Source organism: Streptomyces sp. NPDC001137 (genome assembly GCF_040298885.1).
Classification (GTDB): domain Bacteria; phylum Actinomycetota; class Actinomycetes; order Streptomycetales; family Streptomycetaceae; genus Streptomyces.
The window spans coordinates 1-55,160 of record NZ_JBEPBA010000026.1; the positions used below are offsets into that span (position 1 = coordinate 1).

Genomic DNA, 55,160 nt, shown 5'->3' on the forward strand with positions numbered 1-55,160 from the left:
ACGCCCGGTTACATTCCGAACCCGGAAGCTAAGCCTTACAGCGCCGATGGTACTGCAGGGGGGACCCTGTGGGAGAGTAGGACGCCGCCGAACAAATCTTGAGAAAACCCCGTACCGGTTATCCGGTACGGGGTTTTCTGCGTTTCGGCTACCGTGGCCTCCATGAACTACAAGATCCGTTCCATACGCGCCGACGAGTGGCCCCGGGCGAAGGCGTTGCGGCTCGTCGCGCTCCAAGATCCCGTAGCGCATCTCGCTTTTCTGGAAACCTATGAGCAAGCGATCGCGCGCCCGGATTCCTTCTGGCAGGAGCGGGCGGCCGGCGCCGCCGAGGGCGCGACCGGGGCGCAGCAGATCATTGCTGAGGGGCCCGACGGAGAGTGGGTCGGGACCTTGGTCGTGCTGGTCGAGGAGGCCGGGTCGACCGACTGGGCGGGGTTTCCGGTGGAGCGGAAGCAGGGGCATGTCGTAGGCGTGTTCGTGCGGCCGGAGTGCCGGGGCATCGGGCTCACCGAGGTGCTCTTCGATGCCGGCCTGGAGTGGGCCTGGGCGCAGGGCGTGGAGCGGGTGCGGCTCATCGTGCACGAGGAGAACGGGCGGGCTCAGCGGTTTTACCGGAAGATCGGGTTCACGCCGACCGGGGTGACCGTGCCGTTGCAGGAGAGGCCGGGGGAGTCCGAGTTGGAGTTCGCCTTGGTGCGCGAGAAGGTCGGCTGACGGCCTACACCGGCAGTTCGTCGTGCGGCCAGCGGGCTCGGCCCTGTTCGCGGGAGCGGAGCAGGGCCAGGGTCGGCAGGCCCCGGTCCGCTCCTGTGGCCAGTAGCTCCGGCAACTGGGGAAGCGGAGCCACCGCTGCGACGTCGTCCAGGACGAGCGTGAGTGGTGGGTCGAGGCGACCGGAGGATGACCGTTCGGCCATGCGCCGGCCACGCTCGACCACGCTTGAGACGAGGGCCGTCAGAAGGGGCATCGCGCCCGGGTTGCTTCTGGGGTCCTCGATGGATTCCCCCACCACATAAAGCGTGCCCCCTTCATGGACGAAGGAATCCAAGGTGAGGGCATCTGTTCGGTTTGGAGTGCAGGCCTCGCGGATGTTGACCGTGAAGAGGGCGGAGAGGGCTCTGCTGGTCAACTCCTGGGCCATGTCCCGGCGTTCGGGGTGCGCGGTGAGGGCGGCCTCGAGTTCGCCCGCTGAGCCGGGGGCCGCCTTGGGGTTCGTACGGAGGATGCGGACCGCGTCCTGGACCTGGGCGCCCTGGGACCAGCGGTGGACGTGGCGGATGGTGCGGCCGTCCACGGCTGCGGCGTGCACATAGCTGCGCAGGAGCGTTTCGGCTGTTGCTGCCAGGGCCTGGTCGAGTTTGGCGGTGGGGCGGATCGGGGCGAGGAGGGCGGCCGCTCGGGCCGTTGCCGTCTGCTTGTCCTCGCAGCCCGTGGTGGGGGACCAGTGCAGGCGGGCCGGGGTGTCGCAGAGGTGAGCGGGGTCGTACAGGAGGACGGGGCCCAGTTTTGACCGGGCGTCCTTGGTGTCCGACCAGATCGCCGGGTTCGAGGTGATGACGAGGGCCGGGCCTTCCGCGTCGCGTACGGCCTGGGTCGCGGTCGTGTGGCGGCTTTCTCTGGGGGCTACGACGAGTTTCTCCCGACCCCCAATCACTCCGCCCGCTCCTGCCGTCCCGCCCGCCGTCGTCCGGTCGTCGGCGAGCAGGGAGGGGGCGGGCTCGGGGGTGGGTGCCGGTTCCTGGAGGAGCTCCGTCGGCTGCGGTTCGGGCGGTGCCGTCCTCGGTGTCGGGACCTCGTAGTGCGTCGGCGTCGGCTCGGGCGCGGGTCCCTCGACTGCGCTCGGCTGTTGCGTGCGTCGCCTCAGGCGGCCCGCGCGCCAGCGGGCGAACGTGCCCATCGCGAACACCGTCAGTACGAACAGCACCATCAACTGGCCGATGAACAGGCCCCAGAACAGGCCGTATCCGGAAAGCTGGGTGGCCGGGGTCTCGGGCCAGGCGCCCGGGATGTCGTGCGGTTGGCCGATGAGGTGGCGCATGGCGAGGGGGGTGCGGGTGAAGGTGACGCCGTGCGGCCAGCTGCCCTTGGCGAACAGGCCCGCGAGACCGGTGGCCGTCCACACCAGCAGGGTCATGCCGAGGAGGAAGGCGAGTATGCCGAGCAGGAGCCCGTCCGGGATGCCGCCCTGCCCGTCCCGGGGGTCTCTTCGCCGGTCGTCCGGTCTCACCACGTCCCGCCTCCCCTGCTACGCCACCGTCGACTCGGACGGCCCCTCGAAGTCGCTCAGGTGCTGTTCCACGAAGGCCGCCGCGCGCTCCTCGGCCTCCAGTTCGGCGGCGCGCAGGGCGTCGTCGTTCAGGGCGCGCTCGGCGGAGGACTCCGTCATGGCGCGGTCGGTGAAGACGAGCGGGCGTTCCGTCTCGGTGACCAGGTGTTTGACGACCTGGACATTGCCGTTGACGTCCCAGACGGCGATGCCGGGGGTGAGGGTGGGGATGATCTCCACAGCCCAGCGGGGGAGGCCGAGGACGCGGCCCGTCGCCCGCGCCTCGTCGGCCTTCTGGGCGTAGATCGTCCTGGTGGACGCCATCTTCAGGATGGCCGCGGCTTCCTTGGCCGCCGCGCCGTCGACGACGTCCGACAGGTGGTGGACCACGGCCACGAAGGACAGACCGAGCCGGCGGCCGAACTTCAGCAGCCGCTGGAAGAGCTGGGCGACGAAGGGGCTGTTGATGATGTGCCAGGCCTCCTCGACCAGGAAGATGCGCTTCTTCCGGTCGGGGCGGATCCAGGTGTGTTCCAGCCAGACGCCGACGATCGCCATCAGGATCGGCATGGCGATGGAGTTGCGGTCGATGTGGGACAAATCGAACACGATGAGGGGCGCGTCGAGGTCGATGCCGACCGTGGTCGGGCCGTCGAACATGCCGCGGAGGTCACCGTCGACCAGACGGTCCAGGACCAGCGCCACGTCCAGGCCCCAGGCCCGTACGTCCTCTATGGCGACGTTCATCGCCTCGGCCGACTCGGGTTCGGGGTGCCGTAGCTGCTCGACGATGTCGGTGAGGACCGGCTGGCGTTCGACGATCGTCTCGTTGACGTAGGCGTGCGCGACCTTCAGGGCGAAGCCGGAGCGTTCGTCCAGGCCGTGGCCCATGGCGACCTCGATGATCGTCCGGAGCAGGGCGAGCTGGCCGGTGGTCGTGATCGCCGGGTCGAGGGGGTTGAGGCGGATCCCGTGGTCAAGGGCCGCCGCCGGGTCCAGACGGATGGGAGTTATCCCCAGCTCTTCCGCGATCAGGTTCCATTCGCCGACGCCGTCCTCGCCCTGGGCGTCGAGGACGACGACCTGGCGGTCGCGGAAGCGCAGCTGCCGTAGGACGTAGGTCTTCTCCAGGGCCGACTTGCCGTTGCCGGACTCGCCGAGGACCAGCCAGTGCGGGGCCGGGAGCTGCTGGCCGTAGAGCTGGAAGGGGTCGTAGATGTAGCCCTTGCCGGAGTAGACCTCGCGGCCGATGATCACGCCCGAGTCGCCGAGGCCGGGCGCGGCGGTCGGCAGGTAGACCGCCTGGGCCTGGCCTGTCGACGTGCGCACCGGCAGGCGGGTCGTCTCGACCTTCCCGAAGAGGAAGGACGTGAAGGCGTCGGTCAGGACGGACAGCGGATCCCGCATCAGAGCTCAGCCCCTACCTTCGGATGCCGGTGGCGAACGGGAGCGTGTTCACGAAGGCGCGGTGGTGTTCCCGGTCGCACCACTCCAGCTTCAGGTACGACTTTCCGGCCGAGGCGCGGATGGTCCGCTTGTCGCGGGCGAGGGCCTCGGGGGAGCGGGAGGAGACGGTGATGTAGCCGACCAGGTTCACGCCTGCCGCGCCGCTCGCCAGGTCCTCGCCGCGCTGGTCCAGGCGGTTGTGGGCGGCGACGTCACGGGGGTCGACGGTGCGGTTCATCTTGGCGGCCCGGGAGGCCTCGGCCTCGTCGTTGGTCTTCTCGGTCAGCATGCGTTCGATGGCCACCTCGGTGGGTTCGAGGTCCATCGTGACGGCGACCGTCCGGATGACGTCCGGGGTGTGGACGAGCAGCGGGGCCAGGAAGTTGACGCCCACCGGGGTCATCGGCCACTCCTTCACCCAGGCCGTGGCGTGGCACCAGGGCGCGCGGGTGGAGGACTCCCGGGTCTTGGCCTGGAGGTACGTCGGCTCCATGGCGTCCAGTTCGGCCGGCCAGGCGTTGCGCTTGGTCATCGCCTGGATGTGGTCGATCGGGTGGTCGGGGTCGTACATGGAGTGGATGAGGGAGGCGAGACGGCCCTGCCCGAGGGGCTGGCGCACGCGGATGTCGGCCTCCTGGAGGCGCGAGCAGATGTCGGTGAGTTCGCGGGCCATGACGACCGCGAGACCGGCGTCCCGGTCCACCTTGCGGCCGTTCTGGGGGCGGGCCGCGCGTGCCATCGCGTGTGCCTCGGCCGCGAGCTCGCGGGTGAAGTGCATGCAGGCGACGAGGTAGGCGCGATGCTGCTCGCTGCTCGTCGAGACCATCGACTGAAGTTGGTCGTACGACTGCTGGAGCCAGCCCAGCGCCTTCTCGTCCCCGCGGATGGCGACGTCCTTGGCGTGGGCGTCCGGGTCGGCGGGGAGGGTGCGGGCGAGCATCTGGAGGCGGGTGACGAAGCCGTCCCCGTTGGCGACGTGCTTGAGGAGCGTGCCGAAGCGGTCGACGAGGGCTTCCTGGTCCTCCGAGTCGCGCAGGCCGACGCCGGGGCCCTCGATCTCGATGGCGGCGGTGACGGTGCGGCGGTCGGCGTGCAGGAGCACGGCGATCTCGTCGGGCCCGAAGGGGGCGGCCAGCCAGGTGATGCGGCCGATCCCGGGGGGCGGGCCGACCTCGACCTCGCGTCCGTCGAGCCGGGTACCGGCCTCGATGACGCCGCTGCGGTAGACGGTGCCCTGCTTCAGGGTGCGCTTGTAGCTGCGGTTGATCTCGAACCACTTGTAGAACGTGCGGTGCTTGTAGGGCACGTAGACCGCCGCCAGGGCGAGCAGCGGGAAGCCCATCAGCAGCACGATGCGCAGGGAGAGGACGGGGACCAGGAGCCCGCACATCATGCCGAGGAACGCGCCCGCGATGATCAGCGCGATCTCGCCGGATTCACGATTCCGGCCGACGATCGCGTTCGGCCGGGCGCGGCCGATGAGATATGTGCGGCGGGGCGTGACCGGATGGGACAGGTGGGACTCGGTCGTCAACGCCCTTCACCTCCCGTGCGGTTGGTACTGCTGTTGCGGGTGTTGCTGGCGTGCGGGGTGTTCACCGGGCTCGACGAACGGGGTGCGGGTGCGGCGGAGGGGACGGAGCCGCCGCCACCTCCGTTCGAGGGGCGGGTGCTGTGGGCGGCTACTCCGCCGCTGGCCGGGTTGGCCGGGCGGGCGCCGCCGCCGGAGGACGACTGGCCGCCGCCCCCGTTGTCGTTGGCGCGGGCGCTGTGCGTCTTGATGCCCTGCGCGACCATGGTCGCCGGGGAGCTGATGACCGCGGCGGCCTTGCCCTCGGCTCCGGCCATGATGCGGTTGTTGCGGCCGCTGGCGATCTCGTCGCCGAAGCCGGGGACGAATCTGTAGATCATCGCGCTGGCGAAGATGGCGAGCAGGATGATCGCGAGGCCGGAGACGACCGCGGAGAACGAGTCCGGGCCGTTCGCGGAGGACAGCGCGCCGGCGAGGCCCAGCACGATCACGATGATCGGCTTGACGAGGATGACCGCGATCATGATGCCCGCCCAGCGGCGGACGTGGCCCCACAGGTTCTTGTCGACCAGGCCCGCGTAGACGACGGTGCCGAGGAGGGCGCCGACGTAGAGGAGGGCGGCGCGGATGACGAGCTCCAGCCAGAGCACGCCGGCGGCGAGGATGCTGACCAGGGACACCACGATCAGCATGATGGGGCCGCCGCCGATGTTCTCGCCCTTGTTGAGGGCGCCGGAGAACGTGCCGAAGAAGGTGTCCGTCTGGTCGCCGGTGGTCTTGGCGAGGACGTCTGTGACGCCGTCCGTCGCCGATACGACGGTGTAGAGGATCAGGGGCGTGAAGGCCGAGGCGAGGACCGTCAGCCAGAGGAAGCCGATCGCCTCCGAGATCGCCGTGGTGAGGGGGACACCTCGGACGGCGCGCTTGGCCACGGCCAGCAGCCAGAGCAGGAGCGTGAGGATCGTGGAGGCGGCGAAGACGACTGCGTACTGCTGAAGGAACTTCTGGTTGGTGAAGTCGACGTTCGCGGTTTCTTTTACGGCCTCGCTGAGCTTGTTGATGGTCCAGGAGGCGGCGTCCGCGCAGCCCTTGGCGAGGGAGGAGAGGGGGTCGAGGGAGGAGGTGGGGTCGAGACCGCCACCGGTGCCGGTGAGGCCTTTTGCGCCGTTGCCGCGTTCGCAGTAGTCCTTGGCGGGGCCGCGGATGAGGTCGCAGGGGTCGTTGCTCGTCGTCGGTTTGGGCGTTGGTGCGGCGAAGGCGCGGGTGGCCAGCAGCACCGTGGTGGCCTGGACGGCGGCGACAGCGGCCGTGACCTTGAGGAAGCGGTGGTTAGCGCGCATAGGTGAAACCTCCGAACTCCTCGACAGCCTTCGTCATGTCGTCGGCGGTGGAAGCCTTCTGATCGCGCCCGACCGGCACGGGTCCGTCCTTCTGCTGGAAGTCGGTGACCTTCCAGTCGTTGTCGACCCACTTCAGCTGGTACGTCGTGGTGTACCAGCTCTCGGACACCGGGTTCGTCGAGCTCTCACCGGACAGGCCGAAGAGCGACGTGTACCAGACCTCGACGGTGGCAGTGCTGGCGGTGGAGGAGGTGACCTTGGTGCCTACCGGAATGACACGGGAGACGAAGGTCTGTCCGCTCGGCGCCCTGCCGTCCTTGTCGAGGCCGATGTTGGCCAGGAACTTCTCGCTGGAGTACGCGCTGTCCAGGGCGGACTGCCGAGCGGCGGCGACATCCGGGGCGTACACGGTATTGACGATCGCGTGCCGACCGGCGGTGTTGAACATGTCCGTCGAGCCCAGCGCGACCGAGTAGTTCGCCGCCGCGCTCTGTGCCCCCTGCTGGTCATGGGCGAAGCCTGCCTGCACCGGCTTTGTCCCGCTCGCAGCCGTGGACGCAGCGTCCGGCTTGCTCCCGCTCCCGCTGTCCGAAGAGGAATCGCCCCCTCCACGGTTCGCGAAGGCGATTGCGGCGATGAGGAGGACCACCACGCCGACCACCGTGATCAGGCTGCGGGACGACGAGCGGCCGCCGCGGCGGGCGCCGCCGTAGACGTCGCCGCCCCCGTCGGGCAGCCGGGTCCGGGTCTGGCCCGTGCCGCCGTAACCGCCGGAGGCCTCGTGCTCGTCTCCGAGACTCATGCCGTGTACGCCCTCTCCAGCTCGTAGACATACGACGGTAGCCGTGCTGGTTCCCGCGCGGGCGCGGTGTGGTGACTCGACATCAGGGAAACGCAACCTCAGCCGGTGGGCACGACGGGCGGGTGGGGGTAGAGGGGACCGGGCGCGCCCGGGAGGGACTGGCGGACGCCTGCCGCAAACGGCCTGCTAGACGGCCATGCCGTACACGATGGTGAACAGCGTGCCCAGCGAACCGATGATGAATACCCCGGTGAGACCGGCGATGATGAGGCCTTTGCCTTGTTCCGCGCTGAAGGTGTCGCGCAGCGCGGTCGCGCCGATGCGCTGCTTGGCGGCGCCCCAGACGGCGATGCCGAGGCAGAGGAGAATGGCGACGGCCATCACCACCTCGATCATGACCTTCGCCTCGTTGCCCAGGCTGCCGAAGGGGCCCCAGTCCGGAGCGATCCCGCCGATGATGGTGTTGATGTCTCCCTTGTCGGCCGCAAAGAGCATGTAAGTCACCGCCCCTGGTGGGTAGTTCCGCGGCCCCTGCGGGATGCAGAGGTCAGGCTCATTCTCGCCGACAATGCTGCCTTCGTATGTCGACTTGGCGTCATTGCATGGCGGGTTTCGTACGAATAGCTGTTAGGTCACTCTGTGTATCACGGCAGGTCACGCCGGGCAATGAGGCCTGAGCGGAACCTGTGGTGGGGTTCCGTCGTTGACCCCTCTTACGACCTGAATCGTTCCTGACGGTGGGTCGGGTGAGGGGTCGAGCCGATGTTCTCCGGGTGACGGACGAACGGATGAAGAGTATCCGGTACGGCGAACGGGCCGCGGCCGGTGGCCGCGGCCCGCTCGGTGACGGAGGGTCAGTCGTCAGCCGGTGAAGGCGGAGGTGGCTGTACCGCTAGCGCGTGGTGCACTTGGGGTAGCGCGAACCCTCGACGCAGTTGCTGTAGGCGCTGTAGCTGACGTCGACCTCTTCCTCGTCGCCGCCTTTCGTGCGGACCGTCAGCTCGTACTCGGTGTGGCAGCTGCGGGTCCGCTTCGTGCCCTTCTTCTTCGTCTTGCACTCGTGGTCCGTGTCCTTGCTGACGACGGTGCCGGTGACGTTCTTCGACGAGCTGCTGCAACCGGCCAGTGGCGCGGTGAGCGCGACGACGGTGAGCAGGACTGCGAGCGTGCGCTTCATTCGGTTTTCCCCCGGGGCGTCGTGGATCGGACGTCGACGTTCTCCGCAAGATGGTGCCCGATGCGCCGTCACGTCCGAACGTCGGGGCGTACGGGAAAACGGGCCGCGGCCGGCTGCCGTGACCCGTTTTCCTTTCCGTGCCGCCGAGGAGGCCCCACGTACTCCCTCAGTCCGGCGGCTCCCCGTGACCCGACGGGGTGGTCCTGCCGCGTACTGCTGTCAGCTCGCCGTGAAGGCGTCGAGGCCCTCGGGGGTGCCCCAGCCGGTCGGTCCGTCGTAGCCCGACTTCGCGGTGCAGAAGTAGCTGGTGGAGCAGGTGCCGTTGCTGCCGCTGGTGACGTCGTTGAGGGCGGAGGTGCCGGCGGCGTTGTAGGGGTACTGCGCCGGGTAGTCGCTGCTGCCCGGGGTGCCCGCGAGGGCGTAGACCGAGGCGATGAGCGGGGAAGAGGCGCTGGTGCCGCCGTAGGTGTTCCAGCCGGTGCCGTCGGAGCCGTAGGTGTCGTAGACGGAGACGCCGGTGGCGGGGTCGGCGACCGCGGAGACGTCGGCGATCATGCGCTTGGTGCAGCCGGTGTCGGTCTGCCAGGAGGGCTTCGCATCGTACGAGGAGCAGCCGGAGCCGGTGCCCTCGGTGCTGCTGGTGTTCCAGACGCTCTCGGTCCAGCCACGGCTGTTGGACGACGTGGAGAGCTTGGTGCCGCCGACTGCGGTGACGTACTTCGAGGCGGCGGGGTATTCGGCGCCGTAGCCGCTGTCGCCGGCGCTCGCGGTGATGGCGACGCCCGGGTGCTTGTAGTACGAGGAGTCGTACGTCGTGTCCGAGGAGGACTCGGAGCCGCCGTAGCTGTTGGAGACGAACTTGGCGCCCAGCTTGACGGCCTCGTTCACCGCGGTGCCCAGGTTGGCGTCGGACGCCGACTTGGCCTCGACGAGGAGGATGTTGCAGTTCGGGCAGGTCGCGCTGACCATGTCGAGGTCGAGGGAGATCTCACCGGCCCAGCCGCTGTCGGCCTTGGGGAGGGAGGTCGTGGAGCCGGTCTGGCTGACCTTGGAGAAGCAGCCGTTGTCCGTGGTGCAGGAGCTCAGGCCGTAGTAGTCGCGGTAGGTGGCCAGGTCGGCCTCGGCGTTCGGGTCGTCGTAGGCGTCGACGATGGCGACGGTCTCGCCGGAGCCGTTCGAGGAGGCGGCGGAGGTGAGGCCGTACGCCGACTGGATGTCGCTCGGGCCGTAGCCGGTCGGGTCGTCCTGAGCGGCGTTCGGCCTGATGGTCTTGGGGGCGACGCCCTTGAGCGCGGCCTGCTTCTCCATGAAGGCGGTGGTGCCGCCGGTGACGCGCAGGGCGTTGCACGCGGCGTAGCCCTTCTTCGGGGTGGCGCCACAGGCCTTCGTGTACCGCACGTGCGCCTTGGCGACCTGCGCGGCGATCGCCTTGGTGCTGACCTTGTGGGCGGCCGGGGCGGTGGTGGCGGCGTCCGCCTGGACCGCGGTGCCGAATCCGGCGAGGACCAGCGCCGCGGTGGCCGCGGCGGCGGAGCCGATCCGGCGCCATCTGCCGGATATGTGGGGGGAGTTGGGGGTGGTCGTACGCAACGTACAGCCTCCAGGGAGTGGTGGGCAGAGGACTGCGGTGGGGGGACTGCCGGGGGGTTCCGGCAGGGGCGGCGACCCGCGTAGACCATCGCTTGTTGAGTACGCGACAAACAAGCCAGTTTCGGAATTCTGACTTCCGCATTACTGAAGGGGGTTGGCGGATTGCTGCTCAATGGCGGTGCGATGGAGGGGGGTTGGGGGTGGCTTGACTTCGCGCACAGCATCCGGACAGGTGGGAGACAGGTTTACACGCGTCATGTCCTGTGCGCGGCCGGCCCTGTCCGGGCGGGGCGGGGGTCAAGTCTGCGTCATGTGGCATCGGCGGCTGAGAGGGCGGGAGCTGTCCGACGTATGGAGAGGGCATGTGGATGGCGACCCCGAAGAAGAGCAGTCCTGTGATCCCGCACCGCATCGTCCTGGCTTCGGCCGCAGGCCTCGTCTGCGCCTTTCTCCTGGCGGCGTGCGACTCCTCGAACAGCGGCGCCTCCGGTACGAGCGCCACCGGCGTCGCGCCGGTCGCATCGGCTCCGGCGGCCTCGGCACCGGCCGGCGGCGGGGGGACCGGGAGCGGGCGGACGGCCTCGACCGCTCTGGTGAAGGCCGAGGCCGTACAGGGCGGGGGCAGCGTGGTCACCGACGGGCAGGGGGTGACCCTCTACCGCTACGACAAGGACCGGCCGAATCCGTCCAGGTGGACCTGTGCCGGCGCGTGCGTGAAGACATGGATCCCGGTCATCGTGCCGGACTCCGTGCAGACGGTGGGCGTCGACAAACGGCTTCTCGGCACGGTCCATCGCGACGGCAGGAAACAACTCACCCTCGCCGGGTGGCCGTTGTACCGGTACGCGGGCGACACGGGGGCCGGGCAGGTGAACGGTCAGGGGAAGGACGGGCAGTGGTACGCGGTCACTCCGGGCGGGGGCAAGGCGGATGTGACCGGCTGAGCGTCATTTCGCTGCGGCGGGCTGGACGCCCGCGAGCGCCTCCGCCTTGGTCTCGCGTACGCCGCGCAGCGCGCCGGACCAGGCGATGACCTGGTCGAGCATGCCGCGGACCGCGGCGTCGAGGCCCTCCGCCGGGACGAAGGCACCTGTCGCGAACGCGGGAATCAGGGGGATGGCGGGTTGTGTGCGGACCGTGGCCACCTGGAGCTCGGCGAGCACGAGCCGCAGCGCCTCGGCGGCTCGAACGCCCGCGGCCCAACCGCCGTAGCTGACGATGCCGGCGGCCTTGTCGTTCCACTCCCGGTAGACGTAGTCCAGCGCGTTCTTGAGCGCGCCGGGGAAGGAGTGGTTGTACTCCGGGACGAGGAACACGAATCCGTCGAAGTCGTCGATCAGCGCGGACCAGGCGCGGGTGTGCGGGTGCTCGTACTGCTGGTGGGTCGGATTTCCGCCCTCGTCGAGGTTGCCGAGGCGGTGCTGGGCGAGGTCGACGAGCTCGTAGTCGGCGCCACCGTGGGCGCGCGCCGTGTCGAGCAGCCAGGAGGCGATCGTCTCGCCCCGGCGTCCGGGGCGGGTGCTGCCGAGGATGATGCCGATGCGGAGTGCCATGGGTGTCCTTTCCCGAAAGAGTTGACGCGTCAACTCTAGGGAGAGTGAGTTGACGCGTCAACACCCTGCCTCGGTATGCTGCGCGCCATGGCCGGGACGCGAACGCTGGAACCCGACGAGTGGGAGTTCTGGGACACCTGGATGCGCGCGCAGCGCCTGCTCGTCCGGGAGCTCGACCGCGGTCTGCAGCGTGACTGCGGCATCTCGAAGGCCGAGTTCAGCGTGCTGGTGACGCTGTGGCAGGCCCCCGGCCGCGAGATGCGCGTCGGCGAACTGTCCGAGTCGCTCGACTGGGAGAAGAGCCGCGTCTCGCACCAGCTGACGCGCATGGAGAACCGCGGCTTCGTGGAGCGGACCGAGCACGGCGCCGGTGGCCGCCGTACCGGGATCGGGCTGACCGACAAGGGACGCGCCGTCGTGCAGAACGCCGTCCTCGTGCATGCCGGGAACATCCGCCACTACTTCCTCGACACGCTCACGCCTCAGCAGGCAGCGGCTTTGCGGGCCTGGAGCGGGCAGCTGATCGACCGCGTCGAGCCACGCGACAGCGGGAGCGCCGACGACGCCCGGTAGGACTCCGCCCGGACTGGGTGGTGGACCGAATGTCAGTCCGGTGGCCTAACGTGATGGTGTGGGTTCGGAGCGTGAAGGGAGGATGGTGTGACGAGGGAGGAGTCGCGGCAGAGGAAGCGGGCGCCGGCGTGCGCGGAGCGTGACGCGGAGGCGGGGTCGGCGGGGGCACCGTACGGTGGTAGCGACGCCGAGGCGGTGGAGAGACGGAGGCAGCGAGCCATGTCCGTGTCGCAGGGACCGCAGCCGCAGGGAGGACCGTTCACGGAGAGATCCAAGTGAACGCCAGACCTTTTTCTCACCTTCGTGGGTCACAGTGGGCGCCGATGAAGCGCATTCCACGCATCAGCAGGCGTGTCACCAGTCCCCTGTGCGCGGCCGTCGTGCTCCTCGTGCCGGCGCTCACCTCCGCTTCGCTCGCCAACGCGGACGACGGGCCGGGTCCCCTCGGTGTGACCGTGGTCGCGGGGGACAACGCGCAGTCCAGGAAGGTCGGAGCCCTCTTCGACGCCGGCCGGAGATCCTCGCTCGCGGGCGGGCACTTCTGCACCGCCTCCGTCGTGTACAGCCCGCACCGCAATCTCATCGTCACCGCGGCCCACTGCCTGGGCGGGAGCAAGGACGGGAACCTCGTCTTCGTGCCGGGCTACCGGGGCGGGCGGGCGCCGTACGGGGTGTGGACGGTGCGCAAGGTGTTCCTGCCCGACGGGTGGGCCAGGGGGCAGCGCGAGGACAGTGACGTCGCCTTCGCCGTCGTCGAGAACAAGGGTGGCAAAGGGGTCGAGGACGCCGTCGGCGGCAACCCCTTCGTGGCCGGTATGGCGACCGGCGCCACCGCCGTCACCATCACCGGGTATCCCAACACCCGGGAAGTGCCGGTCAGCTGCACCAACAGGCCGACCGCGCACAGCCGTACCCAGCAGCGGATCTACTGCCCCCGCCTTTCCGGAGGAACCAGCGGGAGTCCCTGGGTCAACGGGGACAAGGCGGTCGTCGGAATCCTGGGAGGGCACGAGAAGGGCGGGTTCACGGACGACATCTCGTACAGCGTCGTGTTCGGAGCGGAAGCGGCCGAGTTGTATCGGGATGCGACCGGCTGATCTCTGTCCTCCCGGAACACGGGACGCGCCCCTAGACTGACCTGGGCTATCGGACTCCCGGGCGGTGAGGGGCGGTTGACGGTGCGTAAGGCGTGGGTCGTGGCCGGCGTTGCCGTCGGTTCTGCTCTGTCCTTCGTGATGCTGCTCGTCGTCGGGGTGTACGTCGTCGCCGGGAACCTCATCAACGGGGTGGGCGGCGGCACCAAGGCGTTGGCCAAGGGGGCCGTGCCCGCCGCGTACTCGGCCATCGTGCAGAAGTGGGGCAACCTCTGCCCCGCCCTCAACCCCGCACTGCTCGCCGCCCAGCTCTACCAGGAGAGCGGGTTCAACCCGAACGCCAGGAGTGCGGCGGCCGCGGAGGGGATAGCGCAGTTCATCCCCGGCACCTGGGCCACGCACGGCGTCGACGGCAACGGGGACGGGGTCAAGAACGTCTGGGATCCGGCGGATGCCATTCCGTCCGCCGCCTCCTACGACTGCCAGCTCGCCTCGTACGTCAAGGACGTGCCCGGGAATCTGACCGAAAACATGCTCGCCTCGTACAACGCCGGGGCCTACGCGGTGATCAAGTACGGGGGCGTGCCGCCGTACAAGGAGACCCGGAACTACGTCAGGACGATCACGACGCTCGAGGAGAGCTTCGCCGCGCCGGTCAGCCGGGTCGATCCCAGCAAGCAGGCCGCGGGGGCCATCTACTACGCGCAGAAGAAGCTGGGGACGCCCTATCTGTGGGGCGGCAACGGGACCGCCGCGGACAACGGGCGTTTTGACTGCTCGGGGCTGACCAAGGCCGCGTACGAGAGTGTCGGGATCACGCTGCCGCGGGTCGCCAACGACCAGTACAACGCCGGGCCGCACCCGAAGCGGGACGAGCTTCTGCCCGGCGATCTCGTGTTCTTCTCCAAGGACCCCACCGACTCCCGGGCCATCCACCATGTGGGGATCTATGTGGGCGGCGGATACATGATCGACGCGCCGCGGACGGGCGCGGTGATCCGGTTCGACCCCATCGACACCTCCGAGTACTTCGGAGCCACGCGAGTCACCGAAGATGGCGCGAAAGCACTGCCCACCACGGTGTGAACCGAGCGTGAACCCACCCCCTGAGCTGCGGCGATGAGTCTCTCTTCGATAACGTCTGCGTGATCATTCGGTGGAGTGTGGAACGTAGTAACTGGGACCGTGCGTTCCTGTTCTCGTAGTCATCCGACAGTCATCCCGGTGGCTGTCCGCGACGTGACCTACAACCACGGGGGTGGGTAAGCGGGCGTGCGCGAGTACGTCCGGCAGCAGACGACGAAGGGGCCGCAGCACCATGGCTGGACTCGCCGAATCCGGGTCGAACCCCGACGTCGACCTGCTCTACGACATCAATGGCCTGGCCAAGGACGCGCCGCACTGGTTCGACCGGATCGTCTCCTTCGTCGGGGAGTACGGGCTGCTGCTGGCCATGGTGCTGCTGGTGGTGTGGTGCTGGTGGTCCGTGCGGCGGCGGGGGGACGAGGACGCTGCCTCGTCCGTGGCCGCGTTGGTGTGGGCGCCGGTTGCCGCGGCGCTGGCGGTGCTGGTGAATGTGCCGATACGGGGGTTCGTGGAGCGGCCTCGGCCGTTTCGGACGCACGACGGGCTCGATGTGCTGGTGTCCGGGAAGACCGACTTCTCGTTTGTGAGCGATCACGCGACGATCACCATGGCCATGGCGGTGGGGGTGTTTGTCGCCAACCGGAAGTTCGGGGTGGTCGGGATCGGGTTGGCGTTGCTTGAGGGGTTCTGCCGGGTTTATATGGGCGTGCACTATCCGACTGATGTGGTCGGGGGGTTTGCGCTCGGGACGGCTGTGGCGTTGTTGCTTTCGCCGGTTGCCATGCTGCTGCTCACGCCTGTGATGAAGGCTGTTGAGGGGTCGGCTTGGGGTGGGTGGATGGTTCGGGCCCGGGCGGATGTAGGGCAGGGTGCGTTGATCCCGGGGGCTCGGAAGGAAGCGGCGGGGGCGGAGGAGCGGGACCTGGCTGCATAGGTGACCCGGGGTGCGGCCGGCGTACGGGAGTTTCGCTTGCCCGCGCGTGCGGGGTGCCGCCTGCGCCCACCCGTGCCGCCCCAGCGGCACGACTGCCCGCAGGCTGGGCGGGGCTGCTACAGGGCCTGGGGATATGTGAAGAAGCGGTTCGGGTCGTACTGGTTCTTCAGGGTTGTCAGGCGGGACGCCGCATCCCCGTAGTACGCCTGGCGCCAGTTCGTCAGGGTCGGGTCCGTGTAGTTCTGGTAGGCCGCTCCCGAGGCGTACGGGCGCATGGCGTTGTGGGTGTTGGTGAGCCAGGTCTGGGCGGCTGAGCCGGTGGTGCCGGCTCGCCAGGACGCGAGGTACTGGGCCAGCATCCGGGAGCGGCGGTGGACGAAGGCCGTCGCGGTGGGGGAGACGCGGTTGACCGCGCCGCCCAGGGCCGTCAAGGCGATGCTGCCCGCGCCGCCCGGGACCGCATTGATGTTCCTCAGCAGGGTCTGGATGCCCGCCGAGGAGATCGAGCGGTCGAAGAAGTCCGAGCGGGCCGTGTAGGTCTCCCGGCCCAGGGCGCCCTGCGGGTTGCGGTTCGGGGTGGAGCCGGGGAGGTGGCACCGGGCCTCGGTGCGGAACGACGAGCAGCCCGCGTACGCCTCCATCGCGCCCTCGTAGGTGTGCCGCTTGAGCGTTTCGCTGCGGGTCGGCGAGCCGACCGCCGAGACCAGGCGGTCGAGGGCGTTCTGCAGTTCGCCGTAGGTGCCGATGGAGAAGGCCGCGACCGACACGGTGGGCGAGCCGCCGTTCTCCAGGTGGCAGGAGGACCAGATCTCGTCCGGCTGGTCGGGACCCCACTCCTGCCAGGCCTTCACCACGGCGGCGGCCTTCGACCAGGGCCAGGTCAGGTACGCGGAGACGGCCTGCGGCGCCGGATGGGTCTTGAAGTGCAGTTCCGTCACGACGCCGAAGTTGCCGTTGCCCGCGCCGCGCAGCGCCCAGAACAGGTCCTTGTTCTCGGTCGCGTCAGCGGTGAGCTGCTTGCCGTCCGCTGTGATCAGGGTGGCCTGGGTGAGGCTGTCGCAGGTCAGGCCGTACGCCCGGGAGACCACGCCGTGGCCGCCGCCCAGGACCAGGCCCGAGACGCCGACCGAGGGGCAGGAGCCCGCGGGTATCGTCACGCCCTTCGCGGCCAGCGCCCGGTAGACGTCGATCAGCTTGGAGCCGGCGCCGACGACGGCCTGGCCGCCGCTCACCCGGATCTGCTTCAGCTTCGAGACGTCGACGATCAGCTTGCCGTTGCCGGAGGACCAGCCCGCGTAGGAGTGGCCGCCGTTGCGGATCGCGACCCGGATGTTGTGGGCGCGGGCATAGGCGAGGGTCGTCCGTATGTCGTCGGCGTGGGCGACATAGGCGACGGCCGCCGGCTTCAGGCCGTCGAAGCGGGTGTTGTACAGCTGGTGGGCCGTCGTCCAGGTCGCCTCGCCCGGGCGTATCAGGGCGCCGTCGAGGTCGCGGGCGAGCGCTGTCCAGTTCGCGGGGGCGGCCTGGGCGGACGTCGACCTGATCGCCGTACCGGAGGAAGCGGACGACGCGGAGGTGCTGGTGTCCGCGTCGGCGGACCCGCCCCTGCACGCGGCCGTGGCGACGGCCGCGAGCGCGGCCGCGCCGCCTCCTATGAACGTACGACGTTCCATGTTGCGCCCTCCCGGATTGCTCTCGGGGAACGAGACGGCTCGCCGACCCCACGGGTTCCGGCGGAAGTGTCACTCCTGTGTCACCGTGGAGTGAGACGTGAAGAGAGCCGGGACCTTTGTGTGCCCTCCCCGTAAGCGTTCCGTGACCTAACCACGCCGTCGGCAGGGGTTCACCTGCCGTTCATTTCCGGCCGTAGGCGCCTTCACCTGGTCTGCCTAATTTCGGCCTTACGCGATGCGGGCCGTACCTCGGGGAAGGCGCGTCCTGTCGTCGCCAGGACTTCAACCTCGCACGCCGCCGAATTCAGGACGGCGGCTCCTGGAAGGAACTCTTTCAAGTGAAGCTTCAGCGCATGAATCGGCGGGCCATCGCCCTCGGTGCTCTCGCCGCGTCGGGCGCCCTGGTCCTCACGGCGTGCGGCTCGGACGACACCAGTGGCGGCACCGGCGGCGCCAGCGCGTCCTCGACGGGCAACGCCAGCTCGATCAAGTGCGACGACGCCAAGGGCCAGCTGCTCTCCGACGGCTCCTCCGCGCAGAAGAACGCGATCGACGCGTGGGTGGCGCAGTTCTCCAAGGCCTGCGGTGTGCAGATCAACTACAAGGCCGGCGGTTCCGGTGCGGGTGTCACCTCCTTCACCCAGGGCCAGCTCGCCTTCGCCGGTTCCGACTCCGCGCTGAAGCCCGAGGACGTCGCCGCCTCCAAGAAGGTCTGCACCGGCGGCCAGGGCATCGACCTTCCGATGGTCGGCGGCCCGATCGCGCTCGGCTACAACCTCTCCGGCGTGGACAACCTGGTCCTGGACGCTCCGACCATTGCGAAGATCTTCGACAGCAAGATCACCAAGTGGAACGACCCGGCGATCGCCGCGCTGAACAAGGGCGTGAAGCTGCCCGACCTCAAGATCCAGGCGTTCCACCGCTCGGACGAGTCCGGCTCCACGGACAACTTCACCAAGTACCTCAAGGCCGCGACGCCCGACAACTGGAAGTACTCCGGCGGCAAGGCCTGGCAGGCCAAGGGCGGCCAGTCCGCCGCGCAGTCCTCCGGTGTGGCCGCCCAGGTCAAGCAGACCAACGGCGCCATCGGCTACTTCGAGCTGTCCTACGTCACCGACGGCGTGAAGGCCGTCAGCATCAACACCGGCGCCAGCGCCCCGGTCGCGCCCAGCAGTGACAGCGCCACCAAGGCCATCGCCGACGCCAAGGTCGTGGGCACGGGCAAGGACCTGTCGCTCCAGCTGAACTACAACACCAAGGCCGACGGCGCCTACCCGATCACCCTGGTCACGTACGAGATCGTGTGCGACAAGGGCAACAAGGCGGACACCCTGCCCGCCACCAAGGCGTTCCTGCGCTACATCGCCTCCGAGGACGGTCAGGCCCTGCTGCCCAACCTGAAGTACGCGCCCGTCCCCGCCGACATCATCGCCAAGGTCCGCACCACCATCGAGGGCCTGAGCTGATCCGAGTGCGGTCCGGTCCCGGGCCTGAAAAACCCGGGACCGGACCGCACCGTCCGGTGCACCGCCGCCACGAGCCGTACACCCCGTACGGCTTCGCAGAGCCGCACCCCGTGTGAGGCTCCGCAGACCGGAGAACCCGATGGACACTTCCACACAGATAACCGACGCTCCCCCACCCGCGCCCACCGCCGAACAGAAGCGCGCGGCTCGCGGCGCCACCCGACCCGGTGACCGGATCTTCCTCGGTCTCTCCCGTGGGTCGGGCATCTTCCTGTTGGTGGTCATGGCCGCGATCGCGGTCTTCCTGACCTACCGCGCCTCCCTCGCGATCAGCAAGGACCACGGCAACTTCCTCACGACCTTCGAGTGGAACGCCACGGCCGTCCCGCCGGTCTTCGGCATCGCGGTCCTGGCCTTCGGCACGGTGGTCTCCTCGATCATCGCCATGGTCCTCGCCGTTCCGATCGCCGTGGCGATCGCGCTGTTCCTCACGCACTACGCCCCGCGCCGGCTGAGCGGTCCCATCGCCTACGTGATCGACCTGCTCGCCGCCGTACCGTCCATCGTGTACGGCCTGTGGGGCGCCCTGATCCTCGTACCGCACATGAACGGTCTCTACGGCTGGCTGGACAGCTACTTCGGCTGGACCGGCATCTTCTCGTGGGACGGCGGTGCGCCGCGCTCGATGCTGACCGTCGGCATCCTGCTCGCGATCATGATCCTGCCGATCATCACCAACGTGAGCCGCGAGGTCTTCCGCCAGGTCCCGCAGATGCACGAGGAGGCGGCTCTCGCCCTCGGTGCCACGCGCTGGGAGGTCATCCGCATGGCGGTGATCCCCTTCGGCCGCTCCGGTGTGATCTCCGCCTCGATGCTCGGCCTCGGCCGTGCGCTCGGCGAGACGATGGCCGTCGCCACCGTGCTCTCCCCGGACTTCCTCATCCACGGCAGCCTGCTCAACCCGGGCGGCGGCACCTTCGCCCAGAACATCGCCTCCAAGTTCGGTGAGGCAACGGAGCAGGGCCGGGACGCGCTCATCGCCTCCGGTCTGGTCCTGTTCGTCATCACCCTGCTGGTCAACGGCGCGGCTCGCATGATCATCGCCCGCCGCAAGGAGTACTCGGGGGCCAACGCATGAGCCACAGCGCCAACGCCGCCATCGCCGAAAAGCCCGCCAGCACGCTGCGCGGTGCCAGCCTGCCGAAGTGGTCGCCCTGGGCGATCGCCGCCGGCTCGCTCGCCGTGGCGGTCGCCATCGGTCTGGGCGCCGGCCTCGACAGCAAGGTCCAGTGGGGCCTGATCGCCGGGCTGGTCTTCCTCGTCGCCACGTACGTCATCGCCGCGAGCGTCGAGGGCCGCCGTCAGGCCAAGGACCGCATCGCGACCGGACTGGTCTGGGTGGCCTTCCTGCTCGCCGTCGTCCCGCTGGTCTCCCTGGTGTGGGTGACCATCTCGCGCGGTGTGAAGGTCCTCAGCGTCTACTTCCTGACCCACTCGATGGGCATCGTCGCCGACTCCCAGCCGGGTGGTGGCATCTACCACGCCATCATCGGCAGCCTGGAGCAGGTCGCCCTCGCCACGCTGATCGCCGCGCCGATCGGCATCCTCACCGCGATCTACCTGGTCGAGTACGGCCGGGGCAAGCTGGCCCGGGCCGTCACCTTCTTCGTCGACGTGATGACGGGTGTCCCGTCCATCGTCGCGGGTCTGTTCATCCTCAGCCTCATGCTGATCTTCGAGCTGGAGCCCTTCGGCTTCGCCGGTTCGCTGGCCCTGGCCATCCTGATGATGCCGGTGGTCGTGCGCTCCACGGAGGAGATGCTCAAGCTGGTCCCGAACGAGCTGCGCGAAGCCTCCCTGGCGCTCGGTGTCCCGAAGTGGCGCACCATCCTGAAGGTGGTCCTGCCGACCTCCATCGGCGGCATCACGACGGGCATCATGCTGGCGATCGCCCGTATCACCGGTGAGACGGCTCCCGTGCTGCTGCTGGTGTTCGGCAACCGGTTCATCAACAACAACCCCTTCGAGGGTGCGCAGCAGTCGCTGCCGTTGTACATCTATCAGCAGTACGCGGCAGGCGCGGACGCGTCGTACGACAGGGCCTGGGCGGCCTCGCTCACGCTGATCGCCTTCGTGATGATCCTGAACCTGGTGGCCCGCGGCATCGCCCGCTGGAAGGCCCCGAAGACCGGTCGCTGACGCGGCCATATGCGACCGAGAATTCTGGAAGTGACGTAATCATGGCCAAGCGAATCGACGTAAGCGGGCTCACCGCCTACTACGGCGCCCACAAGGCGATCGAAGACATCTCGATGACGGTCGAGCCGCGTTCGGTGACGGCGTTCATCGGCCCCTCCGGCTGCGGCAAGTCGACGTTCCTGCGCACGCTCAACCGGATGCACGAGGTCACGGCCGGGGGCCGGGTCGAGGGCAAGGTGCTGCTCGACGACGAGGACCTGTACGGGCAGGGCATCGACCCGGTGTCCGTGCGCCGCGAGGTCGGCATGGTGTTCCAGCGGCCGAACCCGTTCCCGACGATGTCGATCTTCGACAACGTGGCGGCGGGGCTGCGGCTGAACGGCTCGTACAAGAAGTCCGAGCTCGCGGAGGTCGTGGAGAAGTCCCTGAAGGGCGCGAACCTCTGGAACGAGGTCAAGGACCGGCTGAACAAGCCCGGTTCGGGTCTTTCCGGTGGTCAGCAGCAGCGTCTGTGCATCGCGCGGGCGATCGCTGTCGAGCCGAAGGTGCTGCTCATGGACGAGCCCTGCTCGGCCCTCGACCCGATCTCCACGCTCGCCATCGAGGACCTGATCGGTGAGCTGAAGGAACGGTTCACGATCGTCATCGTGACGCACAACATGCAGCAGGCGGCGCGTGTCTCGGACCGTACGGCGTTCTTCAACCTGGCGGCGGTCGGGCAGCCCGGCAAGCTGATCGAGATCGACGACACGGAGCGGATCTTCTCCAACCCGTCGGTCCAGGCGACGGAGGACTACATCTCCGGCCGCTTCGGCTGAGCCTTCGAGACCCCTCGCGGTGCTGCATGGCGGTGCCACCGCGAGGACGATGAAGGGCCCGCCCCTGGCTCCCGGGGGCGGGCCCGTCGTCGTACCTGGGGGCTGCCGCCCCCAGACCCCCGGCTTTCGGCCCTTGAGGGGCCTCGTCCTCAAACGCCGGACGGGCTGAAAGATCAAGCCCCGGCCCGGCGAAAGGCAGCCCCGTCAGGCACGACCAGCCCGTCCGACGTTCGATGACGAGGCCGTTCAGGCCGATCGGGGTCCGGGGCGGAGCCTCTGGGGACGGGACGGAGAGGGGCCGGCGGGGGCGAGAACCCCCTACAGGAACGCCAGGTTCACGATCCCGAAGGAGCCCGCCGCCACCAGGGCCGCCGCCGGCATGGTGATGAACCAGCCCATGACGATGTTCTTGGCCACCCCCCAGCGCACCGCGTTCACGCGCTTCGTCGCGCCGACGCCCATGATGGCCGAGGTGATGACGTGGGTCGTCGAGATGGGGGCCTTGAACAGGTACGCCGTGGTGAACATGATCGACGCACCGGTCGTCTCGGCGGCGAAGCCCTGCGGGGGGTCGAGCTCGATGATCTTCCGTCCCAGCGTACGCATGATGCGCCAGCCGCCGGCGTACGTGCCGAGGGACAGCATCAGGGCGCAGACGATCTTCACCCAGACCGGGATCGGGTCGGCGAAGGTCTGGTGGCCGGAAATGACCAGTGCCATCACGACCACGCCCATGGTCTTCTGCGCGTCCTGAAGGCCGTGGCCGAGCGCCATGCCCGCCGCCGAGACGGTCTGGGCGATGCGGAAACCGCGCTTGGCCTTGTGCGGGTTGGACCGGCGGAACATCCACATGATCGCCAGCATCACCAGGTAGCCGGCGATCAGGCCGACCACCGGCGACACGAACATCGGAATGACGACCTTGTCGAGGACGCCGCTCCAGAGCACGTCGGTGCCGCCCGCGAGCGCCGCGCCGACCAGGCCGCCGAACAGCGCGTGGGAGGACGAGGAGGGCAGGCCGAAGTACCAGGTGATCAGGTTCCACACGATCGCGCCGGTGAGCGCCGCGAAGAGGATGCCCATCCCCCTGGAGCCTTCCGGCGTCTCGATCAGGCCCTCACTGACCGTCTTGGCCACGCCGTTGCCGAGGAACGCGCCCAGCATGTTCATCGCCGCGGCCATTGCCAGCGCCGCCCGGGGCGTCAGCGCCCGCGTCGAGACGGACGTCGCGATCGCGTTCGCCGAGTCGTGGAAGCCGTTCGTGTACGTGAAGAAGAGCGCGACCGCGATGGTCACGACCAGAGCGAAGGTGTCCATGGAGGGGTCAGGACTCCTTGACGGCGATGGTCTCCACCGTGTTCGCCACGTGCTCGAACGCGTCCGCCGCCTCCTCCAGTACGTCCACGATCTGCTTGAGCTTGAGCACCTCGATCGCGTCGTACTTGCCGTTGAAGAGATGCGCGAGCAGCTTGCGGTGGATCTGGTCGGCCTGGTTCTCGAGGCGGTTGACCTCGATCCAGTACTCGGTCAGGTTGTCCATGGTGCGCAGGTGGGGCATGGCCTCCGCCGTCAGTTCGGCGGCTCGCGCAAGGACCTCGATCTGCTGCTCGACGCCCTTGGGGAGTTCCTCGACGTTGTAGAGGACGACCAGGTCGACGGCCTCCTCCATGAAGTCCATGATGTCGTCGAGGGACGAGGCGAGGGAGTAGATGTCCTCGCGGTCGAAGGGCGTGATGAACGAGGAGTTCAGCTGGTGGAAGATCGCATGCGTGGCGTCGTCACCCGCGTGTTCCGCGGCCCGCATACGCTCTGCGATCTCGGCCCGGGCAGGTGCGTCCGCCCCGAGCAGTTCCATCAGGAGCTTCGAGCCGGTGACGATGTTGTCCGCGGATGCGGCGAACATGTCGTAGAAGCTCGTCTCCCTGGGGGTCAGACGAAAGCGCACGTGGGGTCCTCGGGGTGCTTCGGTTTCGGTCAGGGTGATGCTAGGCGCATCATCCGGCCACGGCTAATGGGCCGTCCCCCAGTGTCGCCCATCGGGCAGAGTGGTCGGCACGGGGGCGGTACGCAGGCCCGGTCCCGGCAGGGGCCAAGGGCCGTATACCCAGCAAAGTTCGATACCATATACCCACCAGGGGTATATGTCCGCATGTCTTACGGGAGGACGCGATGACGACCACCGAGGCCGGCGCGGCGGCGCCCTCCGACGAAAGCACGCAGAACACCACGCACGGCTACCACAAGCAGAAGGACGAGCACCTCAAGCGCCTGCGCCGGATCGAGGGCCAGATCCGCGGCCTGCAGCGGATGGTCGACGAGGACGTCTACTGCATCGACATACTCACCCAGGTGTCCGCCTCCACCAAAGCCCTGCAGTCCTTCGCGCTGCAACTCCTGGAGGAGCACCTGCGGCACTGCGTCGCCGATGCCGCGGTCCGCGGCGGTGACGAGATCGACGCCAAGGTGGACGAGGCGACGAAGGCGATCGCCCGGCTGCTGCGCACCTGAACCCGCCGGTGCGGGGCCGGCCTCCGGCTAGTCGCCGGAGGCGGCGCGCTCCTCGGCCACTTTCAGCACCTCGTCGATGCTCTCCAGGCTGAGCCGGTCCTCCGCGGCCGAGGCCGCGATGATCAGCTCTCCGCACAGCTCGATCTCGGCGAGGGCCACGTGGTCCTGAACTGCCGTACCGCCGACCGGAGCCACGTGCATCACCTCATCTCTGCCGTTACCGACTTCCTAGAGTAGGGAGCGGCCTACACACCGCGCATGGCACGGACGGGCTAGTTCTTGATGCTCGTCAGATCATCCTCCAGCAGGGCCCGCTACTCGGCGATCTTCCCTGCGTAGATGTCCTTCGAGGCCGGCAGCCGTACGTCGACGGGGGCCCCGAAGTCGTACAGCAGCGACGTCGAGGCGACCGCGACGGTGCCCTTCTGAAGGCCGTTGACGAAGCTGAACCGGTGCTGGATCTTGCGGATGCGGCCCTGGTCGTCGAGGTAGACGTCGAACGGGACCTCGGCCGTGGCGAACCCTTTCGCCGCCGCCGCGAGTGCCTCCCGGACGCCCTTCGAGGCGTGCCGCGCGGCCAGGGTGAGGTCGGCGGTGCCGCGGTAGTGCCGCACCTCGACACCCGCGAACTCGGCCCGGCCGAGATACGCAGCCCTGCGCGTCCCGCGCAGCAACTCGGCCGCGGCATACGGGTCGGTGGCGCCGCCGGTCACCAGGTTGCCGTCGGACAGGGTGGCCGTGTCGACCCGTACCCACTTGTCGGCGGGCACTCCCGCGCCCCGGTTCTTCATGAACACGGCGCCGGGCGCGAGGAGTTCGGTGATCGGGCGGTGGTCGGCGGTGCCGGACGGGTTCTGCGGGAGCTGCACCTTCAGCCGGCCGAGCTGCCGGCGGTAGTCGTAGTCGCCCTCGCCGCGGATGGTGACGCGGGTGCCGCCGATGGCCATCTCCATCGAGGTGGTCGCCCTTGAACTGCCCGATTCCACAAGGGTTTCGGCGGCGCGGTGCAGGATCTCGACGGGATCGGAGGCGCGGGGGTCCTCGGCGGCGGACCCGGTTCCGGAACAGCCGCCGGCCCCCATGCAGACACAGACCACGAGTCCTGCCGTGACGACCGTCCCCCTGCGCTGCCGCTCCGCCATCGCCTGTCTACCCCCAGCCGGTACGTTCGTCACGGGCCCCCTGTCGTTCCGGATAACGACGGCTGGGTGGGGTCGTCACGCGCGTACCGGCTCCGCTGCCGGAGGCGGCTGGTGGATGCGGCACCTGGGGTGGGTAACGTTGTCACGTGGCCCAGCAGGAACATCGCACGACGACGGTCGAACAGGGCCGGTTCTGTATTGCTCGGTGCAGCTGCGGCTGGCGCGGGCCTGCCCGCAGAGCGCGCAGCCAGGCCCGGGCGGACGCCGAAGGGCATGCGAGCCTTCAGGCGTGACGCAACGTCGTCAGTAGTTCGTCGACCAGGGTGCGATCGCGGTACTGGGTCAGCCGGCTGCGGGCCGCGGCGGGGGAGAGCCACAGGATGCGGTCCACCTCCGTGGTGGGGGTGAAGCCGCCGGAGACCGCCTCGGCCGCCCAGTAACGGACCTGTTTGGGGCGGCCGCCCGCGAAGTAGCGCAGGGTGGACAGCTCGGCGCCCGGTTCCGCCGTGTAACCGGACTCCTCGGCGACCTCGCGCAGGGCGCCCGTCAGGTGGTCCTCACCCCGCTTCAGCTTGCCCTTGGGGTGGGACCAGTCGTCGTACTTCGGCCGGTGGACGAGGCAGATCTCCAGCTCGCCGTCGACCGGGGAGCGCCGCCACAGGACGCAGCCGGATGCCTGGACGATGGTGTCGTTGGTGTGGGCCACGGGTGGGTCACCGCCTCCTTCGACAGGGGTTGTGGGGGCCGGGGTGGCCGGCTCAGGGGGTGCTCACCGCCTGCTTCTGCCAGCACTGCTGGAAGGCGAAGCGGGCGGCTTCCACTTCGTGCCGCTGGTCCGCGTGGAGCACGCCGAGTGCGTACGCCGTCGCCGGGGCGATGCGGGGGGTACGGGCCGCCGAGGCCGCGGCCGCCGCCGCCTCCGAGGCGTCGCGGTGCCGGTCCAGGGCCTGGCCCGCGGTCAGCAGGCGGAGGTCGGTCGGGCCGCCGGTGCCGTGGAGGGCCTCGCGGGCGTAGCGGTGCAGGCGCAGCAGCAGGCGGACCTGGTGCCAGGGGGCGTCCTGGGGGTGCGGGGACGGGTCCGGGGAGAGGCCGTGGATGAGGGCCTCGGCGTTGTAGGGGCTGCCCGCGGTGACGAGGGGGAGCGCGGTGATGGCGTCGGTCAGGCGGTCCTCGGCCGCGGCGGCGAGGGGGTGGAGGGGGGTGGTGGGGGTGGTGGGGGTGAGGGGGACTTCGCTGGCGAGTACGGCGATTTTGTCCGCCACGGCGTGGAAGCGGGAGGAACCCAGGGCCTGGAGGGCTGTCGAATGGGCTCGTGTGCGGGCGAGTGTCAGCTGGCGTTCGAGCAGGGCGCCTGCTTTCGCGGCGCCAACTGTCAGATTGCCGCGGTCTGTTGTGGGGGCGGGGGCGGGGGGCCCGGCGGCGGCTTGAGCCGTTTTCAGTGGGACGGGCTCCGCCCCAGCGGAACGACCGCCCACAACGGCGGCCGGCGGCGAAGAGGCAGCAGCCGCCGCCTGGGCGGGGAAAACCGTCGCCCCCGACAACCTGTGCAGCGCCAGCAACAGCCTTTCCTGCCTTGCCGCGTAGGCGTGCTCCATGGCCAACGTGCCGGAGAGCCAGGCCAGTTCGGGCTGGAGGGACTCCGACCATTCCGGTTCCAGGAGGGGACGGAACGTGTGCAGGCTGGCGCTGATGCGGCGGACCGAGCGGCGCAGGGCGCGGGCCGCGTCGGCGGGGTCCTCCGCGCCGTTGGCGGTCGCACCGCCGGTCTCCCGGTGCAGCCGCAGGGCGCGGAGGAACTCCGTGGCCTGTGCCCTCAGGTAGCGCCCGAGGGCCTCGCCTTTGGGGTCCGTCGGGTCAAGGTGTTGCTGTGCCACGCCGGCGCCTCCGGGCGTCTATGAGCATCTCCTGGATGTTTCGCAGGGGCCCGCCGTCCGCGTCGGTGGCGTGTCGCGTCCATTCGCCGTCCGGGCCGAGGTGCCAGGAGGCGGTGGTGTCGGACATGCCGGTCTCCAACAGCCGGTTCAGGGCGGCGCGGTGGGCCGGGTCGGTAACCCTGACCAGGGCCTCGATACGGCGGTCGAGGTTGCGGTGCATCATGTCGGCGCTGCCGATCCACACTTCCGGTTCGCCGCCGTTGCCGAAGGCGAAGACCCGGGAGTGTTCGAGGAAGCGGCCGAGGATCGAGCGGACCCGGATGTTCTCCGACAGGCCCGTGACGCCGGGGCGGATCGCGCAGATGCCGCGGACCCAGACGTCGACCGGCACGCCGGCCTGGGACGCCCGGTAGAGCGCGTCGATGAGCGCCTCGTCGACCATCGAGTTGACCTTGATGCGGATGAAGGCCGGACGGCCCGCACGGTGGTGCTGGGCCTCCTTGTTGATCCGCGCGATCAGGCCGTCGCGCAGGGACTTGGGGGCGACGAGGAGACGGCGGTACGTCTCGCGGCGCGAGTAGCCGGAGAGGCGGTTGAAGAGGTCGGAGAGGTCTGCCCCGACCTGCGGGTCCGCCGTCAGCAGGCCCAGGTCCTCGTACAGACGGGCCGTCTTGGGGTGGTAGTTGCCCGTGCCGACGTGGCTGTAACGCCGTAGCGTGTCGCCCTCCTGACGGACCACCAGGGACAGCTTGCAGTGGGTCTTCAGGCCGACCAGGCCGTAGACCACGTGGCAGCCGGCCTCCTCCAGCTTGCGCGCCCACTTGATGTTGGCGTGCTCGTCGAAGCGGGCCTTGATCTCGACCAGGACGAGGACCTGCTTGCCGGCCTCGGCCGCGTCGATGAGCGCGTTGACTATGGGGGAGTCGCCGGAGGTCCGGTACAGGGTCTGCTTGATCGCGAGGACGTCCTCGTCCTCGGCCGCCTGCTCCAGGAACGCCTGCACGGAGGTGGAGAAGGAGTCGTACGGGTGGTGCAGCAGGACGTCCCGGCTGCGCAGCGCGGCGAATATGTCGGGCGCGGACGCCGACTCGACCTCCGCGAGGTCGCGGTGGACTCCGGCGACGAACTTCCGGTACTTCAGCTCGGGACGGTCGAGGCCGGCGACGCGGAAGAGGCCCGTGAGGTCCAGGGGGCCCGGCAGCGGGTACACCTCGGCCTCGCTGATCTTCAGCTCGCGGACCAGCAGGTCCAGGACCTCGCGGTCGATGGACTCCTCGACCTCCAGGCGCACCGGCGGCCCGAAGCGGCGCCGCATGAGCTCCTTCTCCAGGGCCTGGAGCAGGTTCTCGGCGTCGTCCTCCTCGACCTCCAGGTCCTCGTTCCTGGTCAGCCGGAAGGCGTGGTGCTCCAGGACCTCCATGCCCGGGAACAGCTCCTCCAGGTGGGCGGCGATGACGTCCTCTATGGGGACGTAGCGGCCGGGGGAGCTCTCCAGGAAGCGGGACAGCAGCGGCGGCACCTTGACCCGGGCGAAGTGCTTGTGGCCGGTGACCGGGTTGCGTACCACCACGGCCAGGTTCAGGGAGAGGCCCGAGATGTACGGGAAGGGGTGCGCGGGGTCGACCGCGAGGGGGGTGAGCACCGGGAAGATCTGGTGGCGGAAGAGGGTGAACAGGCGGGCCTGCTCCTTCTCCGTCAGCTCGCTCCAGCGGACCAGGTGGATGCCCTCCTCCGCGAGGGCGGGGGCGACGTCCTCGTGGTAGCAGGCGGCGTGCCGGGCCATGAGCTCGCGGGAGCGGGCCCAGATCATCTCCAGGACCTCGCGGGGCTGGAGGCCGGAGGCGGAGCGGGTGGCGACACCCGTCGCGATACGGCGCTTCAGGCCGGCCACCCGGACCATGAAGAACTCGTCCAGGTTGCTGGCGAAGATGGCGAGGAAGTTGGCGCGCTCCAGCAGGGGGGTGTTCGGGTCCTCGGCGAGTTCGAGGACCCGCTCGTTGAACGCCAGCCAGCTGCGCTCCCGGTCGAGGAAACGACCCTGCGGCAACTGAGGGCCGTCGTACGGCGACTCCTCGTAGGCATCGAGATCCGCGTCGATGTCGGGTTCCAGGTCGGAGACCGCGGCGGCCACCGTGTGCGGGCGGTGCGCGGCTATGGAGCCCACGGAGGGCTGCGCGTGCTGGACCTGTGCCTGGGCGGTGTCTGGCTGACTCATGAACCCATTCTTCCGCGTTCCCAGAGAAACGGGCGCGTCGGAAAGCGCGGGTGGGAGTGCCTCAACGGAGCGGAAGGCGTCCCCGTCCCCCGCGGGCCCCTCGGGGGGCGGCGAAGGCTGTGGTACGGAGGGCGTCATTGGCCGAGCGTCGCAAGCCTGTCTGAACCGTTGGTTACGGCGACATGGCGTGCGGGATATCTGGGGGCGGCTCCGGAGCGTCTACGTCGGCAAGGCCGCCGTAACAGACTGCTGGGAGCCGCCCCGAGAATACGTACGTCCATCCCCCCGTGGAAGGACGTACGCGCATCGGATGCCTCACATCGTGCGAGCGGTGCGGCTTCGCAGGACGAGGAACGAGGCGGTGGTCGCGAGGGCGGCGATCATGAGGATGATGCCGGTCTCGACGAGGTTCATGGGCCAGAAGTGGGACGGGGGGTGGTAGACGGCGTACCGGCCGTCGGCGCCGGAGCCGTTCTCCACCTGCCACCAGTCGTTGGACGGCTCGAATCCGGTGCCGGAGGTGCGGGTCACCGTCGGCCAGAGATCCTTGCGATGCAGTTCCATGTACCGGTTCAGCGCGATCATCACGGCGACGGCGAGACCGAGCGCGGGCAGTGAGCGGCGCAGTGCCAGGGCGGCGAGCGCGCCGACCGCGAGGGCGCACAGGGCCCACGCCACCACGGCCGGGCCGCGGGCGGCGAAGACGTCGTTGAACGTCCAGTCGTCGCCCATCAGGTCGCGGTTGGCAGACCAGGCCCATCGGTAGACCGGGACGAAGAGCGCACCGCCGAGGACGATCACCAGCGCGGGCGAGGCGAGTTTCGTCGCCAGCCAGCGGGCCGGGCTGACACCCTGGGTCCAGGCCAGCCGCGCGGTGCCGCTCTCCAGTTCGCGGCCGATCAGCGCGGCGCCCGCCCAGGCGGCCACGGCCCAGAAGCTGTAATAGACGACCGTGCTGATCCAGCCCATGGGTTCGGCGTAGTCGCGGGTCGCCAGGAACGCCGTGCAGAAGCCCGCGTCGGGTTTGCAGGTGGCCATCTGCGCACGCGCGTCGGGCGCGGTGACCTCGTTCAGCCACACCAGATACGCGACGGCGCCCATGATGAAGGCGCCCCAGACGATCAATGCCGTGCGGTGCACCCGCACGACGGCCCGCGTGGTGCCGGTGGCGAGCGCGGTCATGCGACGGCCTCCCTGCGGGCGGCCCGGGTGCGGCGGGGCAGCAGACGGAAGGCGAGGACGGTCGCGAGGGCGGCGACGGCCAGGACGATGCCGGTCTCCGCGAGGTGCAGGGGCCAGTAGTGGGACTGGGGGTGGTAGACCTGGTAGTAGCCGGTGATGTCGTGGTCGGCGGCGCACTGCTTGACCTGGGCGGGGTTGCCCCCGCACGGCGAGCCGCCGGGGCGCGCGATGCGGTGGCCGTGCTCGATGGTCCCGCTCTCCAGCTGCCATACGTGCCTGGGCCAGATGCCCTCGCTCGCCGAGACGCGGGTCACCGACGGCCAGAGGTCCTCGCGGAAGCGTTCCAGGGCGAAATGCAGCGCCCAGGTGACGGCGAGGGAGACACCGAGGGCGGACAGGGTGCGGCGCAGCAGCAGGGCGGTGAGCGTGCCGACGGCGAGGGCGCACAGGGCGTACGCCGAAGTCGCCGGGCCGCGGGCCACGAAGGTGGTGACGGAGGTCCAGTCGCCGTCCCGCAGGGCGGGGTGCGCGCTCCAGGCCCTGCGATACGCCAGGACCAGCGCCGTGCAGCCCAGCGTGAGCAGGGTTGCGGGCACGGCCAGCTTGGCGGCCAGCCAGCGGGCCGGGGAGACGCCCTGCGTCCACGCCAACTGCGCGGTGCCGGACTCCAGTTCGCGGCCGATCAGGGAGGCGCCCGCCCAGGCGGCCACGGCGAGGGAGCTGTAGCAGACGAGCGTCGCGACCCAGACGGTCCGCTGGCCGTAGTTCAGCTGGTCCAGGATGTTGCAGGTCTCGTGGTGGTCGCAGTAGGTCCGCTCCCGCTCGCCGGCGCTCGACGTCACCGTGTTCAGCCAGACCAGCCAGCCGATCAGGGCGGCGACGAAGGCACCCCACACGATCAGTGCCGGGCGGTGCAGCCGCAGGACCGTCCGGGGCAGTCCCGGTACGGAGAGCGCGCTCACAGGGCGGCCTTCTCGGACTCGGACGCGGCTTCGGCCGACGTCGTACCCGGGGCTTCGGGGTTGCGCAGGTAGGAGAGGACGAGCTCCTCCAGGGAGGGCGCGCTCGTGCGCAGGCCGTCCGGGAGCGGGCCCGCAGGGCGGATCAGCGCGCTGAGCTGACGGCCGGTCGTGCGGGACTCGACGACGGTGTGCGGGTCGAGGGAGGTCTGCGCCGGGCCGGAGATCCGCACATGCGCCTCCAGCAGCTCGTCGATCTCCCCGGCGAGGCGGACGCGGCCGCCGCCTATGAGGAGCAGGTGGTCGCAGGAGCCCTCCAGTTCGGAGACCACGTGCGAGGACATCACGATCGTCGTGCCGTACTGCGCGGCCTGCGCCATCAGCACCCCCATCAGGTCGTGCCGGGCCAGCGGGTCGAGGTCGGCCATGGGCTCGTCCAGGAGCAGCAGTTCGGGCCGCTTGGCGAGGGCGAGGGCGAGCGCGACCCGGGTGCGCTGGCCGCCGGAGAGCGCGCGGATCTTCGTCCTGGCCCCGAGGCCGCCGTCGGCGACGATCCGCTCGGCGGTGGGTGCGTCCCACCGGCCCGGGTTGAGGTCGGCACCCATGCGCAGGGTCTCGGCGACCGTGAGGTGCGGGTAGAGCGGCTTGTCCTGCGCGACGAAGCCCACGCGGGTGCGGGCGGCGGCCGGGTCCGTGCCGAGGACGGTGAGCGTGCCCTCGGTCGGGACCAGCAGCCCGGCGGCGAGCGCCAGCAGCGTGGACTTGCCCGCCCCGTTCGGGCCGACGACGGCGCACACGCGGCCCTCCGGCAGCCGGAAGCCGCAGTCGCGCAGCGCCCAGCCGCCGGCTCCCCGGCGCCTGCCGTAGCGTTTGCCCACGGCGGTCGCCTCCAGGGCGAAGCCGGTGGTGTCGGTCATGAAAGGTCCCCCTGGCTGTGCTGGTCCGGGCCGTGCCGGAAGTGCTTGTCGAGTACGGCGGTGAAGAGCGCGGCCACGTCGTCCCGGTCCAGGCCGGCCGCGCGGGCCTTCGCGGCCCAGGCGTCCAGCTCCCCGTGCAGGGGGGACTCGGCCGGTGCGGTGCCCAGTGACCGTCGTACGAAGGTCCCAAGGCCCCGGCGGGCCTCGACCAGGCCCTCGCGTTCCAGCTCGCGGTAGGCCTTCAGGACTGTGTTCGGGTTGATGGCGGTGGCCTCGACCACCTCGCGTGCTGTGGGCAGCTTGTCCCCCGGTTCCAGCAGGCCCAGACGGAGGGCCTGCTTGGTCTGCTGCACGATCTGGACGTAGGTGGCGACGCCGGAGCGCCGGTCGATGCGGTACTCGACCACGCGGACAACCACCCTTTCACTAATTGAGTAGTGAAAGGGTGGTGGAAGGGGGCCGCAAAAGTCAAGCGGCCTGGGAAAGTCGAGGCGAATCGTGTGAACCGATCCGCGGGACCGGTCCGATGAGGGGACGTGAGCGAAACGAGAAGCGACGGTGAGCTGCTGCGGGCCGCCGCGGACGGGGACCGGCGCGCCTTCGAGGAGCTGTACCGGCGGTATGCCCCGTGGCTGACCGCCCGGCTGCGCGGCCGCTGCGCCGACGCGGGCGTGGTCGACGACGTCGTACAGGAGACGTTCCTCGCGATCTGGCGGGGCAAGGCCCGCTACCGGGAGGACGGCGACGTCGCCGGCTGGCTGTGGCGGATCGGCTCGCGGCGGCTGATCGACGCGCTGCGGGGCGACGGCGCCCGGGGGCGGCTCAGGCAGGCACTGTCCCGGCTGCGGCACCGGGACGAGGCGTCCGCGGAGGAGCGCGTGCTCGCGGGGGTGGAGCACGGGGACCTCGCGGGCGCCCTGGTCCGGCTCTCACCGGAACTGCGCGCGGTGCTCCAGGCCACGGTCATCGACGGCCTGACCACCCGGGAGGCGGCCGTGCTGCTCGGGATACCGCCGGGGACGGTCAAGACACGGGCGATGCGGGCCCGTAAGCAACTGCGGGAGGCGCTGACATGAGCGGGCGGGTGTGCGATCGGGACCGCCGGGCCGCGCGCAGGTGCGGGAGCGGTGACGTCGGTGGGCCGGTGTGCGATCGGGTGTGCAGGGGCGCGGGGCTGCCGCGTCGGTATGGAGGCGGCGGGATGGACAGGCAGGTGCGTGGCCGGGGGCTGCCGGGGCGCGTGGCGGTGCGGGAGGTGGCCGCATGACCTGGCATGTGGATGCTGAGGATCTACGGGCCTATGCCCGGGGTGAGTTGGCGCCGCCCGCGCTGTGGTCGGCCGACACCCATCTGGTCGCGTGCGCGCAGTGCCGGGGGGTGCTCGCCGAGGTCGGTGACCCGGGCCGGGTCGACGCCGGCTGGGAGCGGCTGGACGCCGAACTCGACGCGCCCCGGCCGGGCGTGTTCGAGGGGCTGCTGATGCGGCTGGGCGTCGCCGATCACACCGCGCGGCTGCTCGCGGCCACACCTGTGCTGCGCCGTTCCTGGCTCGGCGCGGTCGTCGCCGTGCTGGTGATGACCGTGGTGGCGGCCCACACCGGCACGGCGGCCGCCTCGCCCACGCTCTTCCTGGCCCTCGCGCCGCTGCTGCCCCTCGGCGGGGTCGCGCTGTCCTACGGGCCGGCGCTGGACCCGACCTACGAGATGGCGGTGGTCGCGCCGATGCACGGGTTCAAGCTGCTGATGGTGCGGACGGTCGCCGTGCTCACCGCCGTGCTCGGCCTCAGCGGCCTCGCGACCCTCGCGCTGCCCGGGTACGGGCCGGCCGCCCTCGCCTGGCTGCTGCCCGCGCTGGCCCTCACCTCGACCGGGCTGGTCCTCACCGCCCGGCTCGGCCCGGTGCTCGCGCCGTCGCTGGTCGGCGGGGTGTGGGTGGCGCTGCTGCTGGCGGCCCATGCCTATGACGCCGGCGCCACGCCCGTGCCGTTCACCGCGGCCGGCCAGGGGGTGGCGGCGGCGGTCGCCGCGCTCACCGGCGGGCTGCTCTTCCTCGTACGTGACCGTTTCGACCGCTTCCAGGGGGATGCCGTATGACACCGACCGTTTCCGCTTCCGGGCTCAGCCTCCGCTTCGGCGGGACCCAGGCCCTCGACGAGGTGTCGCTGCGGCTGACCTCGGGCGTCACCGGGCTGCTCGGGCCCAACGGGGCAGGGAAGACCACCCTGCTCAGGGTGCTGGCCACCGCCGTGCCCCCGGACCGGGGCGCCTTCACCGTGCTCGGGCACGATCCGGCGACGGTGGCCGGCCGGCAGGAGGTGCGGCGCGGACTCGGCTATCTGCCGCAGACGCCCGGCTTCCACCCGGACTTCACGGCCTTCGAGTTCGTCGACTACGTGGCGATCCTCAAGGAGATCACCGACCGGGGCGCCCGGCACCGCGAGGTGCGGCGCGTGCTGGACGAGGTCGACCTCGCCGACGTACGCGCCAAGCGCATCAAGAAGCTGTCCGGCGGAATGCGGCAGCGGGTCGCGCTGGCCGCCGCGCTCGTCGGTGACCCCGGCTTCCTCGTCCTCGACGAGCCGACGGTCGGGCTCGACCCCGAACAGCGCATGCGCTTCCGTGAGTTGATCGCACAGGCCGGGGAGGGCCGCACCGTCCTCCTCTCCACCCACCAGACCGAGGACGTGGCGATGCTCTGCCATCGCGTACTGGTCATGGCGGGCGGCAGCATCCGCTTCGAGGGCACCCCGGCCGAGCTGACCGCACGGGCGGCCGGACGGGTCTGGAGCAGCACGGAACGCGACCCCGGCGCGAAGGCGGGCTGGCGCACCGGCGCCGGCACCTTCCGCAACGTCGGCAGCCCGCCCGCCGGCGCCGACCTGCTCGAACCCACCCTGGAGGACGGTTACTTGCTCACCCTGGACGGCGCGGGCGCGGAGGTGGCGGCGGCATGAGCACGCTCATGGAGGCGACGGCTGCGCCCGTCGTCCACGGCGAACAGCGCCGCAGCTGGTCGGCCGTTTTCGCCCTCGCCCGCTTCGAGGCACGTGAACTGCTCCTGCAGATCCCGGTGGCGGCGACCCTGCTGTTCTACGTCGGCTACACCGGCTGGAAGCTGCTCTTCCCCCCGGACGGCATGAGCGCCTACCCGGCGCTCCAGGACGTCGACCGCGCGACCCAGACCACGCCCGTGCTGCTCGGCATCGCCCTGTTCGTCTGCGTCAACCGGGCGGCGCTGCGGTCTCGTCGGCGCGGGACCGACCGGCACTTCGACGTGCTGGTCATGGAGCCCTGGCGGCGCACGGCCGGGCACGCCCTGTCCGTGGTGCCGTTCGGTGTGCTCACCGCGCTGGTCGTGGGGACGCAGTTCACCTGGCAGGCGCTGCGGCCCGGTGCGGTGGGGCAGGGGTCGGTGGGCGAACTGGCCGTGGCTCCCCTGTACGTGCTGCTGTTCGGATTCCTCGGCCTGCTGGTCGCCCGGCTGATCCCGTCCGCGTTCGCCGCCCCGCTGGTGGTGATGGGTCTCTTCACCTTCCTGCTTTTCGTGTCCACGGGGTCGGACGGTGCGGAGTGGAGCCGTTGGCTGTCGCCGGTCGTGAGCGAGTACAGCAACTCGACGCTGCCGTCCGACCTGATCGGTCGGCCTGCGGGGTGGCACGCCCTGTACCTCGTGGGGCTGACCCTGCTGGCGGCCGTGGCCGCTGTGCTGTGCGCTTCGCGGGATGCCGTCGATCGTCTGCGGGACCGTCGTGGCTCGTCGCGCCCCGCGGCGGAGCCGCCAATGCATACAGCCCCGCGCCTCTATGGGGCGCTTGGGATCGCGGTGGCTCTTGCGATCACGGTGGTCGGCGCGATCGGGCAGTCCGCCGGGGTCTCCCCCGAACTCACGGCAGCCCGGGAGCGGGCCTCCGTCTCCCCCGAGAAGGAGCAGTCGTGCGTACGGCACGGTGCCTCGCAGTACTGCGCGTTCGATGAGTGGACCGGCCGGACGGGTACCTGGGCCGGGGTCGTCGACCGGGTCCAGGCCCTCGCCGGGGGTACGGCCGCGAGCCGGCCTCTGCTGGTACGGCAGCGGATCGACGCCCGCTACGGGCTCGACGGCGACGCGGCGATCGAACCGTCCAGCACACCCGGCCAGGTGACCGTCGGCACGCGCTGGGGTGGCAACCGGGTGCCCGAGTTCGCGGTCGGCGTGGCCTCCGTGCTGGTCGGGGGCGACGAGAAGAAGGGCAGCGACCTCTGCGACGGCCGCGTGGTCACGGTGATGTGGCTGGCGCTGGGCCGCGACGCGAACCCGGTCGCCGAGCTCAGGAACGTCCGACTCGACGACAGCCTGAGCGGCCCGGCGATCGCGCTGACGCCGACCACCCCGTTGTCGATGTCGGCCGGACAGACCGATGTCGTACGGGAGTTGCTCTCCCGCCCGCGTGCCGAGGTCACGTCCGCGGTCAAGGCCCACTGGGCGCAGCTGACGGCTCCCGGGGTGACCACCGCCGAGGTGGCCCGGGTGCTGGGGACCAAGGTGCCGAAGGGGGCGGACGAGTGTGAGAAGTGAGCACGCAACCGTGCCGGTGAGCGGGGCACTGGTCGCGGCCGTGGCACGTACGGTGCCGTGGCGGGCGCTCGGGGCGGGTGCGGCCGTGGGGCTGCTGCTCGTCGCCCTGCCACGGCTGTCCGACGGCCCGCCGGACCCCTGGCTCGCGCTCACCCTGCTGCGGGCCGCCGCCCTCGCCTTCGCGCTGGGCCTGACCTTCCTGCTGGACGACCCGGCCCGGCACCTCACCACACCCGTCACCACCCCGCGTTGGGTGCGCGCGGGTCTGCGGGTGGTGCTGGTCGCGCCGGTGGCCGTGCTGTGGTGGACGGCAGCCCTGGCCCTCGTACCGCACGCCGTACGTCCCCCGGTCGGCGCCGTCACCCTGGAGGCCGGCGCGACCGCGGCCCTCGCCCTGGCCGCGGCGGCCACCGCCGTACGCCTCACGGACGAGCCGCAGCCGGGCCCGTCGGTGGCGGCCGCCGTCCTGACCACGGCGACGCTGGGGGCCCTGCTGATCCCGGCCCGCTGGACCCTGCTGGCCGCGACGGGCGATCCCCGCTGGGCGGCCGCGCACGAGCGGTGGGGGGTGCTGCTGGGGGTCGGGATGGTGGCTTGGGTGGTGTGCTTGCCGGAGCCAAGGCGGGCGCCGCGCTTCAGCCGCCGGTCAGGCACCTCCAGCCCGTCCGGCGTTTGAGGACGAGGCCGTAGGCCGATGGGGGTCCGGGGGCGCAGCCCCCGGGGACGTGCACCTCACTCGCCCGCACAACACACCGCCCGACCGCCGGAGGCTCACGTCTCCGTGCGGTACATCAGATCCGTCTCGTACGTGGTGAAACCGAGCCGCTCGTACACCGACACAGCCGCCTTGTTGTCCCCGTCGACGTACAGCATCGCGGTCGGCAGCCCCTGCGCCTCCAGGTGCCGCAGCCCGATCGTGGTGAGGGCCTTGCCCAGCCCCCCGCCCTGCGCACCCGGCCGCACCCCGAGGACGTACACCTCACCCAGCTGGTCGGCCGCATGCACCTTCGTCCAGTGGAAGCCGATGAGTTCGCCGCCGCGGAAGGCGAGGAAGAAGCCCGCCGGGTCGAACCACGGCTCGGCCTTGCGGTCGTCGAGGTCGCGCTGGGTGAGGGAGCCCTGCTCGGGGTGGTGGGCGAACGCGGCGGCGTTCACCGCGAGCCAGGCGGCGTCGTCCTCGCCGGGGACGAAGGTACGGACCGTCACATCCGCGGGCAGCACCGGCTGGGGCAGGTTCAGGTCCGCGAGCGGCCGCCGCATCTGCCGCAGTTCGCGGAAGAGCGTGAGCCCCAGGACCTGCGCGAGATGCCGGGCCGCGGAGTGCCCGCCGTGCGCCCACACCCGCAGCCGCTTGCCGGAGGCCGCGAGCAGCGCCGAGCCGAGCGCCCGCCCGTGCCCGTGCCCGCGATGCGCGGGGTGCACGACGAGTTCGGCGGCCGGTGCCTCCACCGGGTCGGTGTCCTCCAGCTGCGCATAACCCACGAGCTCGTCGCCGGCGCTGAGCAGCAGATGGGACACGCCCTCGCGTTCGCCACCGCGCAGCTGCAGCCGCCCCTGCTCGGACACCGCCTGCTGGCCGTCGGCCTGCGCGGCCGCCGCGAGCAGGGAGAGCACGGCCTCCGTCTGCTCCGGGGAGAGCGCGGAGTAGGTCTCGATGGAGCGGGTCCGGCCGAGCCGGGCGGTGTCGTCGCTGGTCATGCGTACGAGGGTAAGCGGAGCGCCCCGCAAAGTGGGGGTCAATGGAAGGGCAAAGGGAAACCAGGATGTAACCACGAATCCCTTTTCGCGCTACGCGCGTTGACCCTAGGCTGCGCCCGACGAGGCCATGACATCCAGCAGACCCGCAGGCCTCAACGGACCCTCAGGGGGGCGCATGCCAGCCACTTCCCAGCCGTACCCGCGCCGCAGACGGACGTTCCGTCTCGTCGCCGCAGCCGCCGGACTCGCCACCGCCGGAGCCCTCGCCGCCGCGCTGCCGGCGGACGCGCACGAGACGAAGGGCGGCGGCCACCACCCGAGCCGCTACCAGGACGTACAGCTGCTGTCCTTCAACGACCTGCACGGCAACCTGGAGCCGCCGTCGGGCTCGTCCGGCCGGGTCACCGAGCTGCAGGCCGACGGTACGACGAAGACCATCGACGCCGGTGGTGTCGAGTACCTCGCGACCCATCTGCGCGAGGCCCGCAAGGGCAAGGCGTACTCCATCACCGCGGCCGGCGGCGACATGGTCGGTGCCTCGCCGCTGATCTCGGGCCTCTTCCACGACGAGCCCACCATCGAGGCACTGAACAAGCTGGACCTGGACGTCACGTCCGTCGGCAACCACGAGTTCGACGAGGGCGCCAGGGAACTGGCGCGCCTGCAGAACGGCGGCTGCCACCCGACCGACGGCTGTTACTCGGACGAGGAGTTCGAGGGCGCCGACTTCCCCTATCTGGCGGCGAACGTCCTCGACGAGAAGACGAACAAGCCGATCCTCAAGCCCTACTGGGTGTGGAAGAAGAAGGACGTCAAGATCGGCTTCATCGGCGTGACCCTGGAGGACACCCCGGGTGTCGTCTCCGCCGAAGGAGTCAAGGGCCTCAAGTTCAAGGACGAGGTCGAGACGATCAACAAGTACGCGCGGGTGCTCCAGGCGCAGGGCGTGAAGTCGATCGTCGCGCTGATCCACGAGGGCGGCCTCCCCGCCTCCGGGGCGTACAACTACAACTGCGACTCCGCGGGCGCGGGCAGCGGTATCTCCGGTCCGATCGTCGACATCGCGAAGAACATCACGCCGGCGGTGGACGCGCTGGTCACGGGCCACACGCACGCGGCCTACGTCTGCACGGTCCCGGACCCGGCGGGCAAGCCCCGCATGGTCACCTCGGCCGCGTCCTTCGGCCGTCTCTACACGGACACCACGCTGACGTACGACCGCGTCACCGGTGACATCGCCCGTACGGCGGTCAAGTCGGCGAACCACGTGGTCACCCGGACCGTCGCCAAGGCGCCGGACATGACCGAGCTGATCGGCAAGTGGAACACCCTGGCCGCGCCCATCGGCAACCGCGCGATCGGCTACATCTCCGCCGACGTCTCCAACACCGGCACCGAGTCCCCGATGGGCGACCTGATCGCCGACGCGCAGCTGGCGTACGGCAAGGAGCTCGACCCGGAGACCGACCTGGCGCTGATGAACCCGGGCGGTGTGCGGGCGGGTCTCACCTACGCGGCCAAGGGCAGCGAGGGTGACGGGGTGGTCACCTACGCGGAGGGCTTCACCGTCCAGCCCTTCTCCAACACGGTGAATCTGCAGAACTTCACCGGCGCCCAGCTGATCCAGGTCCTCAAGGAGCAGGTGAGCGGCACGAACACCGCCGCGCCGAAGATCCTGCAGCCGTCGGCGGGGCTGACGTACACCCTGGACCTGACGAAGACGGGTGCGGACCGGGTGGTGACGGACTCCATCAAGCTGAACGGGTCCGCGATCGACCCGGCGGCCACCTACCGCGTCGCCACCAACAGCTTCCTCGCGGGCGGCGGCGACGGATTCCCGACGCTCGGACAGGGCACGGGCGACCTCGTCGGGTCCGATGATCTGGCGGCGCTGGCGAAGTACCTGACGGCCAACTCCTCGGCCGGCAGCCCGATTTCGCCCCCGGCGGCCAACCGGATCACGATCGTGAGCTAGATCGCATACCTGAGGCAGAGCTTGCGGGTGGGGGGCCTTCGCATGGTCGGATGGATCGATGCGTGCCCCCCACCACATAACGACGCATCCTGGTACAAACATCAACGACTTTTTCGAGGGTGCCCTTGTCGCGAGCGAGGCCGAGGAAGCGGAGGAGGAGCCCTGGGCTCCGCCCAATCACCGCCGCGGCGGCCGTCGCAGGCGAAGGCGGTTCGCGGGTCTTCCGCTCGCGTTGAAGGCGGTGGTGGGCGTCGTCGTCCTCGCCGCCTTCCTCACCCTCGCCGACCGCTGGGCGCTCCTGTACGCCGAGCGCCGGGCGGCCGATGAGCTCAAGGACCGGATGCACCTGAGCGCGGCCCCCGAAGTGGACATCGACGGCTTTCCCTTCCTCACCCAACTCGCCGACGACAGGCTGAAGTCGGTGAAGGTCACCGTGCCCGACGTGGCCGCCGACCGGGTCTCGCTGGCCAGGGTGACGGCGACCGCGCACGACGTACGGCTGAACGCGCCCGACGGACCGACCTCCGTACGGGGTGCGGGGATTCCCCGGCTCGACGGTGAGGTACTGCTCTCCTTCGACGACCTCAACCGCGAACTCGGCGCCTCCCAGGTGACGTTCACCGGGCACGGCCACGACCGGGTGCTGGCCCGCGGCACTCTTCCGGTGGCCGGACACGACCTGCGGCTGCGGGCCGACGCCCGTATCGGCCGGGACGGCGAGCACGGCATCGCCACGCAGATCGACGGAATGCGCCTGGACATCGGGAATCTGGCCACCTACCGGCCCGGCACCCGCGCCTCCGAGGGCCTGCATCTGACCCGCGGCTCGGCCACCCGCCTCGCGCGCGAGACGAAGAAGGCGAAGGCGCTGTTCGCGGTGCCGGCGGTGGTACGGCGGCTCGGCGTACCCGACTCCGCCGTACGCGCGGCCCTGCGCTCCAACGCCGAACTCGCGCGCGTGACCGGCTCCCCGCGCTTCATCCACCGGGCCATGCGGCTCAACCTGATCGACCTGGCCCTGGAGCACCCGGCCCTGCTCAAGCGGCTCGGCTTCGACCCGTCCCTCCTGAACGCCCTGCCCCGGCTCACCCGCCCGGTCCTGGCCGACCGCCTGTCCCTGGGATTCCGCCTGCCCACACCGGACCGCGGTGAACTGCGACTGCGGGACGTACGGGTGGAGAAGGACGGGATCAGGGTGCGGATCGAGGGGTCGGGGCTGGCCGTGGGCCGCTCCGGATAAGGCTCGATAAAACCTGTGTGAGTGCGGGTTCGGTTCCGCGAATACCTTATGAATCTTCCACAGAATCAACTCAGCAACCTCTAAGGGGAATTGGTCTTTTCTTGCTCCGGGAATGCCGTAACGTTTTCCATGTCGAAAGCGAACGACGCGAAACGAAAAGCAATTCACGGCAAGAAAGGCAGACTGTCATGAGCTTCCACAAGATTGCCCCGGTGAAGAAGCACGACTGCAAGAAGGGCGCCCCGGCCCCCCGGAAGAAGGCGCCGAAGAAGCCCGCACCGGCCCCGAGGCGCCGTCCCGTCGGCCACCAGGGCTGAGCCACGCCACGAGGCGGGGTCACCGGTCGGCGAGCATCCCACTCGCCCCGGGGCCCCGCCTCGGCCATGTCCGACGGCCGTATCAAGGGCCGTGCGCCCGAAGGGAGTCGACCATGCGCGAGGTCCGTGCGGCCTTCCGTCGTTTCTGGCCGCTGACCCGCGGCGACCGCAAGTGGCTCGCCGCGGTCGTCGCGTGCGTGGTGGTGGCCGCGCTCGCCGAGACCGCCTCGATCCTGCTGTTCGCCGAGCTCACCGACAACGCCCTGAAGGCCGGCTCGCTCTCCGCCTTCTGGGGCCCGGCCGGCGCCTGGCTGGCAGTCGCCGCGCTCGGCGCGCTCGTCGGCTATTTCGGCAACTCGCTCGCCACCTGGACCGCGGAGAGATTCGTGCTCCGGCTACGGGCGGGCGTCTTCCGGCATGTCCAGGGCCTGCCACCGCACTTCTTCCAGAAGCACCGCCAGGGCGATCTGGTCGAGCGCCTGACCGGTGACGTCGAGGCCATCGAGCAGATGGTCGTCTCCGGTGTCGTCGGCACGGCGTCGGCCGCGTTCTCCGCGGTCTTCTACTCCTGCGCCGCCCTCTGGCTGCGCTGGGACCTGGCCCTGGCCACCTTCGTCCTCGCGCCCCTCTTCCTCCTCGCCGCCCGCCGCTTCTCCGGCCGTATCAGGACGGCCTCCCAGGACGAGCGGGTCGCCGACGGCGCGATCACCTCCGTGGTGGAGGAGTCGCTCGGCAACATCGTCCTCACCCAGGCCTACAACCGCCGCCGGGACGAGGAGCAGCGCCTCGACCGCGAGGCCCGCGCCTGGATGAAGGCGTCCGTGCGCGGAGCCCGACTGAGCGAGATGTACGAGCAGTTGGTGGAGGTCGTGGAGACCCTCTGCGTCCTGGCCGTCATCGGCCTGGGCGTCTGGGAGATCTCGGCGGGCCGCATGACCCTTGGCCGGCTTCTCGCCTTCGCCGCCTTCATCGGCTACCTCTACCCGCCGGTCCGCAGCCTCGGCGGGCTCGGCCTCACCCTCACCGCGGCCACCGCGGGCGCCCAGCGCCTGAACGAGATCCTGGACACCGAACCCGCCGTCGCCGACCCCGCCCACCCGGTCGCCCAGTGGCCGGTGCGCGGCTGGGTCGCCTTCCACGACGTGTCCTTCCGCTACCCCGAGTCCCGGCGCGCCTCCCTGCGGGACGTGAGCTTCACCGCCGGTCCGGGCGAGCTGGTGATCGTCACCGGTCCGAGCGGCGCCGGAAAGTCGACCCTCTCCAAACTCCTCACCCGCTTCTACGACCCCTCACAGGGCGCGATCACCCTGGACGGCGTCCCGCTCACGGACGTACCGCTGGAGTTCCTGCGCGAGAACGTGGCGCTGCTGCCCCAGGAGACCCTCGTCCTCAGCGGCACGATCCGCGAGAACATCGCCTGCGGGCGGCCCGGCGCGAGCGACGAGGAGATCGAGCAGGCGGCCCGGGAGGCGGCGGCGCACAACTTCATCACCGCCCTGCCCGAGGGGTACGACACCCATATCGCGCCCGGCACGGCCGCCCTCTCCGGCGGCCAGTTGCAGCGCGTCGCCATCGCCCGCGCGATGCTGCGCGCCGCACCGGTCCTGGTCCTCGACGAGCCGACCGCGGGCCTGGACGCGGTGGCCGCCCGCCAGGTGGTGACACCGCTGCGCAAACTGATGGCGGGCCGTACGACCATCATGATCACGCACGATCTGAGCCTCGCACCGGACGCGGACCGGATCCTCGTCGTCGACCGCGGCCGCCTGGTGGAGACGGGCACCCACCAGGAACTCCTCGCCCGCTCGGGCGCCTACGCCCGGCTCGCCGAACCGCTGCCGGACGCCGTGGCCGACGTACCGCCGGCGCATGACGAGACGATGATCCTCAGGTGGTAGTGCGGGGCGGGTGGCGACGAGGAGTTCGGTCCCGACGCTACGGCCCCTGCACGAGGGAGCGCGGGGGACGGCTGGTCCAGTACCGGTCGAGTACGGCGCCGAGGATGCCGAACGAGGCCAGCGGCACGCACACGAACAGCAGGAACTCGTGCTCCGGGCTCCCGGTGGCGACCATCCCGATGTCCAGCACGACCATGACGAAGAACGTGATGAGCGCGCCGTACGCAGCCCATGTCCATGCCTTGCGCCGCGCCGCCCGCCGCAGGATCCGCTCCTCGACGTTCGGCCGTCGCTCCCAGGTGAGGCTTCGACGGGGGGCGGCGGCCAGGCACAGCTCGGACACCTCCGCGTACGGGTCGTCCAGCTGCCAGTCGTCGAGGTGCCGGAGCAGGAAGCGACGGCCTTCGAGGTCGTAGAGGTAGGTGAGCCACTGGGGTGCCATCCGGCCCGAGCCGCGGGGAGCGCGCTCGACCCGGATGTCGTACACCTCGTGCCAGGCCCATGTGCGCGAGCGCAGCGCCCCCTGCGCGGTGATACCGGCGGCCGTGACACGGGTGTACGCCCGGAACTGCTCCAGGAGGACCCGGACGACGGCCACCGCCACGAGCGCCAGGAGTACCCATGGCCGCCACTTGGGCGCATACGGATCGTCGGCCGAGGTGTGCTCGACCTGAAGGAGGGCGTTCACGCACAACAACCCCGCCATGCCCAGGTACTGCCACGGGAGCCCGCGCCGTCTTCGGTACACCCGCTCGATCCCGCCCGTGTCCCCGCCCATACGCCCTCCCCGGCAATCGTGTCCGAGGTGATCGTAGAGCGGGGACCTGTGCCGTCAGGAGGCGGTCGGCGTCCGGCCGGCCGGCCGCTGCTCGCCGCACCCGATCCCGCACCGGTGTTCTTGGCCGGCCGGGCTACGGCCCCTCCGGCGGAGGCATGGGTGCGCCCGGCAGCCGTACCGTCGCCACCGTGCCGCCGCCCTCCGCGCGGGTCAGCGTGACTTCGCCGCCCGCCTGCTCCACCGTCCGCGCGACTATCGAAAGACCCAGGCCCGAGCCCGGCAGTGCCCGTGCGCTCGGTGAGCGCCAGAAGCGGTCGAAGACGTGGGGGAGTTCCTCGGCGGGGATGCCGGGGCCGTGGTCGCGGACCGTCAGGATGCCGCTGCCGAGCTCCACTTCGATCGTGCCGCCCTCGGGGCTGAACTTCACCGCGTTGTCGAGGATGTTGACGATCGCGCGCTCCAGGGCCGACGGCTCCGCCCGTACGTACCAGGGATGCAGATCCGCCGTGATCGTCAGCTCCGGCCCGCGCAGCCGGGCCCGGCGCAGCGCCGCTTCCACGATGTCCTCCAGCGAGACCACCTGGACGCGCTCGCCCCGCTGGCCCTCCGACCGCGACAGCTCCTGCAAGTCGCCGATCAGGGCGGCCAGTTCGGTCATCTGCGCCTTCACGGAGGCGAGGAGCGCCTTGCGGTCGGCCGGGGGGAGGGGGCGGCCGGTCTCCTCGCTGCGACTGAGGAGTTCGATGTTGGTGCGGAGGGAGGTGAGGGGGGTGCGGAGTTCGTGACCGGCGTCGGCGATGAGCTGCTGCTGGAGGTCGCGGGAGCTGGCGAGGGAGGAGGTCATCGAGTTGAAGGAACGGGACAGCCGGGCCACCTCGTCCTCGGCGTCGTCCTCCACCGGGATGCGGATGCTCAGGTCCTCGGTGCGGGCGACGTGTTCGACGGCCTCGGTGAGTTTGTCCACGGGGCGGAGGCCGGCGCGGGCGACTGCCAGTCCGGCGGCTCCTGCGCCAAGTACTCCGACGCCGGAGACGAGGAGGAGGATCAGGGCGAGGTCGTTGAGGGTCTTCTGGGTGTTCTTCAGCGGGAGGGCGATGAGCAGAGCCGCGTTGGAGGTGGTCCCTGTTGCCGCGTTGGTGATCGTGAATCCCGGCAGCGCGAGGACACGTACGTCATTGCCGTTCGCGTCGGTGCTGTTGTGGAAGACACCCTGGTTTGCGTCCCCCTTCTTGATCAGGTTTTCGTCGGTCTGGGTGACCTTGACTGCGCCGGCGGAGTACGGAAGGACACAGGTCCTTCCGTCATCCGCGACTACCTGGAAGTAGGTGTTACGGGGGCCGTTTCCATTGTCCCGCGAGGGCTGCTTGGTGCAGTTGTTGACCGCGGCCCTGACCTGATCGTCGAGCCGCGGCATGCTCAGCGCTTTCTGCAGATCATTGTTCACCTGCTCGTACAGCTTCCCCTGCACAATGAACCAACACGTCACCGAAACCGCCGCCACCGCAAACGCCACCGCCGCAGCCACCAGCATCGCCAGCCGGGAGCGGATCGGCAGCGTCTGGAAGCGGCGCAGGACCTTCCTCACTCCGCGCCGCCCTGCCGCAGCACATACCCGACGCCCCGCACGGTGTGCACGAGGCGCGGCTCGCCGCCCGCCTCCGTCTTGCGGCGCAGGTACATCACGTACACGTCCAGCGAGTTGGAGGACGGCTCGAAGTCGAAGCCCCACACCGCCTTCAGGATCTGCTCCCTGGTCAGCACCTGACGCGGATGCGCCATGAACATCTCCAGGAGGGTGAACTCCGTGCGGGTCAGCTCCACCTGGCGCCCGCCCCGCGTCACCTCCCGCCTCGCCAGATCCATCCGCAGGTCCGCGAAGCTCAGTGCCTCGTCCTCCTGGAGGGCCCCGGCGGCCGCCGCGGCGGCGTACGAGCTGCGCCGCAGCAGGGCACGGACGCGCGCGAACAGCTCGTCCAGCTCGAAGGGCTTGACCAGGTAGTCGTCGGCGCCGGCGTCGAGGCCCGTCACCCGGTCGCCGACCGTGTCACGGGCGGTCAGCATCAGGATCGGCGTCGTCGTGCCCGCCCCCCGCATACGGCGTGCCGCGGTCAGGCCGTCCATGCGCGGCATCTGGATGTCGAGGACGACCAGGTCGGGCTGGTACGCCGTCGCCTTCTCCAGGGCGTCGGCGCCGTCGACCGCGACCTCCGTCTCGTAGCCCTCGAAGGCGAGGCTGCGCTGGAGTGCTTCGCGCACGGCCGGCTCGTCGTCGACGATCAGGATGCGCTGCGGTTCACGGTCGCCATCGGCGGGGCTCATGGGCTTCGGATTCCTCGGTGCGGTGGGACGACAAGGGCCTGAACCAGCGGAAGACGCTGAACGTGCTGAACGCCTTCAGCCTCGCATATCAGCCACGCATCGCCGCGATCCGCTTCAGCGGCACCTTGCGGCGGTGCGGGCGGGCGGCCGTGGTGTGCAGGCCCATCAGCTGCGGGGCCACCTCGGGCGCGCGCGTCAGCGGTGCGTGCAGTTCGTACGCCACCGCGAGGGCCAGGGCGAGACCGGCCGGGTCGGTGCCGTCGGCGGTGTGGGAAACCTGCTCGATCATGACGTACTCCCTGTTCGTGAAGGCGGGATTCAGGTGTCGGTGCCGCCGGCCCGCAGCGTGGCCAGGTCGGACTTGACGGTGTTGATCGGGATGGCGAAGCCGAGGCCGACGCTGCCGGCGTCCGACGAACCCGAGGACGACTGTGAACTGGCCGAGTACATCGCGGAGTTGATGCCGATGATGTCGCCCGCGGCGTCGATCAGCGCGCCGCCGGAGTTGCCCGGGTTGAGGGACGCGTCGGTCTGGATCGCCTTGTACGTGGTCGTCGAGGACCCCGTGTCGCCGTTGAACTGCTGGCCGCCGAAGGAGAACGGCCACCGGCCGTCACCGCCGCCCTGGCCCTGGTTCTGCCCCTCGTCGGTGGAGACGGTGACGTCGCGGTTCAGGGCGGAGACGATGCCGCTGGTGACCGTGCCGCTCAGGCCCTCGGGGGAGCCGATCGCCACGACCGTGTCGCCGACCTGCACGCCGTCGGAGTTGCCGAGGGTCGCCGCCTTCAGCCCGGACGCACCCTCCAGCTTGATCAGGGCGAGGTCCTTCTTGCTGTCGGTGCCGACGACCTTCGCGGTGTAGCTCTTGCCGCTGCTGGTCGTCACCTTGATCGACGAGGCGCCGGAGATGACGTGGTTGTTGGTGACGATCTCGCCGCCGCTGGTGATGATCACGCCGGAGCCGGTCGAGGAGCCGTTGCTCAGGGTGGCGCTGATCTCGACCACGCTCGGGCTGACGGCCGCGGCGATGGTGGCGACGTCGCCCTTCTTGCCGGCCGGCACCACATTGGTGCTGGTGCTGCTGGTGGCGACGGTGTCGTTGCCGGTCAGTTCCTGGAAGGCGTAGGCGGTGCCGCCGCCGATCGCCGCTGCGACGATCGCCACGGCCGCCAGCAGGGCCAGGGGGCCCCGGGAGCGCTTCTTCGGCGCCGGAGCGTGGGCCGGCTCGGCCATGACCTGCTGCACCGGCGGCTGCGCCGGCGGGGGCGGCCACTCGGGGTTCACAGGGGAGGAGGCGTGCTGCGGGGCGCCCTGCTGCGGGTTCCCGTAGCCGTCATAGCTCTCGTACTCGCCGCCGTGGCGGAAGCTCTCGGTCATGACAACGAGCTTGAACCGTGACCATGAGAGCTTCCTGAGTGTCCGCTGAGAAGCCCGGCAGAACCTTGTTTGCCCGATATAAAGACGCTTCTCGCTGCCCGGCGGGCGCCTTCAGACAACCTTCATGTGCCGCTGCACGGCCCTCATGGGCAGCCGCAGGAGGTCCGCGCGACCAGTCGTGACGGGAACTGCTTGAGCCGTTCCCGCCGCGCCCCCGCCACCCTGAGCCCGTCGTCGAGTACGAGGTCCACCGCCGCCCGGGCCATCGCGGAGCGGTCCGAGGCGATCGTGGTCAGGGGCGGGTCGGTGAGCGCCGCCTCCTTGATGTCGTCGAAGCCGGCGACCGCCAGCTCGCCCGGCACATCGATCCGCAGCTCGCGGGCGGCCCGCAGCACGCCGATCGCCTGGTCGTCGGTGGAGCAGAAGATCGCGGGCGGCCGCTGCGGCCCGGAGAGGACCTCCAGCGCCACGCGGTACGCGTCGTAGCGGTTGTACGGCGCCTCGAAGAGCCGCCCCTCGGTGGAGATCCCGGCCTCGCCCATCGCACGCCGCCAGCCCTCGACGTGGTCGGAGACCGGGTCGCCGACCGCCGGGGTCTCGGCGGTGCCGCCCATACAGGCGACGTACTCGTAGCCGTGCTCGATGAGGTGGCGTACGGCGAGTTCGGCGCCGCCCAGGTCGTCGGTGACGACGGCGACGTCGTCGATGGCCTCGGGCCGCTCGTGCAGCAGGACCACCCGGGCGTCCCAGGCGTCGATCTCCGCGGCGGCCTGGTCGTTGAGGGCGTGCGAGACGAGGATCAGCCCCGAGACCCGCATGCCCAGGAAGGCGCGCAGGTAGTGGACCTCGCGCTCGCTGACGTAGTCGGTGTTGCCGACGAGCACCATCTTCCCGCGCTCGGAGGCGGCCTGTTCGACCGCGTGCGCCATCTCCCCGAAGAAGGGCTGGCGCGCGTCCGGGATGATCAGGCCTATGAGATCCGTGCGGCGGGACGCCATCGCCTGGGCGACCCGGTCCGGCCGGTACCCCAGCTCCTTGATGGCGGCGAGGACACGCTCGCGCGTGGCCGGGGCGACCGGCCGGGGTCCGTTGTTGATGACGTAACTGACGACGGCGGTCGAAGTTCCCGCCAGCCGCGCCACATCATCCCGAGTCACCTTGGCCACGCGCGGAGTCTACGCGGATATACCGGCCCTGGGCAGGGCGAGAAGGAGCTTGCTCCCGCGCCCCCTGGGTGGAAGCTGTGCGGAAGCAATGCCCCTTCCGGCGGTCCGCTATGCCTCGGCCGACACCTCGGCGGCGTCCAGAGCGGCGGTCTCGTCCGCATCCTCCGGCTTTGCCCGGTCCGCCTTGGCCTTGGCCTCGTCGGAGACGCGATCGGCCTTCTCGGGGGTAACGAATCGATAACCGACGTTCCGGACGGTCCCGATCAGCGACTCGTGCTCGGGGCCCAGCTTGGCGCGCAGACGTCGTACATGGACGTCGACCGTGCGGGTGCCGCCGAAGTAGTCGTATCCCCAGACCTCCTGGAGCAGCTGTGCGCGCGTGAAGACGCGGCCCGGGTGCTGTGCGAGGTACTTGAGGAGCTCGAACTCCTTGAAGGTGAGGTCGAGGACCCGCCCCTTGAGCTTCGCGGAGTACGTCGCCTCGTCGACCGACAGGTCGCCGTTGCGGATCTCCATGGGGGAGTCGTCGTTGACGATCTGCTGCCGGCCCATGGCCAGCCGCAGTCGCGCCTCGACCTCCGCAGGGCCTGCGGTGTCGAGGAGCACGTCGTCGATGCCCCAGTCGGCGGTGACGGCCGCGAGGCCGCCCTCGGTGACGACGAGGACGAGCGGACAGCCCGGACCCGTGGAGCGCAGCAGCTGGCACAGGCTGCGGACCTGGGGCAGATCACGGCGGCCGTCGACGAGGATGACGTCGGCACCGGGGGTGTCGACGAGGGCGGGGCCCTCCGCCGGAGCCACTCGCACGTTGTGCAGGAGCAGGCCGAGAGCGGGGAGCACCTCCGTCGACGGCTGGAGGGCATTGGTCAGGAGCAGCAGAGAACTCATACGTCTGGTTCCTCCTCGGTCCCTGCGAGGACGTGTGCGGTGCGGCACTGCTCTGCGATCCCGGGGCCCCGTACACCTGCGGTCACCTTGAGTTTCCCGCTTCGTATACAACGCTTCCGAAAGCACAAAAGGACCCGGGGGCTACGCTGCCCGAGTCCTCTGCCCAGCAGAATAGCCCACATGAGCACTGGTCCGGCAGGTCATGTGGCGCGATCCACCGTTCGTCCGAATCCTGAGACGGGCAGAGGGGGGCCTTTGCGTACGTTTCTGCGCACGGACGACGGCATTGCGATCGATTCCGTATACGACCGGGGCGCGGTCGTATACGACGCATCCACGCCACCTTCCGTTGTCCCCGTGTTCGTCGTCGCCCACGGGTTCACCGGCGATGTGGACCGGCCGCATGTTCGGCGGGTGGCGGAGGCGTTCGCGCAGTACGGGGCCGTGGTCACGTTCTCCTTCCGCGGCCACGGCGCCTCCGGCGGGCGCTCCACGGTCGGCGACCGGGAGGTCCTGGATCTGGCCGCCGCGGTGGAGTGGGCGCGGGGGTTCGGGCACGCGCGCGTGGTGACCGTCGGGTTCTCGATGGGCGGCTCCGTGGTGCTGCGGCACGCGGCGTTGTACGGACAGGGGCGCGAGGGGCGCACGGAAGCGGCCACGGACGCCGTGGTGTCGGTGAGTGCCCCCGCCCGCTGGTACTACCGGGGCACCGCCCCTATGCGGAAGCTCCACTGGCTGGTAACGCGGCCCGAGGGGCGGCTGGTGGGCCGCTACGGATTCCGTACCCGGATCCATCACCGGCAGTGGGACCCGGTGCCGCTGTCGCCCGTGGAGGCCGTACCGCGGATCGCCCCGACGCCGTTGCTCATCGTGCACGGCGACCGGGACGGCTACTTCCCGCTCGACCACCCGCGCATGCTGGCCGACGCCGCCGGTGACCGGGGCGAACTCTGGCTGGAGCCCGGCATGGGCCACGCGGAACACGCGGCCACGGACGACCTGCTGGCCCGTATCGGGGCCTGGGGTACCGCGCAGGCGGGCTAGCCTGACCGTGTACACCGCCGATGCATCACTCGGCGATCCACTACATGAGGAACCGGATGCCAAAGGTCACGGTGCGCTACTGGGCCGCCGCGAAAGCCGCGGCCGGGGTCGCCGAGGAGCCGTACGACGCGGCCACCCTCGCCGAGGCGCTCGACGCCGTGCGCGCGCGACACCCCGGAGAACTCACGCGCGTCCTGCAGCGATGCTCGTTCCTCATCGACGGTGATCCCGTGGGCACCCGCGGACATGAGACGGTACGGCTGGCCGACGGCGGCACGGTCGAGGTGCTCCCGCCGTTCGCAGGAGGGTGACGATGACCGACCAGCCGTACGAGGGTTCGTACGACGCGTACGACCCGTATCAGCAGCAGCACCAGCAGCCGTACCAGGGGTATCAGGGGTACCAGGGGTACGACGACGCGCACGCCGCCCAGGCTCAGCAGTACCAGCAGTACACGCAGCAGTGGCAGGGGCAGGGGCAGACCTGGGAGGCGGCACAGCCGCAGGGGGCGCAGCAGGGGTATCCCGGCGCCGTGGTCGACCCCGGGTACGAGGCGCCCGGCGGTGATGGCCTCGCCCACCCGTCCCGGCTGGGGGTCCCCCCAGGCCCTTCAGGCACTGGGGGAGGGACGACTGTCCAAGGCGGTGCGGGCGGGGAGGAGCCTGATGCGGACTCCGAGTACGGGCCCGCGACCCTCGCCGGCAACCCCCGGATCTCGGACGCCCAGCGCGCCCGGGAGGAGGGGCGTTCCCCGATCATCGAGCCGGGCATGCAGCCCGCCGGACTCACGGCGCTGCTGGGCTTGCTCGTCTCTGGAGCGGCGGCGATCAACTCGTACGCCCTGCTCATCCCGCTCGTCGCCCTCCAGGCGGTCACCGCGGCGGGCTGGTTCCGGCTGAACGGCATGTGGCCGGCCCGGCAGGGCATCGCGCTGGCCTTCCTGGGCGCGCTGGCCGCCGATGTCGCGCTGCTGGTGGCGGGCCGGGAGAACGCCCCCGCGGCGATCCTGGGCACCCTCGGCGTCTGGGTCCTGCTCTCCCTGGTCCTCCAGCTGCGCTCGCACGCGGAGCCGGACGAGCGGATGTACGGCCTGATGGCGACCGTCGCCTCGGCGGCGCTGTCCATCGTCGCGGCCGGATACCTCGCGGCCGAGCCGGACGCGGTGACCGTCGGCGCTGCCGCCGTGGCGGTGGCGGTCCTGGCCCGCGCCCTGCCGCTGCCCACCCCGGCGTCGATCGTGGTCTCGCTGCTCGCCGCGGCGGGGGCGGGCATCGCGGTCGGCGGGATGACCGGTTTCGGCGCGAAGGGCGCACTGCTCGGCGCGGGCGCGGCGGTCTGCGCCCTGATCGGCCACCGGGTGGCGAGCTACGACTACCCGTCGAGATTCGTCCACTTCACAGCGGGCGTGGCCCTACCGCTGACGGCGGCGGCACCGGTGGTGTTCATGCTGGGCCGGGCGCTGGCGTAGCCCAGCCCGTCCGGCGTTTGAGGACGAGGCCGTTCAGGCCGAAAGCGGGGGTCTGGGGGCGGCAGCCCCCAGGGCGGTCGCGTCACCGCCGGTAACCCCTGTCACAGCTGATCGACAATTCCCCGGCCGAAGCCCACCGCAGGGTTACGCTCGCGCTGGGCGGCCACCCGGTCGTCACAACCGTCGTCGTCCGGCCAGGTGGGGGAAACACCGCATGCGCGCCCTGCGAATACTTCTGATCGTCGTCGTGGTCCTGGGCGGCCTCTTCGTGATCGCGGACCGTGTCGCGGTCCACTTCGCCGAGAACGAGGCGGCGGACAAGGTGAAGACCACGGAGAACCTCGCCACCACCCCGGACGTGTCCATCAAGGGCTTCCCCTTCCTCACCCAGGCCGCCTCGGGCGAGCTGGACGACGTCGAGATCGGCATCAAGGACTACGAGGCCGACACCGGCACCGCCACCAACGGCAACGGCGGCCCGAAGACGATCCGTATCGACGACCTGAAGGCCGACATGAAGGGCGTCAAGTTCTCCGGCGACTACAGCTCCGCCACCGCGGCCACCGCGACGGGCACCGCCACCATCGCCTACGACGAACTCCTCAAGGCGGCCAAGTCCGAGCCGACGCAGATCATCCCCGGCGTGAACGCCCAGGTCGTCGGCCTCTCCGACGGCGGCAACGGCAAGATCAAGGTGGACATCAAGGTCACCGCCGCCGGCGCCACGCAGACGTACCCCGTGCTCAGCTCGGTGACCGTGGACGGCGACACCGTCAAGGTGCACGCGGACAACCTGCCCAAGCTGGTCGTCGACCTCGCGGACTCCCGCATCCGGGCGATCACCGACTTCCAGCAGGCCATCCACCAGCTCCCCGGCGGTGTGAAGCTGGACAGTGTGCAGGCTGCGAAGAACGGTGTGCAGATCACGGTGAAGGGTTCGAACGTCAGGCTCGCGGGGTAGGACGACGGGCGGTGGACGCAAGGCGTCCGAGGGGCGAGACACTCCCGTCCGCACCGTAGATGTGATGACCGGGAGATCCGCCCGCGGAGCGTGCCCACGCACCCTGCGCGCTGATCGCTTCTCACATCCCGGACGATCGCATCTCACAATACGACACCCCGGTGACACGCCCCGCTGTCCGTCCCTACGATCGCTCTCATGAAGCGACAGGCGGACCTTACGAAGCGGCGGGCAGTCGACCTGTGCCGCGTCGCCGCCATGCTCTGTCGCCCCTTCTGAGCGGAAGGCGCAGACCTCCGCATCCCCCCTGCCCTGCTCAGGGCACCCGTGCGCGCCCCGGCCCACCGTCGGAGGCACCCCGCACCCCCTGCACTCGCACGCCCCGCCGCAACTGCCCCGGAGGAGAAAGAGCATGAGCCGCAGCGACGTCCTGGTCGACGCCGACTGGGTCGAGGCCAACCTCGACAACCCGAACATCGCGATCGTGGAGGTGGACGAAGACACGTCCGCCTACGAGAAGAACCACATCAGGAACGCGATCCGCATCGACTGGACCAAGGACCTGCAGGACCCGGTCCGCCGCGACTTCATCGACCAGGAGGGCTTCGAGAAGCTCCTGTCCGCCAAGGGCATCGCCAACGACACGCTGGTGATCCTCTACGGCGGCAACAACAACTGGTTCGCGTCGTACGCGTACTGGTACTTCAAGCTGTACGGCCACGAGAACGTCAAGCTGCTCGACGGTGGCCGCAAGAAGTGGGAGCTGGACGCCCGCGAGCTGGTCGAGGAGGTCCCGGAGCGCGCCGAGACCACCTACAAGGCCAAGCCGCAGAACAAGGCGATCCGCGCCTTCCGTGACGACGTGGTGGCGGCCATCGGTTCGCAGAACCTGGTCGACGTGCGTTCGCCCGACGAGTTCTCCGGCAAGCTGCTCGCTCCCGCGCACCTGCCGCAGGAGCAGTCGCAGCGTCCGGGCCACGTCCCGACCGCGCGCAACATCCCGTGGTCGAAGAACGCCAACGACGACGGCACCTTCAAGTCGGACGACGAGCTCAAGGAGCTCTACGCCGAGGAGCAGGTGGACCTGTCGAAGGACACCATCGCCTACTGCCGCATCGGTGAGCGCTC

Annotated in this window: 55 protein-coding genes and 1 rRNA gene (1 of these 56 running past the window's edge); 27 read left to right on the plus strand and 29 right to left on the minus strand. The window is 70.2% G+C overall.

The window, feature by feature from the left end:
* Positions 1-93 (plus strand): 5S ribosomal RNA (gene rrf, locus ABT254_RS37000); the annotation flags it as partial.
* 69 nt (positions 94-162) lie between these two features.
* Positions 163-717, plus strand: a complete 555-nt coding sequence (locus tag ABT254_RS37005; RefSeq protein ID WP_351480408.1) for a GNAT family N-acetyltransferase — start codon at positions 163-165, stop codon at positions 715-717.
* Between the two features lie 4 nt (positions 718-721).
* Here the strand turns inward: ABT254_RS37005 and ABT254_RS37010 are convergent, their stop codons facing one another.
* The 8 genes from ABT254_RS37010 to ABT254_RS37045 all read right to left on the minus strand — a co-directional run bounded on the left by ABT254_RS37010 (position 722) and on the right by ABT254_RS37045 (position 10,155).
* Positions 722-2,230, minus strand: a complete 1,509-nt coding sequence (locus tag ABT254_RS37010) for a type IV secretory system conjugative DNA transfer family protein (RefSeq protein ID WP_351480784.1) — start codon at positions 2,228-2,230, stop codon at positions 722-724.
* Positions 2,231-2,248: 18 nt separating this feature from the next.
* Positions 2,249-3,676 carry an ATP-binding protein gene (locus tag ABT254_RS37015; RefSeq protein WP_351480410.1) on the minus strand — a complete coding sequence of 476 codons (1,428 nt, stop codon included), beginning with the start codon at positions 3,674-3,676 and terminating at the stop codon, positions 2,249-2,251.
* A 13-nt stretch (positions 3,677-3,689) separates the two neighbouring features.
* The gene (locus ABT254_RS37020) at positions 3,690-5,249 is read right to left on the minus strand and encodes an SCO6880 family protein (RefSeq protein ID WP_351480412.1); all 1,560 of its coding nucleotides are present in this window, start codon (positions 5,247-5,249) and stop codon (positions 3,690-3,692) included.
* Positions 5,246-6,586, minus strand: a complete 1,341-nt coding sequence (locus tag ABT254_RS37025; protein WP_351480415.1) for a hypothetical protein — start codon at positions 6,584-6,586, stop codon at positions 5,246-5,248. Before ABT254_RS37025 ends, ABT254_RS37020 begins: the two co-directional genes overlap by 4 nt.
* Complete coding sequence (locus ABT254_RS37030; protein WP_351480418.1) at positions 6,576-7,388, minus strand: hypothetical protein; 813 nt, start codon at positions 7,386-7,388, stop codon at positions 6,576-6,578. The genes ABT254_RS37025 and ABT254_RS37030 overlap by 11 nt, the downstream gene beginning before the upstream one ends.
* A 186-nt stretch (positions 7,389-7,574) precedes the next feature.
* Positions 7,575-7,883: a DUF8827 family protein gene (locus ABT254_RS37035; RefSeq protein WP_014673544.1), complete on the minus strand. Its 309-nt coding sequence runs from the start codon at positions 7,881-7,883 to the stop codon at positions 7,575-7,577.
* 397 nt (positions 7,884-8,280) lie between these two features.
* Positions 8,281-8,565 (minus strand): hypothetical protein, encoded by a 285-nt coding sequence (locus ABT254_RS37040; protein WP_351480421.1) that lies wholly within the window; start codon positions 8,563-8,565, stop codon positions 8,281-8,283.
* A 219-nt stretch (positions 8,566-8,784) separates the two neighbouring features.
* Entirely contained in the window at positions 8,785-10,155 is a 1,371-nt protein-coding gene (locus ABT254_RS37045; RefSeq protein WP_351480424.1) for a S53 family peptidase, read from the minus strand.
* Positions 10,156-10,523: 368 nt separating this feature from the next.
* Here ABT254_RS37045 and ABT254_RS37050 point away from each other — a divergent pair, with 368 nt between their 5' ends.
* The gene (locus ABT254_RS37050; RefSeq protein WP_351480427.1) at positions 10,524-11,099 is read left to right on the plus strand and encodes a hypothetical protein; all 576 of its coding nucleotides are present in this window, start codon (positions 10,524-10,526) and stop codon (positions 11,097-11,099) included.
* A gap of 3 nt (positions 11,100-11,102) precedes the next feature.
* On the opposite strand, the gene ABT254_RS37055 is transcribed toward ABT254_RS37050, so the two are convergent.
* Positions 11,103-11,708 (minus strand): NADPH-dependent FMN reductase, encoded by a 606-nt coding sequence (locus ABT254_RS37055; protein ID WP_351480430.1) that lies wholly within the window; start codon positions 11,706-11,708, stop codon positions 11,103-11,105.
* Between the two features lie 87 nt (positions 11,709-11,795).
* On the opposite strand from ABT254_RS37055, the gene ABT254_RS37060 reads away from it, so the two are divergent.
* From ABT254_RS37060 to ABT254_RS37075, 4 genes are all read left to right on the plus strand, one after another.
* Entirely contained in the window at positions 11,796-12,281 is a 486-nt protein-coding gene (locus ABT254_RS37060) for a MarR family winged helix-turn-helix transcriptional regulator (protein ID WP_351480433.1), read from the plus strand.
* Between the two features lie 323 nt (positions 12,282-12,604).
* On the plus strand, positions 12,605-13,378 hold the full coding sequence (locus ABT254_RS37065; protein WP_351480436.1) for a trypsin-like serine peptidase: 774 nt from the start codon (positions 12,605-12,607) through the stop codon (positions 13,376-13,378).
* A 75-nt stretch (positions 13,379-13,453) separates the two neighbouring features.
* The gene (locus ABT254_RS37070) at positions 13,454-14,461 is read left to right on the plus strand and encodes a C40 family peptidase (protein WP_351480438.1); all 1,008 of its coding nucleotides are present in this window, start codon (positions 13,454-13,456) and stop codon (positions 14,459-14,461) included.
* A 232-nt stretch (positions 14,462-14,693) separates the two neighbouring features.
* The gene (locus ABT254_RS37075) at positions 14,694-15,395 is read left to right on the plus strand and encodes a phosphatase PAP2 family protein (protein WP_351480441.1); all 702 of its coding nucleotides are present in this window, start codon (positions 14,694-14,696) and stop codon (positions 15,393-15,395) included.
* 116 nt (positions 15,396-15,511) lie between these two features.
* Here ABT254_RS37075 and ABT254_RS37080 read toward each other — a convergent pair whose 3' ends face one another.
* On the minus strand, positions 15,512-17,068 hold the full coding sequence (locus ABT254_RS37080) for an FAD-binding oxidoreductase (RefSeq protein WP_351480444.1): 1,557 nt from the start codon (positions 17,066-17,068) through the stop codon (positions 15,512-15,514).
* Between the two features lie 338 nt (positions 17,069-17,406).
* Between ABT254_RS37080 and pstS the strand changes: the two genes are divergently transcribed.
* The 4 genes from pstS (at position 17,407) to pstB (ending at position 21,551) form a co-directional block, all read left to right on the plus strand.
* Positions 17,407-18,534 (plus strand): phosphate ABC transporter substrate-binding protein PstS, encoded by a 1,128-nt coding sequence (gene pstS / locus ABT254_RS37085; RefSeq protein ID WP_351480447.1) that lies wholly within the window; start codon positions 17,407-17,409, stop codon positions 18,532-18,534.
* Positions 18,535-18,673: 139 nt separating this feature from the next.
* Positions 18,674-19,672, plus strand: coding sequence for a phosphate ABC transporter permease subunit PstC (gene pstC, locus ABT254_RS37090; RefSeq protein ID WP_351480449.1), 999 nt, complete (start codon positions 18,674-18,676; stop codon positions 19,670-19,672).
* Complete coding sequence (pstA, locus tag ABT254_RS37095; RefSeq protein ID WP_351480451.1) at positions 19,669-20,733, plus strand: phosphate ABC transporter permease PstA; 1,065 nt, start codon at positions 19,669-19,671, stop codon at positions 20,731-20,733. Before pstC ends, pstA begins: the two co-directional genes overlap by 4 nt.
* A 41-nt stretch (positions 20,734-20,774) precedes the next feature.
* Positions 20,775-21,551, plus strand: a complete 777-nt coding sequence (gene pstB, locus ABT254_RS37100; RefSeq protein ID WP_351480453.1) for a phosphate ABC transporter ATP-binding protein PstB — start codon at positions 20,775-20,777, stop codon at positions 21,549-21,551.
* Between the two features lie 318 nt (positions 21,552-21,869).
* Here pstB and ABT254_RS37105 read toward each other — a convergent pair whose 3' ends face one another.
* Both ABT254_RS37105 and ABT254_RS37110 read right to left on the minus strand, forming a co-directional pair.
* The gene (locus ABT254_RS37105; protein WP_351480456.1) at positions 21,870-22,868 is read right to left on the minus strand and encodes an inorganic phosphate transporter; all 999 of its coding nucleotides are present in this window, start codon (positions 22,866-22,868) and stop codon (positions 21,870-21,872) included.
* A 7-nt stretch (positions 22,869-22,875) separates the two neighbouring features.
* Complete coding sequence (locus ABT254_RS37110) at positions 22,876-23,496, minus strand: DUF47 domain-containing protein (protein ID WP_351480458.1); 621 nt, start codon at positions 23,494-23,496, stop codon at positions 22,876-22,878.
* 224 nt (positions 23,497-23,720) lie between these two features.
* Here ABT254_RS37110 and ABT254_RS37115 point away from each other — a divergent pair, with 224 nt between their 5' ends.
* Positions 23,721-24,059 carry a metal-sensitive transcriptional regulator gene (locus tag ABT254_RS37115; RefSeq protein ID WP_351480460.1) on the plus strand — a complete coding sequence of 113 codons (339 nt, stop codon included), beginning with the start codon at positions 23,721-23,723 and terminating at the stop codon, positions 24,057-24,059.
* 27 nt (positions 24,060-24,086) lie between these two features.
* Here ABT254_RS37115 and ABT254_RS37120 read toward each other — a convergent pair whose 3' ends face one another.
* The 9 genes from ABT254_RS37120 to ABT254_RS37160 all read right to left on the minus strand — a co-directional run bounded on the left by ABT254_RS37120 (position 24,087) and on the right by ABT254_RS37160 (position 32,755).
* Positions 24,087-24,254, minus strand: a complete 168-nt coding sequence (locus tag ABT254_RS37120) for a hypothetical protein (RefSeq protein ID WP_181922833.1) — start codon at positions 24,252-24,254, stop codon at positions 24,087-24,089.
* A gap of 119 nt (positions 24,255-24,373) precedes the next feature.
* Positions 24,374-25,201, minus strand: coding sequence for an SCO4651 family lipoprotein (locus ABT254_RS37125; protein ID WP_351480463.1), 828 nt, complete (start codon positions 25,199-25,201; stop codon positions 24,374-24,376).
* 283 nt (positions 25,202-25,484) lie between these two features.
* Positions 25,485-25,907, minus strand: a complete 423-nt coding sequence (locus tag ABT254_RS37130) for an NUDIX hydrolase (protein ID WP_351480466.1) — start codon at positions 25,905-25,907, stop codon at positions 25,485-25,487.
* Positions 25,908-25,959: 52 nt separating this feature from the next.
* On the minus strand, positions 25,960-27,075 hold the full coding sequence (locus tag ABT254_RS37135) for a CHAD domain-containing protein (protein WP_351480469.1): 1,116 nt from the start codon (positions 27,073-27,075) through the stop codon (positions 25,960-25,962).
* Positions 27,056-29,290, minus strand: coding sequence for an RNA degradosome polyphosphate kinase (locus tag ABT254_RS37140; RefSeq protein ID WP_351480472.1), 2,235 nt, complete (start codon positions 29,288-29,290; stop codon positions 27,056-27,058). Before ABT254_RS37140 ends, ABT254_RS37135 begins: the two co-directional genes overlap by 20 nt.
* 315 nt (positions 29,291-29,605) lie before the next feature.
* Positions 29,606-30,472: an ABC-2 membrane transporter-related protein gene (locus ABT254_RS37145; RefSeq protein ID WP_351480474.1), complete on the minus strand. Its 867-nt coding sequence runs from the start codon at positions 30,470-30,472 to the stop codon at positions 29,606-29,608.
* Positions 30,469-31,434 (minus strand): ABC-2 membrane transporter-related protein, encoded by a 966-nt coding sequence (locus tag ABT254_RS37150; RefSeq protein WP_351480477.1) that lies wholly within the window; start codon positions 31,432-31,434, stop codon positions 30,469-30,471. The genes ABT254_RS37145 and ABT254_RS37150 overlap by 4 nt, the downstream gene beginning before the upstream one ends.
* Positions 31,431-32,348 (minus strand): ABC transporter ATP-binding protein, encoded by a 918-nt coding sequence (locus tag ABT254_RS37155; protein WP_351480480.1) that lies wholly within the window; start codon positions 32,346-32,348, stop codon positions 31,431-31,433. Before ABT254_RS37155 ends, ABT254_RS37150 begins: the two co-directional genes overlap by 4 nt.
* Complete coding sequence (locus tag ABT254_RS37160) at positions 32,345-32,755, minus strand: GntR family transcriptional regulator (protein ID WP_351480483.1); 411 nt, start codon at positions 32,753-32,755, stop codon at positions 32,345-32,347. Before ABT254_RS37160 ends, ABT254_RS37155 begins: the two co-directional genes overlap by 4 nt.
* Positions 32,756-32,884: 129 nt before the next feature.
* Between ABT254_RS37160 and ABT254_RS37165 the strand changes: the two genes are divergently transcribed.
* The 5 genes from ABT254_RS37165 to ABT254_RS37185 all read left to right on the plus strand — a co-directional run bounded on the left by ABT254_RS37165 (position 32,885) and on the right by ABT254_RS37185 (position 37,579).
* Positions 32,885-33,424, plus strand: a complete 540-nt coding sequence (locus tag ABT254_RS37165) for an RNA polymerase sigma factor (RefSeq protein ID WP_123966031.1) — start codon at positions 32,885-32,887, stop codon at positions 33,422-33,424.
* A gap of 187 nt (positions 33,425-33,611) precedes the next feature.
* Positions 33,612-34,442, plus strand: a complete 831-nt coding sequence (locus ABT254_RS37170) for a zf-HC2 domain-containing protein (RefSeq protein ID WP_351480486.1) — start codon at positions 33,612-33,614, stop codon at positions 34,440-34,442.
* A complete protein-coding gene (locus ABT254_RS37175) occupies positions 34,439-35,302 on the plus strand; it encodes an ABC transporter ATP-binding protein (protein ID WP_351480489.1) in 864 nt (287 codons plus the stop codon). The genes ABT254_RS37170 and ABT254_RS37175 overlap by 4 nt, the downstream gene beginning before the upstream one ends.
* Positions 35,299-36,903, plus strand: coding sequence for an ABC transporter permease (locus ABT254_RS37180; protein ID WP_351480492.1), 1,605 nt, complete (start codon positions 35,299-35,301; stop codon positions 36,901-36,903). Before ABT254_RS37175 ends, ABT254_RS37180 begins: the two co-directional genes overlap by 4 nt.
* On the plus strand, positions 36,893-37,579 hold the full coding sequence (locus tag ABT254_RS37185) for an ABC transporter (RefSeq protein WP_351480495.1): 687 nt from the start codon (positions 36,893-36,895) through the stop codon (positions 37,577-37,579). The genes ABT254_RS37180 and ABT254_RS37185 overlap by 11 nt, the downstream gene beginning before the upstream one ends.
* Positions 37,580-37,674: 95 nt before the next feature.
* Here the strand turns inward: ABT254_RS37185 and mshD are convergent, their stop codons facing one another.
* The gene (gene mshD, locus ABT254_RS37190) at positions 37,675-38,601 is read right to left on the minus strand and encodes a mycothiol synthase (RefSeq protein WP_351480498.1); all 927 of its coding nucleotides are present in this window, start codon (positions 38,599-38,601) and stop codon (positions 37,675-37,677) included.
* A 175-nt stretch (positions 38,602-38,776) separates the two neighbouring features.
* Here mshD and ABT254_RS37195 point away from each other — a divergent pair, with 175 nt between their 5' ends.
* The 4 genes from ABT254_RS37195 (at position 38,777) to ABT254_RS37210 (ending at position 44,031) form a co-directional block, all read left to right on the plus strand.
* Positions 38,777-40,576 carry a bifunctional metallophosphatase/5'-nucleotidase gene (locus ABT254_RS37195; protein WP_351480501.1) on the plus strand — a complete coding sequence of 600 codons (1,800 nt, stop codon included), beginning with the start codon at positions 38,777-38,779 and terminating at the stop codon, positions 40,574-40,576.
* Positions 40,577-40,634: 58 nt separating this feature from the next.
* On the plus strand, positions 40,635-41,816 hold the full coding sequence (locus tag ABT254_RS37200) for an LmeA family phospholipid-binding protein (protein ID WP_351480504.1): 1,182 nt from the start codon (positions 40,635-40,637) through the stop codon (positions 41,814-41,816).
* Positions 41,817-42,004: 188 nt separating this feature from the next.
* Entirely contained in the window at positions 42,005-42,133 is a 129-nt protein-coding gene (locus tag ABT254_RS37205; RefSeq protein WP_351480507.1) for a hypothetical protein, read from the plus strand.
* A gap of 113 nt (positions 42,134-42,246) precedes the next feature.
* Positions 42,247-44,031, plus strand: coding sequence for an ABC transporter ATP-binding protein (locus tag ABT254_RS37210; RefSeq protein WP_351480510.1), 1,785 nt, complete (start codon positions 42,247-42,249; stop codon positions 44,029-44,031).
* A gap of 37 nt (positions 44,032-44,068) precedes the next feature.
* On the opposite strand, the gene ABT254_RS37215 is transcribed toward ABT254_RS37210, so the two are convergent.
* The 7 genes from ABT254_RS37215 to ABT254_RS37245 form a co-directional block, all read right to left on the minus strand.
* Positions 44,069-44,809: a PH domain-containing protein gene (locus ABT254_RS37215; protein ID WP_351480513.1), complete on the minus strand. Its 741-nt coding sequence runs from the start codon at positions 44,807-44,809 to the stop codon at positions 44,069-44,071.
* Positions 44,810-44,942: 133 nt separating this feature from the next.
* On the minus strand, positions 44,943-46,394 hold the full coding sequence (locus ABT254_RS37220) for a sensor histidine kinase (RefSeq protein ID WP_351480515.1): 1,452 nt from the start codon (positions 46,392-46,394) through the stop codon (positions 44,943-44,945).
* Positions 46,391-47,128: a response regulator transcription factor gene (locus ABT254_RS37225; protein WP_351480518.1), complete on the minus strand. Its 738-nt coding sequence runs from the start codon at positions 47,126-47,128 to the stop codon at positions 46,391-46,393. The genes ABT254_RS37220 and ABT254_RS37225 overlap by 4 nt, the downstream gene beginning before the upstream one ends.
* Before the next feature lie 88 nt (positions 47,129-47,216).
* A complete protein-coding gene (locus tag ABT254_RS37230; protein WP_351480521.1) occupies positions 47,217-47,417 on the minus strand; it encodes a hypothetical protein in 201 nt (66 codons plus the stop codon).
* Between the two features lie 29 nt (positions 47,418-47,446).
* Complete coding sequence (locus ABT254_RS37235) at positions 47,447-48,505, minus strand: S1C family serine protease (protein WP_351480523.1); 1,059 nt, start codon at positions 48,503-48,505, stop codon at positions 47,447-47,449.
* Between the two features lie 143 nt (positions 48,506-48,648).
* Positions 48,649-49,671 (minus strand): LacI family DNA-binding transcriptional regulator, encoded by a 1,023-nt coding sequence (locus ABT254_RS37240; protein WP_351480525.1) that lies wholly within the window; start codon positions 49,669-49,671, stop codon positions 48,649-48,651.
* Positions 49,672-49,779: 108 nt separating this feature from the next.
* Positions 49,780-50,559, minus strand: coding sequence for a winged helix-turn-helix transcriptional regulator (locus ABT254_RS37245; protein ID WP_351480528.1), 780 nt, complete (start codon positions 50,557-50,559; stop codon positions 49,780-49,782).
* A 180-nt stretch (positions 50,560-50,739) separates the two neighbouring features.
* Here ABT254_RS37245 and ABT254_RS37250 point away from each other — a divergent pair, with 180 nt between their 5' ends.
* From ABT254_RS37250 to ABT254_RS37275, 6 genes are all read left to right on the plus strand, one after another.
* On the plus strand, positions 50,740-51,603 hold the full coding sequence (locus ABT254_RS37250) for an alpha/beta hydrolase (RefSeq protein WP_351480530.1): 864 nt from the start codon (positions 50,740-50,742) through the stop codon (positions 51,601-51,603).
* A 56-nt stretch (positions 51,604-51,659) separates the two neighbouring features.
* Complete coding sequence (locus ABT254_RS37255) at positions 51,660-51,914, plus strand: MoaD/ThiS family protein (RefSeq protein ID WP_123966014.1); 255 nt, start codon at positions 51,660-51,662, stop codon at positions 51,912-51,914.
* 2 nt (positions 51,915-51,916) lie between these two features.
* Positions 51,917-53,071: a hypothetical protein gene (locus ABT254_RS37260; protein ID WP_351480532.1), complete on the plus strand. Its 1,155-nt coding sequence runs from the start codon at positions 51,917-51,919 to the stop codon at positions 53,069-53,071.
* A gap of 214 nt (positions 53,072-53,285) precedes the next feature.
* The gene (locus ABT254_RS37265) at positions 53,286-54,032 is read left to right on the plus strand and encodes an LmeA family phospholipid-binding protein (RefSeq protein WP_351480535.1); all 747 of its coding nucleotides are present in this window, start codon (positions 53,286-53,288) and stop codon (positions 54,030-54,032) included.
* Positions 54,033-54,230: 198 nt separating this feature from the next.
* Positions 54,231-54,311, plus strand: a complete 81-nt coding sequence (locus ABT254_RS37270; protein WP_350751515.1) for an Ms5788A family Cys-rich leader peptide — start codon at positions 54,231-54,233, stop codon at positions 54,309-54,311.
* A gap of 133 nt (positions 54,312-54,444) precedes the next feature.
* Positions 54,445-55,160, plus strand: partial view of a sulfurtransferase gene (locus ABT254_RS37275; protein ID WP_351480538.1) — the 5' portion only. 124 nt of this gene lie beyond the right edge of the window; the window shows 716 of its 840 coding nt (coding positions 1-716); its start codon is at positions 54,445-54,447; its stop codon lies off the right edge, out of view.

Excerpts from the sequence above, each read along its gene's own strand:
- ABT254_RS37005 (WP_351480408.1), top strand. The coding sequence starts at position 163 with ATGAACTACAAGATCCGTTCCATACGCGCCGACGAGTGGCCCCGGGCG.
- ABT254_RS37015 (WP_351480410.1), bottom strand. The coding sequence starts at position 3,676 with ATGCGGGATCCGCTGTCCGTCCTGACCGACGCCTTCACGTCCTTCCTC.
- ABT254_RS37025 (WP_351480415.1), bottom strand. The coding sequence starts at position 6,586 with ATGCGCGCTAACCACCGCTTCCTCAAGGTCACGGCCGCTGTCGCCGCC.
- ABT254_RS37030 (WP_351480418.1), bottom strand. The coding sequence starts at position 7,388 with ATGAGTCTCGGAGACGAGCACGAGGCCTCCGGCGGTTACGGCGGCACG.
- ABT254_RS37035 (WP_014673544.1), bottom strand. The coding sequence starts at position 7,883 with ATGCTCTTTGCGGCCGACAAGGGAGACATCAACACCATCATCGGCGGG.
- ABT254_RS37040 (WP_351480421.1), bottom strand. The coding sequence starts at position 8,565 with ATGAAGCGCACGCTCGCAGTCCTGCTCACCGTCGTCGCGCTCACCGCG.
- ABT254_RS37050 (WP_351480427.1), top strand. The coding sequence starts at position 10,524 with ATGGCGACCCCGAAGAAGAGCAGTCCTGTGATCCCGCACCGCATCGTC.
- ABT254_RS37055 (WP_351480430.1), bottom strand. The coding sequence starts at position 11,708 with ATGGCACTCCGCATCGGCATCATCCTCGGCAGCACCCGCCCCGGACGC.
- ABT254_RS37060 (WP_351480433.1), top strand. The coding sequence starts at position 11,796 with ATGGCCGGGACGCGAACGCTGGAACCCGACGAGTGGGAGTTCTGGGAC.
- ABT254_RS37065 (WP_351480436.1), top strand. The coding sequence starts at position 12,605 with ATGAAGCGCATTCCACGCATCAGCAGGCGTGTCACCAGTCCCCTGTGC.
- ABT254_RS37075 (WP_351480441.1), top strand. The coding sequence starts at position 14,694 with ATGGCTGGACTCGCCGAATCCGGGTCGAACCCCGACGTCGACCTGCTC.
- ABT254_RS37080 (WP_351480444.1), bottom strand. The coding sequence starts at position 17,068 with ATGGAACGTCGTACGTTCATAGGAGGCGGCGCGGCCGCGCTCGCGGCC.
- pstC (WP_351480449.1), top strand. The coding sequence starts at position 18,674 with ATGGACACTTCCACACAGATAACCGACGCTCCCCCACCCGCGCCCACC.
- pstA (WP_351480451.1), top strand. The coding sequence starts at position 19,669 with ATGAGCCACAGCGCCAACGCCGCCATCGCCGAAAAGCCCGCCAGCACG.
- pstB (WP_351480453.1), top strand. The coding sequence starts at position 20,775 with ATGGCCAAGCGAATCGACGTAAGCGGGCTCACCGCCTACTACGGCGCC.
- ABT254_RS37105 (WP_351480456.1), bottom strand. The coding sequence starts at position 22,868 with ATGGACACCTTCGCTCTGGTCGTGACCATCGCGGTCGCGCTCTTCTTC.
- ABT254_RS37115 (WP_351480460.1), top strand. The coding sequence starts at position 23,721 with ATGACGACCACCGAGGCCGGCGCGGCGGCGCCCTCCGACGAAAGCACG.
- ABT254_RS37125 (WP_351480463.1), bottom strand. The coding sequence starts at position 25,201 with ATGGCGGAGCGGCAGCGCAGGGGGACGGTCGTCACGGCAGGACTCGTG.
- ABT254_RS37140 (WP_351480472.1), bottom strand. The coding sequence starts at position 29,290 with ATGAGTCAGCCAGACACCGCCCAGGCACAGGTCCAGCACGCGCAGCCC.
- ABT254_RS37145 (WP_351480474.1), bottom strand. The coding sequence starts at position 30,472 with ATGACCGCGCTCGCCACCGGCACCACGCGGGCCGTCGTGCGGGTGCAC.
- ABT254_RS37155 (WP_351480480.1), bottom strand. The coding sequence starts at position 32,348 with ATGACCGACACCACCGGCTTCGCCCTGGAGGCGACCGCCGTGGGCAAA.
- ABT254_RS37170 (WP_351480486.1), top strand. The coding sequence starts at position 33,612 with ATGACCTGGCATGTGGATGCTGAGGATCTACGGGCCTATGCCCGGGGT.
- ABT254_RS37175 (WP_351480489.1), top strand. The coding sequence starts at position 34,439 with ATGACACCGACCGTTTCCGCTTCCGGGCTCAGCCTCCGCTTCGGCGGG.
- ABT254_RS37180 (WP_351480492.1), top strand. The coding sequence starts at position 35,299 with ATGAGCACGCTCATGGAGGCGACGGCTGCGCCCGTCGTCCACGGCGAA.
- mshD (WP_351480498.1), bottom strand. The coding sequence starts at position 38,601 with ATGACCAGCGACGACACCGCCCGGCTCGGCCGGACCCGCTCCATCGAG.
- ABT254_RS37195 (WP_351480501.1), top strand. The coding sequence starts at position 38,777 with ATGCCAGCCACTTCCCAGCCGTACCCGCGCCGCAGACGGACGTTCCGT.
- ABT254_RS37200 (WP_351480504.1), top strand. The coding sequence starts at position 40,635 with ATGCGTGCCCCCCACCACATAACGACGCATCCTGGTACAAACATCAAC.
- ABT254_RS37205 (WP_351480507.1), top strand. The coding sequence starts at position 42,005 with ATGAGCTTCCACAAGATTGCCCCGGTGAAGAAGCACGACTGCAAGAAG.
- ABT254_RS37210 (WP_351480510.1), top strand. The coding sequence starts at position 42,247 with ATGCGCGAGGTCCGTGCGGCCTTCCGTCGTTTCTGGCCGCTGACCCGC.
- ABT254_RS37215 (WP_351480513.1), bottom strand. The coding sequence starts at position 44,809 with ATGGGCGGGGACACGGGCGGGATCGAGCGGGTGTACCGAAGACGGCGC.
- ABT254_RS37225 (WP_351480518.1), bottom strand. The coding sequence starts at position 47,128 with ATGAGCCCCGCCGATGGCGACCGTGAACCGCAGCGCATCCTGATCGTC.
- ABT254_RS37230 (WP_351480521.1), bottom strand. The coding sequence starts at position 47,417 with ATGATCGAGCAGGTTTCCCACACCGCCGACGGCACCGACCCGGCCGGT.
- ABT254_RS37235 (WP_351480523.1), bottom strand. The coding sequence starts at position 48,505 with ATGACCGAGAGCTTCCGCCACGGCGGCGAGTACGAGAGCTATGACGGC.
- ABT254_RS37245 (WP_351480528.1), bottom strand. The coding sequence starts at position 50,559 with ATGAGTTCTCTGCTGCTCCTGACCAATGCCCTCCAGCCGTCGACGGAG.
- ABT254_RS37250 (WP_351480530.1), top strand. The coding sequence starts at position 50,740 with ATGAGCACTGGTCCGGCAGGTCATGTGGCGCGATCCACCGTTCGTCCG.
- ABT254_RS37255 (WP_123966014.1), top strand. The coding sequence starts at position 51,660 with ATGCCAAAGGTCACGGTGCGCTACTGGGCCGCCGCGAAAGCCGCGGCC.
- ABT254_RS37260 (WP_351480532.1), top strand. The coding sequence starts at position 51,917 with ATGACCGACCAGCCGTACGAGGGTTCGTACGACGCGTACGACCCGTAT.
- ABT254_RS37265 (WP_351480535.1), top strand. The coding sequence starts at position 53,286 with ATGCGCGCCCTGCGAATACTTCTGATCGTCGTCGTGGTCCTGGGCGGC.
- ABT254_RS37270 (WP_350751515.1), top strand. The coding sequence starts at position 54,231 with ATGAAGCGACAGGCGGACCTTACGAAGCGGCGGGCAGTCGACCTGTGC.